The organism is Gracilibacillus sp. HCP3S3_G5_2, assembly GCF_052063305.1.
Taxonomy (GTDB): Bacteria; Bacillota; Bacilli; order Bacillales; family Amphibacillaceae; genus Gracilibacillus.
On record NZ_JBQHXU010000011.1, the window covers coordinates 57,672 to 115,342 of the forward strand.

A 57,671-nucleotide genomic window follows, 5' to 3' on the forward strand; every position below is an offset into this window, starting at 1 on the left:
ACTTGCAATTTGATAAAAGGTTTGGTTATTACTATAATGGAGTTCATACACACTTGCATTCGATCCATTTAATAACCGTAGCCTCATCATGCCTTTTGGAACTTCCAAATACGGATCTACAGCCCCGTTGACTAGCATTGTGCCTCCTTGTAATCCGTTCATCACATCATGCATTCCTAGTTCATATTGAAAACTTCCATTTTCATTAAATTGTTTGTCCTGAATGATAAGTGGAACATCATTCACCCCATATTCTTTTGGAATATCCAGAGAGTCAGAAACTTCATCTTCAATGAAAAATAATCCCGCTAATCCCTTATATACTTGCCTCCCGGTATTTTTTTCTGGGTGAGGGTGATACCACAGCGTAGCTGCAGGCTGATCTATCGTAAATTCCGGTGTCCAAGACTCTCCCGGTTGAATTCCTGAATGTGGGCCTCCATCTGCGTCTCCATCCACTTCTAGGCCGTGCCAATGAATTGTCGTAATTTCATCTTCTAAATTATTTTCTACCTGTACGGACACGTCTTCCCCATTTCGAACCCTAATGACAGGGCCTAAATAATTTCCATTATACCCCATCGTTTCTGTTTCCACTCCTGAAATAAATTCCTTTGTTGCATTTTGGGCAGTTATATGGAATTCAGCTTTATCTGGATCTGGATTTTTATCCTCTAACAATGGTGGGATGGGTAGAGATGAATTTCCAGCTATATCCGTTTTATTAAAGGAATACCCATTATCTGATTCATTAATTGGATGTATTGGAAATCCCGATACACCCGAACCTTGTATAAAAAAGAGGTAATACCCTCCGAAAATAATTACTAATCCAGCCAAACTAATACCTAAATATTTCTTCATACTTTTTCCTCCTCGTGAGTGAAGATGTTACCCAGCCATTCAGATTCTTATCTATTCATAAAGTTTCATGCTTTGGGAAGAAAACTGTAATTTCCGTTCCTTCCTTCCATTTACTGCCGATTTGAATTTTTCCACGGTGTGCATCCATTAATGCCTTGACAATAGACAATCCAATACCTATTCCACCTGTTTTTCTGTCTCTTGATTTGTCCCCTCGGTAAAATCGTTCAAATAGATAGGGTAGATCATCCTCTTTAATCCCAATCCCTTCATCTTGAACACAAAATCCAACATAACCATTAGAATCCACTATCTTAACATATACGCTATTCCCTTCAGGGGTATACTGAAGGGCATTATTAATTATATTCGTTAACACTTGTAAAACACGATCCTGATCCGCATGTAACCAATATTCTTTAGTTGGCTTTTGAATATTTAATGAAACGCCTTTTTCCTGAAAGGCTGGGGTAAATTGCCCATCTAATAAACGTAATAAATATCCTACATCTATATTGCTTTTGTTTAGTTTTATTTGTGGATTTTCAGCGGCAAGTAACTCTTCCAGTTCGCCCACTAGACGTACTAAACGCATCAATTCATCATGACTTTGCTGCAACCTTTTTGGCGTTGGTTCAAATATCCCATCTTGAAAAGCTTCCATTTGACTTCTTAATGTCGCAAGTGGGGTTCGTATTTCATGAGCAAAATCAGCAGTAAACTGTTTACGAAGTATCTCTTCCTTTGATAACGATTCAGCAAGTCGATTAAACGATTCACCAAGTGGCTTCATTTCATCTGACAATTCCTTAACTGGTACACGCGTTCGCCATTTATGGTCTTGTAATTCTTGAATAGCTTTTGATAACTTTCGATACCCAGTTGTTAGGCGTTTAGAAAACAATAGGCTAAACACGAACGCTAAAACAACTGTAACAATAATAGCAAGATAAATATTCGATTTAATTGTATTTAAAAAAGCAATGTCTTCCCCTATCATTTCCTCTGGATAATAAACTTCCATATTGCCTACATATCTTTCATCAAATGTTAAATCATAAGTATTTTTTCGGTATTCCGTTTTCATATCGATGTCCGAATCAGAATGCATTCCCATCCTATTCATCATTCCGAGCATCATCGTTGTATCTGCTATTACCTGTCCTTCTTCATCAGTAATTCTATAAAATAAATTGTCTGTCATAGCTTGTTGATGCATTAAATTTATTAATTGGTTATCAATAAGTTTCCCTGTTTCTTTATAAGAATTAATTGCTTCATCTTCTATAAGCTTACTTCTTTCCTCTCTATTAATTTGTAAATATTCGTTAAATTGATCTTCAAATCCCCATAGTATAGAGAAACTAGTAAGAAAAATACCAAAAAGTGACACAACTAATAGGTAAAAAAGGATTTTAGAACGAAGTGTCAATCGACGCATCAGACGCTCCTCCAAACTTATATCCCATCCCAAAAACAGTTAAAATAAATTCTGGGTGGCGAGAATCTGTTTCAATCTTTTTCCGAAGGTTTTTTATATGTGTATCAACACTTCGTTCATATCCTTCAAAATAAGATCCATCATCCTGAATTTTTTCCAGTAAATCCAAACGACTGTAAACTCGTCCGGGGTAGCTTGCCATAGCTATTAATAGCTTATATTCGATAGGAGTTAGTGGTATGATTTGGTTATTCAATGTCATCTCCTTTTTTAAAAGATCTACTGTTAGCTTTCCTTCATTGAACGATAAATGGTTTCCACTATTTACTCTTCTTAACCTACGTAAAATAGCCTTTGCCCTTATTACGACTTCTCTTGGACTAAAAGGTTTTGTAACATAGTCATCTGCCCCAATAACGATTCCATTAATTAAATCGTCTTCTGTCGATTTTGCTGTTAACATAATGATAGGAACATCACTTTCTTTTCTCGTTAATCTACATACCTCTTCACCTGAAATATCTGGCAACATAAGATCTAAAATAATAATATCTGGATTATTTTCTTTTATTTTTTTTAATGCTTCTATTCCATTAGAGGCAGGAATGGTTTCCCATCCCTCTTTTTCAAAGTATGCTTCTAACACTTCAAGAATCATATCTTCATCGTCAACAATAAGAATTTTAGTCATGTTAAACCACCTCTTTCATATAGTATCATCAATTAAAATGAAAATGATAATCTTCACAACTTCCACATAAGTTCACCACAAATTCTACATTTATAAGAGGTATGATTTAGTTAAGAAAAGGAGATGTTATAAATGAAAAAATTAGTAATAGGTATATTAACTGGAGCCGTTCTATTAGGAAGTGCAACTTTTGTTGCAGCTGAATCAAATGGTAATGGATTTTTCAACTTTGAAGAAATGAAACCTTATATTGAAGAAATGCATCCTAATTTATCACCAGAACAGCAAGAAGAAATGTTTAACAACTGTCACGGTGAAAATGGTATGATGCAAAACAATACCGGATTCCGTGATATGATGAATAATATCTAGTTTAGAGAGGTGATCCCATATGATGGGGATGATGAGCATGATGGGTTACGGTTTACTAGGATGGATCCTTAACCTTCTAGCTATCGGTATCGTTGTATATTATGCCACCAAATTAGCATTGAAAAATAATCATAAAAATTAATAGTAACTTACAATCCCTTTTAAGTGGTAAATGTCCCCTTAGTTGGACGACAACTAATTGACCATTTAGATAATAATAAAGAAGCCGCCACCCTTTGATCTGCTAAATCAAAATAAGGGTGACGGTTCGCTATGCAAAGTAAATACATTTTTGTTTATCCAGAAATAATTCATTCAGAACAACATTATCATGCTAACTAAAAATGCCAGCAGCATTCTCGGTATTTTTAAGATGTTTGATTTCTAGGATTAAAATTTGCCCCATTTGTTAAATTAGGAATGAAAATAAAGCGTTGAATGTACCATTCTCAAACATGATATAAATCCCTAGCCCTATAAATACAATAGGGACAATCCAACGTTCATATTTCTCAATTTTTTCTGATACAAAATCCAAAGAAGCTAAGCGATAGCTGACATAACATAGAACCCCAACCATAATGAAGAAGACAATACTAGCAATAAGTATTTCAACCGTGTTTAATGCCGTGAAATAAGGTATATAAATAGAAAAGTCATCTGCACTGGAAGACAGCACAATAAATATGACTGTTATATACAATTTATTAAACCGATTTGAGGAAAATAAAGATAATATATTGCTTTCATCTTCATCCTCCTCTCCCTTGATCCAAATCTTAATCCCCAGATAAAGTGGAATAAGCCCTAGAAGACCTAAAACCCATTGCTGAGGGATTAACCATGTAATACCTAGAGCTACTAAAAGACTGGCAGCTATAATAATTGCCGTACCTATGTATTGTCCAATCCATATATGTTTCGCTTGTCCTTTTTTTATTTGTGAAAACAAAAGGATTAAAATAATAAGATAATCAATCCCTGTTGCTACATAAACTGCAGCCGCAGTAAGTGCCGTTGTAATCATTTTTTTCATCTCCAATATTTCAGGATTGGGCTTTTCAATAAGAAGAAAAGCCCTGAGATTGCAAATTTAGTTAATATTTATCTTCTTCCACTCGCATTAGTCTTAAACCATTCAATGCTACTAAAAGAGTTGCTCCCATATCTGAAAGGATGGCAATCCAAAGTGTTAGCCAACCGGGGATAACCAATAATAAGGCAATGAATTTAATTGCTAATGCGAAGGTGATGTTTTGCTTAATTATAGTAAGTGCTTTTCGGCTTAGTTTCACAGAAAATGGAAGTTTTCTTAAATCATCTCCCATTAAAGCTACATCTGCTGTTTCAAGGGCAGTATCTGTCCCTGCTCCACCCATTGCAATTCCAACTGTAGAGGCAGCTAACGCAGGGGCATCATTGACACCATCCCCAACCATCGCTACGTTGCCATATTTAGATCTCAATTGTTTAATAAATTCTAATTTATCTTGAGGCAATAGTTCTGCTTGAATATCCGTTACCCCAACATGACCTCCAATTGCATTGGCTGTACCTTTGTTGTCACCTGTAAGCATGATGGTTTTTTTGATTCCAAGTTGATGTAACTTTTGAATGATTTCCTTGCTGGATTCACGTACTTCATCGGCTACTGCAATGACAGCAAGTATTTCTTTTTCAGTTCCAACCATCATTGCGGTTTTACCTTGATTTTGTAGGTTCTTAACAATTTGCTCTTGTTTATTATTAAAGTCAACTGACAGATTCTCAAATAATTTCGGATTTCCAATGTAGTAAGTCGTACCGTTGATAGTCCCCTTAATTCCTTTTCCTGTGATAGAAGAGAAATCATCCACGATTACATGAGTGTAGGAAATGTTCTCCTCATCTGCTTTTTTCATAATAGCTGAAGCTAGAGGATGCCCGGAACGATATTCTAATGCAGTAATGATAGACAACATATCTTCTGCATTTACCTGATTGTTCAACATTTTAAAATCTGTTACAACTGGAACTCCTTTTGTAAGTGTACCCGTTTTATCAAAAGCTATTGCTTTTAAAGCACCCATTTCTTCTAGATAAATTCCGCCTTTGATAAGCACACCTTTTTTAGCTGCATTTCCAATTGCTGAAACAATAGAAATAGGAGTTGAAATAACTAATGCACAGGGACAACCAACGACCAATACTGCTAGCCCTTGATAAACCCAAGTTCCCCAGCTGCCACCAAATAATAATGGTGGTACTACAGCTACCAGCCCTGCGATAATCATAATAATAGGCGTATAATATTTTGCAAATTTATCTACAAACGCTTGAGAAGGCGCGCGTTCCCCTTGAGCTTCTTCAACAAGGTGAATGATTTTGGAAATTGTTGTATCTTCAACAAGCTTTGTTACTTTAACTTCAAGTATTCCCTCTTCGTTTAATGTACCTGCAAAAACTTCATCATCCACTGTTTTCTCAACTGGGACTGACTCGCCTGTAATAGTTGCTTGATTAACAGCCGAGTAACCATGTACTACTACACCATCCATAGCAAGCTTTTGACCGGGTTTCACAATCATAATATCGCCAACAGCAATATCATCAACATGAATCATCATTTCTTGCCCATTTCTTCTAACAAGCGCCTCTTTCGGAGCAATATCCATTAAAGATCGAATTGATTGTCTTGCTCGGTCCATAGAGAAACGTTCTAAAGCTTCACTAATTGCAAAGAGAATAACAACAATTGCACCTTCTGCCCATTCTCCAATAATAGCTGCTCCAATAATAGCCACTGTCATAAGAGTTTTCATGTCAAATTCAAAATGTAGTAAGTTTTGAAACCCGACTTTAAAGAGTGAATATCCCCCAATAACGATGGCTGCTGCAAACAATAGGGAGGTAATAATATTTTCTTCCCCATTAACAAACTGAGAGATATAACCAAAAACTATTAATAAAGAAGCGTATAGTAATGTGCTGTGTTTTTTATAAAATGGCTCTTTCTCTTCTTTAACCTCTTGTTTCTCTTCCCTTAATGGTTTATCTGGAGCGACTTTAAGGTTTTCAAAAGCACCAGCTTTTTCTAATTCCTCGATAGTTGTATTCCCATATACCTCAATTTTAGATGCACCAAAATTTACTTTTGCATCATGAACCCCTGATAATTTTTTTACATTCTCTTCGAATTTACCCGCACAATTGGCACACGAAAAGCCTTCAACCCGATACACATTTTTATCCTGATGAACAACAATTGGTGTTTGCCGTTTTGGTTTTTCAGGCATTACTTTAAGATTTTCAAAAGCGCCAGCCCTTTCTAATTCTTCAACCGTTGCATCACCATATACGGATATTTTAGATGCACCGAAATTTACTTTTGCATCTTGCACATTGGGCAGTTTCTTAACATTTCTTTCAAATTTCCCTGCACAATTAGCACATGAAAAGCCTTGTACTCGGTAGGAAGTCATTTCCACTTCAGACCGTTCAGCTTGTTCAGACATTTACCTCCACCTCTTTCTTATGTGTTAATGCAATCATCATAATTTGTTTGATATGTTCGTCGTTTAATGAGTAAAAGGAAAGCTTTCCTTCTTTTCTATAGTTGACAATCCTTTGCTTATAAAGTGTTCGTAAATGATGAGAAGCATTAGCAACTGTAACGCCTAAGATATTAGCTATATCACAAACACATAGTTCATCTTCCTGACACAAAGCATAGGTGATTTTTGCTCTATTTTCGTCGGCAATTGCTTTTAACATTTGAGAAACACCTGAAATATCTACTGTTTGTAGATCACCCTGTATTCGATTAACCTTTTCCTCGTCATAACAAAAAATTTCACAAGTATCTTTCTTATTCAATTCATCACCTCATTCAAGTATTCGCTTGATTATATAATAACTTTTTCCAGCGCAACATTCAAGCATATACTTGAATGAAATAAAAAAGAAATGGGTATTTCCAATTCTAAAAAGTACTTCTTCAATTTCCCATTTAAGTCAAACAATCACATAAGGTCCCATTTCTCTTATCTAGTATTTCATTGTAATATCAGTATGAAGGAGGATTAGATATGGATATATCAAGAGTTGCAATTTATGCTCGTGTAAGCACAGAAGAACAGGCAAAAGAAGGTTTTAGTATAGCCGCGCAACTTCAAACACTTCGGCAATATGCTCAAATTTATAACTGGGAGGTGATTGATGAATATGTCGATGAAGGAATTAGTGGTAAATCCGTAAAAGGACGGCCTGAAATGAAAAGACTAATTAAAGATGTAGAGAATGAGAGATTTGATGCTGTAATAGTTTGGAAAATTTCCCGACTTTCAAGAAATATGCTAGAAACACTCATGATTCTAGATAAGTTTGAAAAATACAACGTGAAATTTATATCCTACTCAGAAAACTTTGATACCAGTAGTCCTATAGGTCGTTTAGTACTTCAAATTATGGCCTCAATCGCTGAAATGGAGCGAAATACATTAGCGGAAAACGTTAAGCTTGGGATGAAACAGAGAGCTTTGGAAGGGAGATGGAACGGCGGGGTTGTATTTGGATATGACACTGTTAAGAAGGAGCTAGTTATCAATGAAAAGGAAGCTGAAGTAGTACAGTTAATCTATCATATGTATGCAAATGGCAAAGGGCTAAGAGCGATTTCTAACCACTTAAATAAAGCTGGATATAAAACCAAGCGTAATCGTTATTTCTCCATCAATGGAGTAGCACAAATCCTAGACAATGTAATATATAACGGTAAAATCAGTTGGCTAAAATTTGAAAATTGGGATTCCAAACGAAGAAAAGGGAAAAATCCAAATCCTATTCTTGTAGAAGGAAAACATGAACCTATTATTTCGGACGAACTATGGAGCGTTGTACGAGCAAGGAGAAAAAGTAAATCATTTAAGCAGCGTCAATCAAACGAACCATTTTTACTTAGTGGCCTTTTACGCTGTCCTGATTGTGGTCAAGGAATGGTTCCGTCAATTACAACACATACACGAAAAGATGGGACGAAACGAAAACATCGTTATTACGTTTGTAGCGATTTTCATAACAAAGGATCTGCTGCTTGTAAAGCTAATTCCATTAAGGCATATAAAGCAGAAGAAACGGTTATCAAGAAAATTGAACATTTTAGTTCTAATAAGAAGAGATTATATAAGACGATCACTGACATAAGTTCAAGTTCTGCTCATTCGATAAGTAAGCTTAACAAAGAATTAGAAAAGATTGAAATACGATTAAAAGAGATTGAACAATTACAGGCAAAGTATATGGATGCCTTTGAGAAAAACACTCTCCCTGTTGATATTCTACAAGAACGGTTACAAAAGGTCTCGAATGATAAAAGGGGGTTAGAACAAAAGAAAAATGAGATTATAATACAATTAGGATCTATCGATTCAAAAGTAATCCAACCAGATTTGATTGAAAATTTACTGAAAAAATTCTTATCAGTATATAGGAAGACATCTAGGGAAAATAAAAAACAATTACTTCAGTTGTTAATCGATAATATCTCAATCAAGCAAATAGATAAATCTAGAACCATAAAAAACATAGAACTTGAATTTGATTTTACTGAACTGAATATATCGAAAACCTTTATACTAATCCACTTGTTGTATCGAGAAACGGATAATGAACATACATTTTCAATACCCGCTTCCGATAAAGAATTACCACCTTATCTACAACAGTTTTTGCCTCTATTTGTGGTACGGTTCCCCCTTCATAATCCGAAACCCCCGATAAACCTGCTCCAACAAAACCAACCGCATCAACTGATGAGGAAATGTCATCTTAGAAAAAGACAACGCATAGTCACTACGATCTGTCACTTCCTTACTCAACCCTAATGATCCACCAATAACAAAAACAATTTTACTTTTGCCATGAATCATTAATTGCTCTATTTTTTCGGCAAATTTCTCGGTGGTTGGCATTTGACCCATTATTTCCAGGGAAATAACGTAAGCGTCTGGGGAAATTTTCGACAGGATTCGTTCTCCCTCTTTTCGCTTTACTTCCTCTTGTTCCGCTTCACTCATATTCTCTGGAGCCTTCTCATCTGGCACTTCGATTATTTCCATGTTGGCATAAGCGCTCAATCTTTTCATATACTCTTGTATACCCAGTTTTAAATATTTCTCTTTTAATTTTCCTACCGCTATTATCGTGATCTTCATCTATTTCACCCTTCCGAAGCCTATCCATAATACTATTTTACCAAATTCATCAAGCTGATACTAATTGTTCTTAATTGATTTACGAATCAATTTACCTTAACATAAATAATAAGCATAATGACATCTTAGTATCTAACAACACTATTTGGAGGCGATTTCATGGAGAAAATCATATTTGTTGAAACAGGGACTGGAATCGATGTACATGGACAAAATGTGACCAAAGCCTGCCTTCGCGCTGTAGAAAATGCCATTCATTACAATTCCATGCCAGGTATTGCAGATTACCTGCCGGAAAACAACCTTCATAATATGAAAGTGAATGTAAGACTAGCCGTTCCAATGGACAAAGATCAAGTAGATATTGAACTAGTCAAAAAAGAAATACCATATGGAACAGTGACAGTAGAAGTGATGGATGGTGGAATGGCGACGACATCAGGTATCATTCTCGAAGATAAAGAAGATAAGAATGATCTGATGTATATTGTCAATGCAGCTGTAGAAGTAGGCTATTAAACTTATAGGGAGGAATGTGAATGACGTTTATTGCGAATCCAAAACGTTACCATGAAATTCCGTATCACCGCTGTGGCAGCTCCGGTATCCAGCTTCCAGCCATCTCCTTTGGTCTGTGGAACAACTTCGGGGGCGAGGATACATTAGAAAACCAACGCAGAATGTTGATGAAGGCTTTTGATTTAGGTATTACCCACTTTGACCTCGCCAATAATTATGGTCCACCACCAGGAGCAGCAGAGAAAAACTTTGGCCGTATTTTGAAAGAGGACTTTTCCAGCTATCGGGATGAAATGATTATCTCGACGAAAGCAGGATTCAGAATGTGGGATGGTCCTTATGGTGATTGGGGATCTCGTAAGTATTTGATCTCTAGTCTCGACCAAAGCTTACAGCGAATGAACCTCGATTATGTCGATATATTCTACCACCACCGTCCTGATCCAGAGACACCGCTTGAGGAAACAATGGCTGCTCTCGATCAAATCGTCCGACAAGGAAAAGCACTATACGTCGGTATCTCCAACTATGACGCCGAACAAACAAAACAAGCAATTGATATTCTTAAAGCACAAGGGACACCTTTTATCATTCATCAAGCCGCTTATTCTATGCTTGATCGTACCATCGAAAATGGCTTAACCGATGTCCTTCATGAACATGGTATTGGCTGTATCGCCTATGTACCATTAGCACAAGGACTATTAACGAACAAATACTTAAACGGCATTCCAAAAGATTCTCGTGCCGCAAAGGAATTTATACCATTCTTAAATGAACGAGATGTCTCCTCGGATAAGCTCCAGAAGATTCAAGCATTAAATGCTATTGCCCAGGAGCGTGGACAAAGCTTAGCGCAAATGGCACTTGTCTGGGTCCTACAGGAGAAATCTGTTGTATCTGCCTTAATTGGCGCAAGTCGTGTTAGTCAAATCGAGGAAAATGTCAAAGCATTAGCCAATACTTCCTTTACCCAAGAAGAACTCGATGCCATTAATGACATTCTAAACTAAAGAGAGTAAAACCCTATAGTCGTAAACACTGTAAAGCGTCTACCTATAGGGTCCTTTTTATGGAATGATGCAAGCTATCCACTAAAAATAAGGGGCGCCTTATCAGCCTTATGCAATTTAATTCCATTTCGCTCCTGTATGCTTCAATTGGTAATCAAATGCTAGGCTAACCTCCATTTCTTGATACAACTCCGTCCAATCGCCGTTGTTTTGCACATTCTCGCGCCAAAAAGCGGGATGCTCCGCTTTTATTCTCGCTCCTAACCCGAAGATGTCTGAACCATTCTCTTGTATCTGCTGGAAGGCTTTATCAGCAATCTCTTTCGTAACTTTCTCTGCTTCTTTCTCCAATTCATCAAAATGTTCTTGGGTCAAATGATTCCCTTTTACTTCTTCACTAATATCGGCATCTATCTTCACTTGAATATCAGCTACTGGCTTTCCCTCTGTTACATGAACATTTATGTTGGAATTGCGATATAAAGCTTCTACCATATAGACAGCTTCATCATTTGGTAGCGAAACAGGAAAACTGTAACCTCCCGGGTTAATACCGAGAACAGCCATATATACCCCAACTTCGATAGCAGACAGTTTATCAATCATTTTGTCATCTTTAAAATAAGTTAACCCATCGATAATAACTCGATCGCCATTCCTTTGCTGAACAGATGGGAGAATCGCATCTCGCCCCTCTGTCGATAAATTGGTCCAATATTTCCCTAAATGTATTCTTGGAAATTTACCGAATCGCACCGCATTATCAAGAGTGTCTGATAAATATAAAGCTGGTACGCTTTCTACGGGTGGAGAAGTATTTAGTACCTCCTTGGCATTGTTTCCACCGACGACCATCCAGGATGTTCTTCTTACTTCTGGATTCCGCTTGAAGTAGTCATTAATATCGCTCACACCTCTTTTGGCAACATCCTCTGATATGACGATAACCTGCAAATGCCCTAGATATAGTGTTTCAGCTAATTGCTGTTGTAAATTAGTCATTGCATCCTTGATACTATGACCAACTATTTCGATCATCCAGGCATTTTTTTGTGCTCCTCCCTCCCCTTCTACTCCCTCTGGTCCAAGCTTAATTTTACCTGGAAGTGCAATTTGAGCAGTCATTTTTACATATTCTTCATTTTCAACCTCTGGATAATTACTTTCCTTATGGTTTGCTTCATCCTCTTGAGCCATCTCGCTTTCTTCTGCTATATCTATTGCCAACCCAATAATATTGGCACGCTCCTCTAGCTCATATCGATCCCAGCATCCTGTTAATAATACAAGCATCAAGCCTGATAACAACAGCTTCTTCATGCTGCTTGCCCCCTTTTGCCTCGAATCTTCGCAATAATTAGAGCAATGAACGGATAGGCAAGTATCGCCAAAAGTCCATAATTTGTGGTGACAATAATGTAATCATACATTTTGTAAATATCCTCTGGATAAATGGCGATGCCAAAAGCGATCGGTGCACAGATAATGGCTACCACACGATAGTGATGGAACCGTAATAATTCACAAATTCCTCTAACAATTAGAAAATAATAGGATAACAGAGTCGTAAACACACTAAATATCCAGGATGTTAATAATATCGCATCTATTCTGGAAAGGAGATTGCCTGGGATATCTATGGTTCTGCCAAGTTCAAGAGTTGGCCAGATTGTTTCTAAAATCTCACTTTCTCCTAATGTTCCAATAATCATCACAACGACGAACATCACGATAATGGCAGCAATCCAATAGCCAAGCATTGCACTTTTTAAGCTTTGCTGAGGTTCTTTCATAAACGGGATAACCATGCCAATGACAATAAAATTACCTATTGCCGATAGGGTAACGATTGCCCCTGCTGTAATATTGGCAAATGTCAGCTGATCCCCTAGGATTGGCAGTAGATTGTAATATTCCATATCCTTAAATGCAGGAAGTATAATAATGATGATCGGCATAATAATTAATGGTAAATAAAAAAAATGCAAATTAGCAAAAGTAGATGCTGACTGATAGCTAGTAGTTACACATAGGGCAATCATAATAATGATCGCAACTTGAATGGGCGTATTGGGTAATACCGATCCTTGAATTGCTTCGGCATAATGTCTTGTTTCCAAGCTAAACATTACTAAAAACACAAGAATAATCAAACAACTGATAGCTTTACCAAGTATCGATCCAAATACCATCTCATTGTATCCAATCAATGTATTTTTCGGGAATCTCTTTCCTAAGATGACAATACATAGTAAGCTTACAAACCCGAAGATAATGCCTGTTAAACTGGCAAAAGGTGTTCCTGAGCCTGTATGTTCCGCCACAAACCGGGCAAATGATAAGATCGAGACGCCGATCATGGTACTGATAATAATAAAGGCTAATTGCAAATTAGACACATAATCTCTTTTCTTACTCATTGGATCCCTCTTTCTTTCCTTTAGCAAGAGGATTTGTTGGTCCTTCTTTGACTCCACTATCAACCCTGATTGTATCCTGTGGGTAAAGTTCGGCTGGTCTTGTCGTTAACCAGCGTAAAGGGAATCGAATGATGGTATCCTTAAATCCTTGTTTATCCCAAGGCGCCATAGGAGTAAGATAGGAAACACCGAAAGAACGCAAAGAAACCATGTGATTGGCAATAAACATTAAACCTACTGCCAGACCAAGTAAACCGATAAAACCCGAAAGGATAATTAACGGGAACTTCAATAAACGAAATGTAATAGCTGCATTATAAGAGGGTGTCGCAAAAGAGCATATCGTAGACAAGGCGATAATTACCACCGTTATTGGACTGACAAAGCCCGCTGCAACAGCTGCTTCACCAATAACGAGGACACCCACGATCGATAAGGCACCACCAACCGGCTGTGGCATCCTTACCGTTGCTTCCCTTAATATTTCCATGGAAAACTCCAATATTAAAACCTCTAAAACAACTGGAAGTGGTATCCCCGCACGTCCACTTGCAGCAGCAACGATAAAATCTGCTGGTATCATTTCAGGATGAAAAGATAAAACCGTTATATAAAAAGCCGAAAAAACAAGGGAAAAGATCAAAGCACATAATCTAATAAAACGGACCATACTGGTGGTCACAGTTCTTTCATTATAATCTTCACTCGTTTGAAAGAACTGATTAAACGTAATAGGAAGTAATAATGCAAATGGGGAACCATCCACCAAGATAACGATTCTTCCTTCTAGAATATTGGCAACAGCTTTATCTGGTCGCTCGGTATTTTGTACTTGTGGAAATGGGGAGCGAGGATTATCCTGAATAAATTGCTCCACATAGCCAGCATCCAAGATTCGGTCTATTTTAATATCTTTTATTCTTTTCGTTACCTCTTCCTTTAGTGAGCTGTCTATGACATTTTCCAGATAACAAATAGATATTTTTGTTTTGGTTCTTTCTCCTACTTCATGGGATTCGACACGGAATTCTGGAACAGGAAGCCGATAACGCAACAAGGATATATTAGCTTGTAATTGTTCAATAAAACCGTCTCTCGGTCCTCTAACGACACGTTCCGTTTCTGGCTGTGTGATCGCTCTTTTTTCAGGCTGGTAGGTGTCAAAAGCTAGAAAATCCTGCTCCCCATCAACTAAAATGACCGCTTTACCTCTTAATAGCGCATTTAACAAATTGCTTAAGCCACTTTTCTGCTCTCCTTCTGAATAATAAACTACCTCTTCCAGCAATATCTGCATGAAAGATGAAGGGGTTGTTTTTTGTATTTTCTTTTGTAGTTTATTTGCTTTTTGCAACGATTGATAATATCCCGGTTAATTTTTTCCTTATTCGCTAAACTATTGATAAAGAAGGCCATTGCAGGTATTTCACCAAATAGAGAAAAGGGACGACTCGTGAAATCTATGTCATTTTTAAAAATCTGTTTGATTGTTTTTTCATTGTCCTTCAGATTCTTGGAAAGCTGCTGTGTTTGAGATGCGCTTAGTAACTCACTTTCAGGTAACTGTCTTCGCTTGGCAAGCTTCTTTCTTCTAAATTTCACAAGTCTCCCTCCTTTGTCCTTGTCTTCTTGATGCTTAGTATGAACCGTTCAAGTAGCTAATATGCTAAGCTTAGAAAATATTATAACGAAATTGGACAGTTAACTTATTTATTAAACAAATCATGGCTCTCCACCTGAGGATTTGTTTATTATCTATTTTTATTAAACAAATCCTCGCTCCTCAACTGATGATTTGTTCATTATCTCCTTTTATCCAACAAATCCTCGCTCGCCATCAAAGGATTTGTTGAATATCGTCCTTTCTTGATTTTTTCCAACAAATAAAAAAGGAATTCCTTCTGATCAGAGGAATTCCTTTACTTATTAGTTTAAGATGTATGGGACACGATAAAGCTTGCATCGCCTTCTAATTTATAATGGTTAATAGTAGCTGGAATAATGAAATGATCGCCTTTTTTGATGTTGTGTGTGTGATCGTTAGTCGTGATAGTTGCTTCCCCTTCTATGATGCTGACTTGCAGGAAGTCTGTTGACCTTTCCAGTTCTACTTCACCATTTAAATCCCAATGATAAACGGTGAAATATGTTTCTTCCACTAATTTTTTTTCTGTTAACCCTTGTTTTTCGTTAATCTCCTCGGTTAACTGCGGTGTTTGATGTGGAACAGTTGTCACTTCTTTTGCTTCTTGCAAATGTAATTCTCTCGTATTACCTGCGGCGTCTGTTCGATCATAATCATACACTCGATAGGTAATATCTGAGCTTTGCTGTGTTTCTAAAATGACGATTCCTTTACCGATGGCGTGGATCGTTCCGCTTGGAACATAGACAAAATCTCCGGCTTTCACTTTCACACGACGTAATAAATCATCCCATTTGCCTTGGTCAATCATTGCTACTAATTCTTCTTTTGTTTGTGCGTGATGGCCGATGATTAACTCGGCATCTTCCTCCGCACTTAATACATACCAGCATTCTGTTTTTCCATAGGCTTCATTCACTACTTCTCGCGCATATTGATCATCTGGATGCACTTGTACAGAAAGATTGTCATTCGCATCCAAGATTTTAATTAACAGTGGATAAGCTTCCTCGTTATCCACAGGCTTATTAAATAAGTCACCATGGTTTTTCCACGCATCTAATAATGTTTGGCCCTTCAAGTCACCATTGATGATTTTACTCGGTCCATTTTCATGCGCCGATATCGCCCATGCTTCACCTGTTTTCTCATATGGTATGGTGTAATGAAACTCTGTATGTAATTTCTGGCCTCCCCAAATACGTTCTTGGAATATTGGTTGAAGGAAAATTGGTTCTTGATACATAACATAGACTCTCCCTTAGCTTTTCTTTAAGTTTACTTCCTAAAAGATACTACCTTCTACAGCTAAAATCAATCGATATTAGCTTTTTTATCCACAATTTTGTTCACAATACACGAATTTTAGCATTTATTCACACCTTAACAGCGATATCGAACAGGTTATCCACAAATTTATCAACATACTCACATTTTTTGAATATATATCGTATAGGAATTTATGTTCTACACCATATCTAGACATTTATCCATAATTATATCCACAAGATGTGAATAACTAACAAAAAATGTGGATAAAAACTTGCACAAGCTCTTACCCACATTGATTTAGTATGCTAAAGATGTTAATTCTATTGTTACTTGGTTCTGTTCACCATCACGGTAGTACGTAATTGTTAATTCATCCCCGACGGCTTTCTCTGAGTAAAGGTGTTTTCGTAAATCCACAATATCTTCAATTGGTTCTCCATCAAGCTCGGTAATAACATCGTATGGCTCTAAGCCACCATTTTCAGCTGGTGACAATGGTTCTACATTTCGTATATAAATGCCACCTTCTACATTATCTGGTAGGTTTAAACTGCGCTCCCATTCTACTCTTGCGATATCATGTAAAGAGTATGCTTCAATACCTAAATAAGCTCTCATAATTTCCCCATCACGCTCTAATTCTTCCATAACAGGGATCGCATCATCAATTGGGATCGCAAAGCCGATACCTTCTACCGCAGATTCAGCGATTTTCATCGAGTTAATACCGATTAACTGTCCTTCCATATTCAATAAGGCGCCACCGCTATTACCAGGGTTGATCGCAGCATCTGTCTGGATAACCTCTGCTTGCCAATCTGCACGGCCATCCATATTAAAATCTTGTGGTATTGCCCGTTGTTTCCCGCTGATGATTCCTTGAGTGACCGAACCAGATAAATGGAGACCTAATGGATTACCAATCGCAATCGCAGGCTCTCCTACGTGAACATCATCCGATCGTCCGATTTCGATAACTTGATTGGCATAGCTTGCATCCATTTCAATGATCGCTAAATCTGTGTACAAATCACTGCCAATTAGATTCGCTTCTACTTGTGTCTCATCTGACAGGACGATTTCTACTTGATCTGCCCCTTGAATAACATGGTGATTGGTTACAATCAATGCTCTGTCGCCTTCGATCTTATAAATAACCCCAGAGCCTGTTCCGAATTCACCTGCTTCCTCTTGCTGCCAAAAATTAGACTGGCTTTGAACATTCACGACGCCTACCACTGCCGGCGACACCTCGGCCACTATTTCTGAAATTCTTGTGGAGATATCCACCTGCACATTACGAACATCTGATGGTTGTAAATCCTGTCCTCGATTATCTGATTGATGCAAATTGGTGTCGGTATTACCACCTACTATTACTTGATACGGTAAAAGATTATTTCTTACTAATGATGGCAGTAATACGGCAAACAGAAAAGCACCTAAAACGAGACCGACGATAAACGGCATCAGCCAGTTTCTTTTCTTTGGTGTTTGTCTTGACCCGTAATGGCTATCATAATAGCCCATTACTTCACCTTCTTTCCTGACTTATACTACTTCATAAATAGGTGTCGGTGTTCTTGGATCTGTATCATGCAACGTGACGTGATCACCGACCGTGAAACCATAATCATTCAAACCATTTGCTACTGACATTCTCGCTAAATCCTTCATATTATTATCTTTGCTTAAATGTGCTAAATAAATACGTTTTGTTTCATTATCGATGATATCCTTTAGTGCAACCGCACAGTCTTCATTGGAAACATGGCCACTATCTCCTAATATCCGTCTTTTTACACTCCATGGATAACGACCCATTCTGAGCATTTCCACATCGTGATTTGCTTCAAAAATTAAAGCATTTGCTCCTTGTACGGTTTTCTTAATTCGCTCTGAAACATAACCTAAATCAGTTACCAGTGCTACTTTCTTACCGTTGTGGTGGAAGGTATAGAACATTGGCTCTGCAGCGTCATGCGAAACGGCAAAAGATTCGACATCCATGTCTCCAAAGGTTTTGGTTTCTTCCATGTTAAATACAAATTTCTGATCAAGCTCGATTTTACCGATGGCACCTTCCATTGCTTTCCATGTTTTTTCATTGGCATAAATCGGCAAGTTATATTTTCTAGCAAAAATGCCTAAGCCTTTGATATGGTCACTATGTTCATGAGTCACTAATATCTTGGAAAGACTGTGGGGATCCACATTGATTTCCGAAAATAATCGCGTCATTTCTTTGCCACTCAATCCTGCATCTACTAAAATCTTCTCTTTTTCCGTTCCTATATAAAAAGCATTCCCAGTACTTCCTGATGCTAGTACACTAAAATGTAACGTCATCTTACTCCACTCCATTTACTTCTACTTCTAGTTCATTGTTTAATAGCTCTTCTAGGAATAAATCGATTTCCTCTTCATCCCATTCTTCATCTATTTCCTCAATTATTGCGGTACTGTCATCGGCAAAATAGTCAGCGATTTGGAACTTCATTTCGTCAATGAATTCCTTCGTATTTCTATATGTTAAATGACTTTCGATTGCATTGACATAAAAATAGCTCTCTTCATTTGTTTCAAATTCCCACGTTGGTGCCAGTACTTGTACTCCGTTTGGTAAAGGAAGTAAGTTATGGTAGCCTAGTGTTACTTCTTTCGTAATTTCATCTCCGGAAGTAATAAAACCCTCATTAAAATATAATCCGGTCAGCGCCTCAAAAGGTGTATTAATCTCCTCTGGATTCGGTTGGTCTTCTGTTTTTTCCAGGATGGTTTGTATATACCTTGTTACTTCTTCCTCTTCGTTCACTTGGACCAATAGAACCCCACTTAGATTGAAATAAATCGGACGGTCTATTTCTTGGAAGAAAATATACGTATTAGAAGCCTCATCTTTTCCAAAGTATTGATATTGCTCAAACTGCCATATATTCTCTGCTAATGCTTGTGGATTTTCTTCCACATTAATCGCTAATGGATTCTCAAAATTAGACAAAAGCAGGTGACCATCAATTACAAGGCTTTTCTGATTCGGTAAGGCGGCAATTTCTGTTAGCTCTACATCAGAAAATACTTTACGTTCTGCGTATAACATCGCTTCCTCTGCTGGTGACTCTGCTGGTAGATGGTTTAAGCCGTTCACATTATTACGGACATTCTCTTCTATTGGAAAGTCCTCGGTATACTCGTATTCCGTATTTGGATTATTAATATAGTGATGTAATAGGAAAATATCAAGGATAAGGAAACAAAGAATGAACAGTGTTTTAATTTGGCCCCATTGCATTTGTTTCCCCTCCTTGTGTAACAGGATTAGCATCACTTGTTACATATTGCCAACCTGAGTAAGTCTCGATACACCATGTAGGTATTAAATCAAATACCTGACCGCCAGCTTGCTGTTCAATTCGATAACCTAATTGAATATCGACTATCTCATTAAAGGAAAAACGATCAGATTGCTCAAGATAATCAACTAATTGTTCACCAGTCATTAGATTAGTCGTTGCACGATCATAAGAGAACGTTAATTGCATTAATGGCCGGCTGTATTGATATTCCGCTAGGTTTTGATACACGACAGAGATCGTGGATAAACCTTCTTTAGAGAATATCGGGAAATTTTGATACATCATTCGATATTCTACTATATTCGAAATTTCATTTAAGTTATATAAGCGATACTGAATATCCTGATCAACTAGCCACCCGTCATGTCTATTAATATAATCAATCGAACTTGTAACTAGATAATCACTCCAATTACTTGCTGTTTCTGGTAAGTTTTCTGACTCCCGACGATTTTCAGATGTGGAGAAATCCGTATATTCCATTGCATACCCTTTTACCACTACTTCACGTTGACCGTCGCTATATACCTGACCACCTTCTGAGTTTGGCGAGCTTGCGATGGTCGAAGGATTACGGAAAAAGATATTTTGAAAGTTGGTAGAATCTGCATTTATCACTTCATAACGGAATTTTTTACCTAAAATATTACTCTCACCATTTGGTATATATACTTTCCGCTCATTAGCAAGTTCAACCTCTACGTACTGAATAAAGTCATTCACTAATTGCGTACGATTGAAGTACTCCACCACTTCAGCTATGTTTTGCACACTTGCTTGAATATCAATGCCATTTTGGTCACTATTCTTGAATACTATTTGCTGATTAGCTCTATTTGGATCAATCAGAATATAAATACTCTTGAACTTACTATCAATTAACATCGTATCATCCGTCGTAAAAATTTCATTAATAATGGACGATGGAATAGAGGTCGGAAAGATAATTTCTATACTTTGCGCTGTTTCATTGATAGTAACCTCTTCATCCTCCGGAATCATGGAAAAATCATACAATTGCCATTCCGTAATATCTTGAAAAACTTCTAGCTCAAGCCCTTTCTCACTGAAGCCAGATAGTTCTCCATTATCATGAAAGACAATTTGTGATGGTTGTACCAAATTTTTCTTTGTTTGATCTGTTCCATTTAATTGAGCATCTGTTACTAAATCACTGCTAGAAGGCTCATAATCTCCTTGATATGTCCAAATTCCCAATGTTAACAATAAGCTTAATGAAACTAAGAAAATAAGTAATATAGTCTTAATCATCTCAAAATCTATTTTCATTTTTTACTACCTCGCTTTCGCTTCGTGAGCGGTAGCGTGAAATAAATGGTCGTTCCTTGTCCCTCTTTACTGGAAGCCCATATATGACCGTGATGTGCTTCAATTATTTCCTTGGAAATAGCTAGACCTAGACCAGTTCCACCTAATTCTCTTGAACGTGCTTTATCCACACGATAAAAACGTTCAAAAATCTTGTCGACTTTTTCCCTGGCAATACCTAATCCCTGGTCACTAATGCTAATCCGCAGTCGATTGCGTTCTTTCACAACCTGGAATGTAATTTTTCCACCTTCTGGGGAATACTTAATCGCATTCGACATAATATTATCTGTCACTTGCGTAATTTTATCTTGATCTACCCAGACATAAATGCGCTCATTTGGTATCTTTCGCTCAAAATCGATTAATTCTGTCTTATTCATTTCAAACCGATCCAAAATGTGATGGAAAACTGGAATAATATCGATTTTCTTTTTGTACATCGCACTTTCTTTATGATCCATCTTTGACAATTGTAATAAGTCATTTACTAAACGAATCATTCGTTCTGTCTCGTTTTGTGTAACTTGTAAAAATTGTGGTGCTAGCTCTTTATCTTCCCATGCACCACCATCAGTTAATGCTTCCAGATAACTTCGCATCGTTGTTAGTGGTGTTCTTAATTCATGGGATACATTCGAAACGAATTCTTTCCGTTCTCTGTCTACTTTTTCCTGTTCTGTTACATCACTAATAACGGTAATAAGTCCATTAAAGTTACCATCTTCATCTTCTACAATCGAAAAGTTAGCTTTGATTAGAAACAATTGGTCTTCTTCACTGAAGTCGATTGTTAAGGAGCCTACTTCTTCTAATTCCTTGACATCAATTACTTTCTCTTCTACCTGTAAAACTTCTGCAAGTGGCTGACCCTTCGCTTCATGTAAAGACATACCGATTAAGTGCGTCGCAGGGTCATTCATTAACGTTATCTTCCCTGTTTCATCCGTAGCGATTACACCGTCAGACATATTGGAGAGAACAGAGCTTAACTTTCTGCGCTCCTCTTCTGTCGTTTGATTGGCTAGCTTTAACCGGTCGTTCATATCGTTAAAGGTCATCGCTAATTGGCCAATTTCATCCTGGCCATATACATTTACCTTCTTCGAAAAGTCTCCTCGCGCCATCCCCATCGCTTGTTTACGCATTTCCGTTATCGGCTTGGTGATGGTTCGAGCGACCAGAATACCTAAGACAATCGATACAATAACAGCTAGTATAGTCCCATTTAAGAAGATTTGATTAATCTCCTGTAATTGGTCATACACTTCCTCAATCGATGCTTCAGAATAAATTGCTCCTACAGCGACATCACCATTCATAATAGGTAGAGTGCGTACAAATACGCGATCGGAAGAATATTTATTTCTTCTAGTATCCTCGTCTGGTTGCCCATGTAACAAAGCAAGACGAATACTGCTATTTCCTGATATCTTTTTTCCGACCATATCGATTCTATTAGCACCTAAGACACGGAACTGTGAGTCGATTACTTGTAAGTCAGAAAAAATCTCACTCGAATATCTCGATGTGATATCACGAACTTCTTCTTGCAATGTCGGTCCTTCTCCATCATCTGATCGCTCTTTGCGAAATGCTTCCTCTAAATTCGTTACTAGTACCTGTAATCGATCATCGACATTTTCCTTATGACTTTCCAACAGTCTGTTTTCTAATTGCTGGCCAAAATAAGTACCAATTACTTGGATAGCTAATAATAGAAATAGCGTAAGAATGACGATAATCTTTAACCGGATTGATTGAAAAAAGCTAACTTGATTCATGTAACATTACCCCTGTTCAGGATTTCGTAAATAATATCCGACACCTCTCCTAGTTACAATCCATAACGGATTACTCGGATTATCCTCAATTTTCTCTCTCAGCCTTCTTACCGTTACATCGACCGTACGGACATCACCATAGTAGTCATAACCCCAGACTGTCTCGAGTAAGTGTTCTCTAGTCATGACTTGACCAATATGGCGTGCAAGATAATGGAGTAACTCAAATTCCCGGTGTGTTAGCTCAATATAGTCCCCATCTCTTGTAACCGTATATGCGTCTGGGTGAATTACCAATGAACCGATCGCAATATCTCTTGTTTCGCTTTTTTGGTTAGCTGGTTCTACATCCAAGCGGCGTAAATTAGCCTTCACCCTCGCAATTAACTCTCTGTTACTGAAAGGTTTCGTTACATAATCATCCGCCCCAAGCTCAAGACCAAGAACTTTATCAATCTCTGCGTCCTTTGCAGTTAACATAATAATTGGCATACTATGTGTTTTTCTTACTTCCCGGCACACTTCATTACCATCTTTCTTCGGTAACATAATGTCTAATAAAATCAGATCGGGATTTTCATTTACGGCAAGCTCAATTGCTTCTTCTCCATCATACGCACATAATACTTCATAGCCTTCTTTTTCTAGGTTAAACTTTAATATATCTGCAATTGGTTTTTCGTCATCTACCACTAATATTTTTTGACTCATAGCAAGCACGTCCTTTTTCCATTAATTTTTCCCTTATCTTATATTCTAACCGAAATAATCCAAAATGTCTTATAGCTACTATTATATTGTTCTAATCATCCTACTATAAATGGAAAAAAAGTGTCCAGTCGAAAAACACCCTCCATTTAGGTTGGAAGATAACGTCATGAACATGTTGATTTCTTCCCCTTTATACGTAAAAACCCTTGTTACCATTACTGTAACAAGGGTTTGCTTTTATCTAATTGTTGGATGTTAGAAAAAGTCAGCTGGATTTTTTAGTGAACCATCTTTATACACTTCAAAATGTAAGTGAATGCCTGTTGAACGACCAGTTGTACCCATAACTCCGATTTTTTGACCTTGTTCAACAGTTTGTCCTACTGATACATCAATAGATTCCAAGTGAGCGTAAACAGTGCGGTATCCATTATTATGGTCGATTTCTACCTTGTTACCATAACCACTGCTGTCCCAACCAGCAGAAGTTACTTTTCCATTATCTGCTGCTAAGATAGAACGGTCACTAACACCTGCAATATCGATTCCTTTATGCTGTCTACCCCAGCGTTCACCCATATGACTGGTAATGTGTCCACCAACCGCTGGCCATTTTATTTCTCCTGTACCACGTGAAGAAACTACCTTCGAACCTTTTACAATTACTTTATTCGTCGGTTCTTTAATAACATTTTCATCGATAACCTCTGTATCCACTGTTTCGCCATTCACTTTTTGAATACGATAATGTGTTTCAACAGCACCTTTTTTACCTTTTTGTTTCACTTCTTCTTCGCCTTTATACATCTCTTCTGACTCTTCTACTTCTGTTTCATAATCGATCTCTTCTTCTTCTAGCTTTTCTTCCGTCACTATAACCTCTACATATGGCTCATATGCTGTTACATTTAACTCATCACCGACTTTAATCAATGAATCCTCTGTTAAATCTGGATTTAATTCCATTAATTCATCTAATGAAAGATCATACTTACTTGCAATAGAACCAAGAACTTCGCCATCGTCTACTTCATGCTTTTTGTTTTCTAACGTTCCTTTTTCCAATAAAGTAATACCTTCTTTAACCGTTAAGATTTCATCTTCTAAAACTTTTTCAGGTTCTAGTGAAACGTTTTTTGTTAAAGAAACGTCTATAATAGTAGACTCCCCTACTGATAATGGTTCAGTTTCTTCTGAATCATTATCTATTTTTTCTAATATGTCCTTGCTCACATATTTCTCTTTATACTCTTGGATCACTTCTTCTGCCTGTTCTTTATCTGCAAAATAACCGACTACTTCATCACCGATGGTTAATGCCTGTGCCTCTACAGCTAGCGTTAATTCTTCTTCCAGATAATGCAACACTTCTTGATTATCTGCTTTAGAAGAAAAAACCTTCTCTGGCACATAGTCAACCTCTTCTCTAACTGTATATGTAATGTCATTATCATCTTGATGTTTCGAAATTTTGTCGGAAATATAGTCCTCTACTATTTCTTTGCTTTCTACAATTCCGGCATGCTCATTATCAACATACACATGATAGACGTTGCTTAATTCTGCTTCATTCGCAAATGCAGTTTGTGACGTAAGACCTAATGCTACAATACCAACAATTGCAAATTGCCTGATACTTCCTTTCCTGCTTAAGCTCATAACTAGCTTCCTCCTATAACCCCAACTACTATATAAAATCTATTTATCTTCAATTCAAATCATTTACCTTCCCCAATCTATCATAAAATAAAACATCATTAAACATTTTTAATAGTAATGTAACAAAACTGTATAATAAAACCCAATTATTTACATGTTTTGTAACAATAGGCGAATATACCTAATGTCGTTTTATGATAGAATGGGGTAAATTTACCCTATTCAACCCTTTATTCCATATAAAAAAGGTATAAACCCTCTTTCACCTAAATGAACTGGGTTTATACCTTTTTCATATCATTTATTAATTACTATAAACACTTCTTACCACATTCGTTTGTGAACGATCTGGTCCAACGGAAAATATCGATAACGGAATGCCTGTAAGCTGAGAAATACGCTCTAAATAGTGACGCGCATTTTCTGGTAATTCATGCAAGCTCTTCACACCAGTGATATCTTCTTTCCATCCTGGCAATTCTTCGTAAACTGGTTCACACTCTGCAAGTACTTTTAAACTGGCAGGGAATTCTTCCATTACTTCCCCTTTATACTTGTAAGCTGTACAGATCTTTAATGTGTCAATCCCTGTTAATACATCAATCGAATTCAAGGATAAATCAGTAATCCCACTAACTCGACGAGCATGGCGTACGACCACACTGTCAAACCATCCAACACGTCGAGGTCGACCTGTTGTTGTACCATATTCATTCCCTACCTCACGGATTTGATCTCCGATTTCATCATGTAATTCCGTCGGGAACGGTCCGTCACCAACACGTGTAGTATAGGCTTTTGATACTCCTACGACATGATCAATTTTAGAAGGTCCTACACCAGAACCAATCGTTACACCACCTGCAATCGGGTTGGATGATGTCACAAATGGATACGTACCTTGATCAATATCAAGCATTACTCCTTGTGCCCCTTCAAAAAGAACACGACGTCCATCATCTAATGCATCATTTAATACAACCGATGTATCTGCAACGTATTTTTTCAATTGCTGTCCGTACTCATAGTATTCCTCTAATATATCTTCTACTTCTATACGATCTGTCTCATACACTTTCTCAAAAAGACGGTTTTTCTCTTTTAAGTTACTTTCTAATTTCTCGCGGAAAGCTTCTTTGTCTAATAAATCGGCGATACGAATGCCGACGCGAGCAGCTTTATCCATATAAGCTGGTCCAATTCCTTTACCTGTCGTACCGATTTTGTTGACGCCTTTATCTTCTTCTTGTAACATATCTAGTTTTACATGATAGGGTAAAATAACATGTGCTCGATTACTTATTCGTAAATTGTTGGTGCTGACATTTTTATCATGTAAATATTTTAATTCCTCTACCATGGCTTTTGGATCGATAACCATCCCATTGCCTAATACACAAATTTTGTCATCAAAGAATATGCCTGAAGGGATTAAGTGTAGTTTATATGTGATACCATCAAATTTTATGGTATGACCTGCATTATTTCCACCTTGGTAACGTGCTACTACCTCTGCGTTTTGTGAAAGAAAGTCTGTAATTTTGCCTTTTCCTTCGTCTCCCCATTGTGTTCCAACAACGACTACTGAAGACATAAACGGCACCTCCGCCTTATCAATTTATTCATTCCGAACTAATTCTACCAATCTTACCGAGCAATGTCAATTTAATTACGAACATTTTTGATCATTTTATAATTATCGTTCGTGAAAATCTACTTTATCAATCTATGCTCTATTATGAACATCAACTATTCAGACTATACCAAGCCTTCTTCGTTTTTATATAGTTCCGCTGGTTTCTATGTAATGAACATTTGTTATCCCTCAACATATCTACCCTTCAGCTTGGAGTGGGGCCTTACAACGAACCCGTGATAAAGAAAAAAAGGATAAGGACGCTAGATCCTTATCCTGGTGGTATATCACTATCCTGGTAGCGATGGTCCAAGTCTACGAATTTATTATATTCTTTTACAAAGGCTAGTTCGACTGTTCCAACTGGACCATTACGTTGTTTCGCTAAAATAATTTCGATAATATTTTGCTTTTCAGATTCCTTATCATAGTAGTCATCACGATATAAGAATCCAACAATATCAGCATCCTGCTCAATACTTCCTGACTCACGTAAGTCAGACATCATCGGTCGTTTATCCTGACGGGATTCTACTCCACGAGATAGCTGTGATAATGCGATTAATGGCACATTTAATTCTCTTGCTAATCCCTTTAATGACCTCGAGATTTCTGAAACCTCTTGTTGGCGGTTTTCTTGGGAACCTGCACTCCCTTGAATTAATTGCAAATAATCGATCAGAATCATCCCTAGACCGTGCTCCTGTTTTAAGCGACGGCACTTGGAACGAATTTCACTTACTCTAATTCCTGGTGTATCATCGATAAAAATACCTGCATTGGATAAGCTCCCCATTGCCATCGATAATCTCCCCCAGTCCTCTTCTTCCAGTGAACCTGTTCGTAATCGCTGGGCATCAATATTCCCTTCCGCACAGATCATACGATTGACAAGCTGATCAGCCCCCATCTCCAAACTGAAAATAGCGACATTTTCATTTGTTTTAATCGCGACGTTTTGGGCAATATTTAAAGCAAAAGCTGTTTTCCCCACGGACGGTCTTGCTGCAACAATGATAAGGTCATTACGTTGAAAACCTGATGTTATTCGATCTAAATCACGAAACCCAGTAGGAATTCCGGTAACTTCCCCTTTATTTTTATGCAATTGATCGATATTATCATAGACTTGTATTAATACATCTTTTATATTTTTAAAAGAAGAAGCATTCTTTCGATTAGATACTTCTAATATTCGTTTTTCAGACTCATTTAATACTTCTTCTACTTCATCTTCCTTCGAATAACTATCTGTCACAATATCTGTTGCGGTTCGAATTAGTCTTCGTAGAATCGACTTCTCTTCGACAATTTTGCAATAATAAACGATATTAGCAGCAGTAGGTACAGCATTTGCTAAATCACTTAAATAAGAGACTCCTCCTACATCATCCAACTGTTGCCTATTTGCCAAAGCAGTTGTAGCTGTCACAATATCTATCGGTTCCCCTTTATCGGACAATTCTAACATGACACGATAAATAATTTGATGGCTTGCTCGATAAAAATCTTCTGGCATTAATATTTCCGTCGCGCTGGAGATAGCATTCGGCTCCAAAAAAATCGCACCTAGTATCGCCTGTTCTGCTTCTATATTATGTGGTGGTGTCCGTCCTTGAATGGTGTCTGTCATATCTCTACCCCCTCTCACTTACAAACCTTATCTCTTTTCTCTCATTAGAAAAAGGGAAGTGGCATCAACTTCCCCATTATTTATGCCTCCACAACATGGACTCTGATAGTACCTGTTACTTCCGGATGAATTTTTACCGGTACATTTGTATAGCCTAACGAACGAATTGGCTGATCTAATTCAATTTTACGCTTGTCCATTTTTATTTGGTAATCCTTCTTTAGCACTTCAGCAATTTGCTTACTTGTGATGGAACCGAATAAGCGTCCGCCATCTCCAGATTTAGCCGTTAATGTCACTTCTATATTTGCTAGCTTTTCTTTTAATTGTTTCGCTTCTTCTACTTCCTGCTGTTCTAGTTTCTTTTCTTTCTTTTTCTTAGCATCGAGTGCTTTCATATTTGCCTGATTTGCTTCAATAGCTAAGTTATTTTTAAGCAAGTAATTACGTGCATATCCATCTGAAACGTTTTTTACTTCCCCTTTTTTTCCTTTTCCTTTTACATCTTGAGTAAAAATCACTTTCATTCTGTTTCTCCTCCTTCAAAATACTCATCGATAATTTCTTTCAACCATTCATAGGCATCAATAACAGCCATATCATCTAATTGTGTCGCTGCATTGGTCAAATGCCCGCCACCATTCATTCTTTCCATTATCACTTGAACATTGACATCTCCGAGCGATCTTGCACTAATGCCGATACGGCCATCCTCCCGCTCAGAAATGACAAATGATGCTTCGATTCCGGTCATCATCAACAATGTATCGGCTGCTTGTGCAATAATGACAGGGCCATATCTTTCTCGTGAATTTCCTACTGATATAGCAATATTACCACGATAAATATTGGTATTTTCAATTAACCTGCTTCGTTTTACATAAATATCTAAATCCTCTTTCATAAACTTCTGTACTAATATCGTATCTGCACCTTTGGACCGTAAATAGGAAGCAGCATCAAACGTCCTAGAACCCGTACGTAATGTGAAACTATTGGTATCGACAATGATACCAGATAATAATGCTGTCGATTCTAACATGGATAACGAAAGGTTACTAGGCTGATATTCCAGCAATTCTGTTACGAGCTCTGCAGTTGAGGAAGCATATGGCTCCATGTAAACAAGGGTCGGATTATCCACAAACTCCTCACCTCGTCGATGGTGGTCCAAAATCACGACATGCTCTGTTTTATTAATTAATTTAGGCTCTTGCACCAATGAAGGTTTATGTGTGTCAACGATGACTAACAGTGTATCTTTTGTCACAATATCTAAGGCTGATCCAGGGTCAATGAAATGTGACCACAATTCCTGATCGTCTTTCATTTCATCTACTAATCGCTGAACTCCTGTATTTATATCATCTTCATCTAATACAATAAATCCTTCTACATTGTTTGCTTGTGCTATTTTTAACACACCGATTGACGAACCAATCGAATCCATATCCGGAGATTTATGCCCCATCACTAAAATCTGGTCACTCTCTTTGACTAATTCCTTTAAGGCGTGTGAAATTACCCTTGCCCTAACTCTAGTCCTTTTTTCCATTGGGTTTGTTTTACCACCATAAAAACGTACTTTGCCTGATTCATCATCTTTAATAACAACCTGATCTCCACCTCTACCTAATGCTAAGTCAAGGCTTGATTGGGTCAGCTCTCCCAAATCTGGCAAGTTTTCGCTTCCCAAGCCTATTCCGATACTTAAGGTTAAGGGTACATTTTTATCAGTAATTAATTCACGAACCTCATCCAAAATCTCAAATTTTGATTTTTCTAAGTCTGACAGAATTTGTTGATTCAGCACCGCCATAAAGCGCTCCTGTGATGTTCGTTTCAAATAAATACCATGCTCATTCGACCAATTGTTTAAAATAGAGGTAACCTGTGAATTGATTTGGCTTTTCGCTGTATCATCCATATTTTGCGTGATTTCCTCATAGTTATCTAAAAAGATAATACCGAGCACTGTTTTCTCATTCTGGTACAGCGTGTGAAGCTCCGTTTGTTTCGTTCGATCAAACAAATATAGTAATCGTTCTTCTTTTTTATGATATATTTGAAAATCATATGATCCAATCGACATCCAAAATGATTCTTTGTCATCTTTCAAATAGGAAGTAATATCTTCAGATAAGACGTCAAGTTGTTCTCCAATTATCGAGTCAGTTTCTGAGAACTGACCCATATAAGGATTTGCCCATTCTATCTGATCGTCTTCTCCATATAAGATAATTCCAATCGGCATCTCTAACAGGGCTTCTTCGCCAACTTTTTTGACACGATAAGACAGTGTAGATATATATGCCTCTGTTTGGTCCACCAGTTGCCTTTCGCGCTGAATGCTGTAATACAATGAAACAGAAAACAGAACAGTCATCGCGATACCTATTATCCAATGGTAATAAAATAGAAAAACTAATAACACAAAGGACAAAAGATATATCCCGATTATATGCCTCCCTATTGCAACTGGCTTATCTTTATTTTTTGGCATTGCTGTCAGCTCCTAACTAAAGTACCCTTTACTTTGCCATTCTTTTTCTTAATTCAAACCCTAAATCAATTATACCTAAGATTCTGAGCAAATAAAGACCCATGAAGGGAAAAAATACGAGTAAAAGAATACTAATAACTGGTAATGCAAGTGATTGTTTCTTTTCATGAGTATAAAAGAAAATGAAGGATAATCCTTGTAGAGCCATTAATATGCCTGCTAATTGGTACACATTGGATACGATCACCCCACCCATAGTAGTGTAATCTCCTGCAACAAAGAAGGAAGCAAGTAGTACGATGAAATAAATCCAGAGAATAATTTTAGGTAAATGAAAGCTGCGGAATGGCGGAAAATACAGCTTTTCCTGTCGCATTTTATTTATTACTTTATAGCATATCCATTGTGTGAATATTGCCATCACCATGGAAACAACTACTAACATGACTGGCATTAACTGTAGCATATTCATCATTTCTTGATGGATGAGATCAAAATCCTGTTGCCCCATCCCTACCGCTTGGAACAACTGCTCTGTCCTTTGGACGGAATCTTCTATTGCCTGTTCAAAAGCATCCATAACCGAAAACTGCAGTACTGTTTCAATATAAGCATAAATGAGTACCAGTCCTAAAACATAACCAGCCGTCCCTTTGGCCCAGGTTTCATAAGGATGCTGCTCTTGCTTTATTGACCAACCGATCATTCCTCCACTAATTAACGCTAGCAATGTCAGTGGAATTGAAAATACAGGGGCAACAAAAAGAGCAAAAGATAACAAAATAAGCATGGCTATCATCATCCATTTTATGGAATAATCTTTCATTAATAAGATAACTGGTATTGGTAGCAAAACCAGTGTAACTACTTGGAGAAATGGAATGAGTATCGTTAATAACAACAGCAGGATAAAGATCCCCACATATATATAAAAATCTTTTTTTACAGGCTGCTTATCCATTGAGAAACCACCTTTACTACTTCTATTTGACTGAAAAAGCACAGCAGGAAAGCGCTGTGCTTTGTTATCGGCCACATTTACTATATTCATTATATATGAACAACCATTCCGCGACAAATTAAATTCATTATAACGTAAAGTACCAACTTTTTTGATGATTGGTGAAGGTCTTTCATCCATACTAGTTATTGCATCATTAAAAAAAGTGGCTCTTCTACGACTTCGGCAGAATACTGTGCTTTTCATGGGGGTGGACTTCAGCCTCCGTTTATTATTCCAGTGATCCTATCCTCATTTTCTCTTCCGTTGATTTCACTTACTGCTAGTTTATGCAATATCTACAAAAGGCTATGCGTTGATCACTTATTTCCCGTATAATATAGGAAGAATGTGTAGAGGAGGAGCAGTAAATGATTAAGACGATAATTTTTGACCTTGATGATACACTTTTATGGGATAAGAAAAGTGTCAAAACCGCTTTTGAAGAAACCTGTCAATTAGCGAAAGAAAAATATGGAGTAGATCCAGAAAAGCTGGAAGAGGCTGTCCGTGAACAAGCGCGAAAACTCTATCAAGGATATGAAACATATGAATTCACCCAAATGATTGGTATTAACCCATTTGAAGGACTGTGGGGGAATTTTCTCGATGACCATACATATTTCAAAAAAATGGCAGAGATTGTGCCTAACTACCGTAAGGATTCCTGGACAAACGGCTTAAAACAGCTAGGAATCGACGATCAGGAATTTGGTGCTTATTTGGCAGAAAAGTTTCCCGAAAATCGCAAAAAAAATCCTTTTATCTATAAAGAGACATTTTCTGTTTTAGAAAAATTACAGGATGACTATCAACTAATCATGCTGACGAATGGCTCTCCTGACCTGCAAAATACGAAGCTAACCATTACTCCGGAACTAAAAGATTATTTTGACCATATTATTATCTCCGGAGACTTTGGTAAAGGAAAACCAGATCCAAGTATTTTTGAGCATGTATTAGCAACGGCCGGTGTCACAAATGAAGAAGCTCTCATGGTTGGTGACAATCTTATGACTGATATTCTTGGGGCAAATCGAACCGGAATTAAGAGTGTCTGGATCAATCGTGAAAACAAAACAACTCAAGATGTCAAGCCTACGTATGAAATCAAACATCTGGAAGAGCTATTTACATTACTCTAATTAACCGTAAAAAAATAGAGGTGGGACAAAAGAGTTGGGAAGAAGGAAAATCCGAACGTTAAATACCATATGGCCTAGTCGCTTCGGCAAAATACTTTGCTTTCCCTGGGCACGGCTTCAGCTAGTGCTGTTCCCATAGGAGTCTCGGTATTTTGCCTACGCTGAATCAGATATTTGGATCCTCCTTCTCCCTATTTCGTTTGTCTCAGCCTCATCATTTGTTATAATTCCATTGCTGTTAATTTTTCAATTTCTTCCATTTGTTTTAGAAGTTCAATTTCTTCCTCTTCTAAATATTTATCTATCGTTAGAATCATTATCGCTTCTCCACCAACATCTGAACGACCTACTTGCATCGTCGCAATGTTAATGCCTCTTTCAGCAAGCAAACTACCTACCTTACCGATAACACCAGGGCGGTCATTATGCTTAATAACCACAAGATCACCTTCTGGTACCAGATCTACACTATAGGCATCCACTTGAACAATACGAGGTCCTAAACCATTGAGTAATGTACCTGCTATAGAACGTGTCACTTCTTTTGTTTTCACTTCTACTTTTAATAGGTTGGTAAAGCCTTTTGTCGTGGAGGACTTATTTTCATTAACTTGAATACCTCTTTTTTCAGCTAAGTAAGAGGCATTCACATCATTGACATGGTCACCTAGGTGGCGTTTTAATAAACCTTTAATTGTATTTCTTGTTAATGGTGCTACTTCCAACTCCGTTAATTCCCCAGAATAATAAATATTAATCTCTTCAATAACACCAGGGATAAGATAGGTTAAAAATGTACCTAGTTTTTCAGATAAGTAGAAATATGGTTCGATCTTATTCATCAACTCTTTCGGTACAGAAGGTAAGTTAACTGGATTTTTTGCTACTCCTTCGGTTAAATAACGAACAACATCATGACTGACATCAATTGCTACATTTTCTTGCGCTTCTACTGTACTTGCCCCTAAGTGTGGGGTTGCAATCACTTCAGGTAGTTCTAATAAACGATGATCAGTTGCAGGTTCCTCTTCAAACACGTCTAATGCGGCACCTGCTACTTTTCCTGATTTGATAGCATGATAAAGTGCGTCCTCATCGATGATACCACCGCGAGCACAGTTAATTATCCGTACTCCGTCTTTCATTTTTTCGAAAGCGTCTTTATTAATTAAATGCTTGGTTTCCTTCACTAGTGGTGTATGAACCGTGATAAAGTCCGCTACCTTAATAACATCCTCGACTGAACCAAAATCAACACCTAGTTTATCAGCTCTTTCTTTCGTTAAAAACGGATCATAGGCAATTACATTCATTCGCTGCCCCTTCGCACGAGCGGCTACTTCTGCACCAATACGACCCATACCAATAACACCTAATGTCTTACCTTTTAATTCTACCCCAACATGGGTTTTGCGATCCCATTTACCATTCTTCAATGCTACAAATGCTTGCGGGATCTTTCTGGCCAACGACATCAGCATCGCAACCGTGTGCTCTGCAGCCGAATTAGTGTTACCATCTGGGGCATTTACAACGATAATGCCGTATTCTGTTGCTGCACTTAAGTCAATATTGTCTACCCCGACACCTGCACGACCAATTATTTTCAGATTAGATGCTTTACTAATAATATCTCTCGTTACTTTCGTCTGACTTCTAACTAATAATGCATCATACTCTCCAATCTTCTCGATCAGTTCATCAGGAGATAAGCCAGTATCAATGTCTACTTGCACGTTGTCTGCTTCACGTAATGGTTTAATTCCATCTTCACTTAATGGATCACTAATTAGTACTTTAAATGTCACAGTTGTCCCCTCCAGAATTTATATTTCATGTAAAAAATCTCGACCTACTTTATTAAGTGAAATACTTCACTTATGTCCACTTAACCTCCATTATAGCATGTCTGCACTTTAATAAATAGAATGGAATTAAGAAAATTTTGACACTTTACTTTCCTGTTATCTTACTTTTATTCAAGTTTTCTCTATCATAGCAAATTAAAAGAGATTGTCAATACAAATTAGTGATATTATTTATTAACGTTCGTGTTTTAGGTGTTTTTTGTATGTTAATATCTATACAAAACTCATAATTTAACCTAAACACGAACATTAATCCCTTGGGTGCATTACTCTTGATTTTGGGTATTTATATATTTTTTTTACCGTATTAAAAACTCAACATCTTGAAAGAGAAATTATGGGTACTTTGAATTATCGTTTGGAAAATTCTTAAATTAATTTATTTTAACAGAATAGAAAATTATGTGTTCTGGAATTCCCGAGTGAAGGTATAATTTAAGAATTTTAAAAAGCCAACAACAGACCACATGTTAGTAGCTTGGTCTGTTGTTTGACTTTTAAATCTGTTTTTCATTAATATAAGTTTTTATGGTTGGTGGTTCATGAGACGCAAACTTTTCAAGTAATTGACTTGGTTCAATATCTACAAGTGCCATAGAACGGTACTTTTCGTGTAAAAATTGTTCCTTTGTCATATGGTTAAATAGTTCAACAAGAGGATCAAAGTAATGATTAATATTTAAAAGACCACATGGTTTTTGATGAAGTCCTAATTGAGCCCATGTAAAAATTTCAAAGAATTCTTCTAATGTTCCTGGGCCACCTGGTAAAGCAACAAATCCATCTGCAAGCTCTGCCATTTTAGCCTTTCTCTCATGCATAGAATCGACAACTATCAGCTGGGATAATCTTTTATGCGATATTTCTCTCTGCTCTAAAAAAGTAGGCATAATTCCAATGACTTGTCCACCTTCATCTAAGACAGCATCCGCAACTGCTCCCATAACACCAACACTTGCGCCACCATAAACAAGTGTAATATCACGTTTGGCTAGTTCTTTACCAAACCTTTTGGCATTTTCTATATACACATTAGATGCTCCAACACTGGAACCACAAAATACAGCTATGCTTTTCATTATGACCGTCCCCCTAGCGAATTCAGTGATTATATTATACAAAAGTCTTGATAGTTTGTTAAACTTTATGGTAATGAAATTTAAGGAGTGGTAAGTAATGGATGTAACTGAATTTCAAAAATGGGTAAATGATTATTATGAAAATAGAGGCTGGTCTGAATTAGACATTTTCATTCGTATTGGTTTTTTAGCGGAGGAAACCGGCGAAGTTGCACGAGCCATAAGAGCTCTTGAAATTGGAAGGGATAGACCAGACGAAGTAACAGATTCATTTATGAACAATAGAAAGGCTTTGGTAGAAGAGCTTGGAGATGTATTAGGCAATGTAATTGTAATCGCAAATAAATATAACATTTCTTTAGAAGAAGTGTTTAATTCTCATAAGGAGAAACTCTTACAACGTTACTCTCATGAATAAATAGTTTTTACCAGAAATAACGAAGGAAATAAGAAATGATAAACAATATGCCTAATCTAAAACACTTTAAGATTATTGATATGAAGAAGAGTGAGGACAACTATCAGTTCTTGTTAGAAGCTGCATCTCCACAGATGGGCATGGGGTAGCGTCAGGAGATTAGAATTATATTCACATCATTCACATATATTCTATGTAAATCTGGGTGTAAATGAAGTTTGATCATTTATGATGTCTAGTTAAATTAAAAAGTCGGTTCCTTAATGTACAGTGAACTGCACCCCAATTGTTAGACACTGTCTAACAATTGGAGGTGTAGTTTTTTTATGACTAAATATACAAGCGATATTAAATTTAATATTATTCAAGGTTATAATCCAAAAGTATTTTCTCAAAGTGAATATGCAAAACAAATGGATATTCCTAAAGCACAGTTCCAATATTGGTTGAAGTTATATGAATTACATGGTGAAGAAGGTTTAAAAAACACCTATACAAACTGTTCAGTTAGCTTTAAACTAGACGTACTAAACTATATGGTTCAATCTGGTGCGTCATTAATGGATACCGCAGCTCTCTTTAAAATCTCTAGTTATACAATGGTGTATGATTGGCAGAAAAAGATGGAAGTCGGTGGTATAGAAGCCCTTGAACCGAGTCAAAAGGGGCGTCCATCCATGAAAAATAAATCTACTAAACCACAAAAACAAGCACCAGTTGAAGAGCCAGTAAAGGCACTTGAAGCACGTATTAAACAACTAGAAATGGAAAATGAGTTTTTAAAAAAGTTGAATGCCTTAGTTCAAAACAAGGAAAAATCACCAAAAAAGACAAAGCGTTAGTAGTCTTTGAGTTAAGGCATAAATACCCGGTGAAGAAGTTAGTGAAGCTGGCTGATATTCCACGTAGCACCTATTATGATTTAGTGAAGAAAATGAATCGACCAGATCCTGATAGTGACTTGAAAACGGAAATAAAGGCTATTTATGAGGAACATGAAGGTCGTTACGGTTACCGCCGTATACGTGATGAGTTAACGAATCGTGGGCAAAAAGTGAATCACAAAAAGATTCAACGTATCATGAAAGAACTCAGCTTAAAATGTTTAGTACGGATAAAAAAATATAAATCTTATAAAGGTACTATAGGGAAAATTGCGCCAAATCATTTAGACCGTCAATTTACAACTGATGCCCCTAATAAGAAGTGGGTAACGGATATTACAGAGTTTAAATTATTTGGTGAAAAGCTTTATTTATCGCCTGTATTAGATTTATTTAACGGAGAAATTATTACATATACAATTGGCTCTAGACCTACCTATTCACTTGTTTCAGAGATGTTGGAGAAAGCCCTTGAGCGCTTGCCAGAAGAACACGAACTATTGATGCATTCCGATCAAGGTTGGCATTATCAAATGAAAGAATACCGTCATGCCCTCCAAGAAAGAGGCATTAAACAAAGTATGTCTCGTAAGGGAAATTGTTACGATAATTCAGTGATGGAGAATTTCTTTGGGATTATGAAATCAGAATTCCTTTACTATAACAAATTCGAAAGTGTAGAGTTTTTTAAACAAGAACTTCAAAAATATATGGATTATTATAATACGAAACGATTGAAGGCAAAATTCAAAATGAGCCCGGTACAATACCGAACTCATTTTGAGCAAGCTGCCTAATGAATTAACCGTGTCTAACTTTTAGGGGTCACTTCACAGGAATTCGACTTTTTTAGGTTTCCAATTTTCTTAGTGTATAATATCCGCATTTTGTTGGCAGACCTCCACTTTATTTTGCACCTATTTATAGCACCCTTAACATTCTTATTTTTTATTTACTTCCTCCAATTTCTTATTCCATTTTTGTTTCCTATATTGAGATGGTGAGCACCCATATTTTTTGTTGAAGTGTCGATAGAAACTAGAAAAATTCTTATATCCTACTTGAAAGCAAATTTCTGTACTATTATGAGCTGTATGCAACAATAATTGCTGAGCTTTATAGATTCTAATGGCTTCTAGATATTTAAGTGGGCTGATGCCTAACTTTTCTTTGAAGATTCGGCTTAAATAATACGGACTTACCCCAATTTGGAAAGCAATGACGTTTAAGGTTAATTTTTCTTGATAGTGCTGGTTTAAATAATTTATTGCAACATCAACTATTTCTTGCTGAGGATCAAATGTGTTAATAGATAGTTCAGGTTTGCATCTTTTACATGGTCTAAATCCTTGTTGTATAGCATCTGCAGCATTATCAAAAAAACATATATTATCATAATTGGGAGTTTTAGATTTACAAGATGGTCGACAAAAAATACCAGTTGTCTTTACCGCATAAAAAAACATTCCATCATATCTTTTATCACATTTAACTACTGCGCCCCACATTAACTCGATAGAAAATTGAGTATTTGATTTCATATAAAATTACTCTCCAATCAATAAAGAATCTTCAAGCTAACGTATAGAAAAGAATTCCCCATACAATTTAATTATGTTTTCAGACTGGATTACTTTTTATCATAAGACATAAATTTTGGAAATGTCATATAGCTAATGTATAAAGCAACAACGATTACCGGAACAAAAATGTACAATTGAAAGAACGGTAACACAAGGATACAAAAGATTAATGATACTAAAGAGGAACACCAAGGTAATGTTTTAATTTTAAAAAGTTTAACACCAGCAGCCATAGAAAAAATATACACAAGCACACCTAATGAGGTCGGGATAAATAAAATATCATTAAATGTCATTGTAAAGGATTCCGTAATAATAACTCCGATACCTGCAAAACCAATCACAAAAATAACCATACGTCTTGGAATTTTCTTAGTCGAGTGTATATGTGATAATTGTTTTGGAAATGCACCGTCTCTACTTAAAGAATAACCGAGTTGCGTTAGACTAGCTACAAACGCATTGGAAGTTCCAACACATATGAAAAATGCCAATATGGCGGTTACAATTTGCGCACCAATTCCTAGTGTTTCTCCCATTATAGCACCAATTGGTGAAAGATCACTCTCTATACTTCCATATGTCCCGGTCCCGATTGTTACAAAACTTAGTGCTAAAAATAATAGCCCTATAATTATTACGCTAATAATGGTTCCATTAACAATGTTTTTATTGGGGTTTTTAAAGTGGTTCGCAAGATTACAAATAGCCTCCCATCCAAAAAATGCCCAAAATATCGCTGTTATTGCTATTCCAATTGACTGCCATCCATTAGACACAAAAGGGGTGAAATTCTCTAAATTAATGCTCGGTATTGAAACTATAACAGTAAGTGTAAGTAATAATAGTAAACAACCACTCAGGATTAATGCGACTCTACCGCTCACCTTCACTCCATTATAATTGACTATACCAGCAATAACTAGAATGGTGAATGCAAGTAAACTTCTTGTAAAGTCAGAAAATCCAAAAGCCTGACTAACGTAAAATGCCCCAGTTAAAGATACAATTGTTTGTCCAACTGCAGCAGTTACAAAGTAAAACCAACCTACAATATTTCCAGAATGAAATCCAAATGATTTTCGGACAAAAGTAGCTGCACCCCCGGCATCTGGATATTCACGTGCTAGACAAGCAAATGTGTAGGCAAGTGGAAGATTAGCTATAATGACAATTACCCATGATAATATGGACGCAGGACCTGCAATAGAAGCAGTAACGGAGGAAATAAATAGCACACCTGAACCTAGTATTGCGGCAATATATAATGCAATCCCTTCATATAAACCAATTGAGCGTTTTTTCATAAGACATCCCTTCCTTCAGTAAAACTTTATCATTAAGTGGGAGTCAAGTACTTCTCATTTCTTGCGTTCTCATTCTAATAATCTTGAAATATTTATGAAAGTAATGGATATGAAGGAATTTGATGATAATTACCGTTTTCTGGTGGAGACAGGTGACCGTCATTTAAAATGAACAGTTTCTGCTAAGATAACGGACACACTTTATTGGAAATGATGACCTCATCTTATAGTGAATTGCAGCCTCTAATAACAAGCCATCTGTTAATCATTGTCCTGATTTTATACGCTGAAGATGAATAACAAAGAGCCAAAGCATACATTTTAATGAGTAAAATAATGTATACTTTGGCTCTTTGTTGATATTGGAGTTATTGAATTAACGCACTCGTTACTTTAAGGGCGAAATTTCACAAACCTTTAAGTTGCCCTTCGAACTTTTTATATAATCTTCTTTCACAACCATTCTTCAGTAAACCTCTAGCCATAATCTTCTATATATCTCGATTTCTCGTTAAAAGACTATTCTATTTTTCTGTATAATAAAAGCTTGAAACACATGCTGTGCTCCAAGCTTTTATCGTTCTTATCAATCATTTACGTAAGGTAAAAGCGCCATTTGACGAGCGCGTTTAATTGCCTTCGTCAATTTACGTTGATATTTTGCAGAAGTTCCAGTTACACGACGAGGAAGAATTTTTCCACGCTCAGAAATGAAACGTCTTAATAACTCAACATCTTTATAGTCGATGTGTGTAATACCGTTCGCTGTAAAGAAACACACCTTACGACGCTTTGCGCGACCACGACGAGCTGCCATAAACAACAACCTCCTTTAATTTTTTAAAATGGTAAATCATCATCCGAAATATCGATAGGCTCTCCACTATCCTGGAATGGGTTACCTCCATCGTTATTTCCTTGATTATTTTGATTATTATTATTTTGGTTAAATTGATTTGCTTGACTCGGTTGGTTCTGATTTTGATTATATTCTTGAGATCCTTGCATGTTAGGTTGTCCACCAGTTGCTCCACCCTTAGATTCCAAGAATTGAATCGATTCTGCTACAACTTCCGTAATAAATACTCTTTTTCCTTCTTGATCATCAAAGCTACGAGTTTGGATACGACCGTCTACACCGACAAGACTCCCTTTATTCATATAATTTGCAAGGTTTTCTGCCTGTCTTCTCCAGACTACACAGTTAATGAAGTCTGCTTCTCGCTGTCCTTGCTGATTAGAAAAAGGTCTATTACAAGCTATTGTAAAATTAGCTACGGCAACGCCATTTGGTGTGTAGCGTAAGTCAGGATCTCTCGTTAACCTGCCGACAAGCACGACACGATTTAACATCAGAACCACTCCTTATTATTGATCGTCTTCACGAATTGCCATGTGACGTAGAATGTCATCAGAGAATTTCGCTTGACGACTGAATTCGTTAATAGCTGTTTCATCACCTGTAAAGTTAATGATTACATAATATCCATCACGATAATCATTGATTTCATAAGCAAGACGCTTCTTACCTACTTCTTCAACTTTTTCAATTTCCGCACCATTATTCGTAAGGTAACCGTTAAAACGCTCGATTAGCGCTGTTTGTGCTTCCTCCTCGATATCTGGGCGGATGATGTACATAATTTCATATTTATTCATCCGTTTACACCTCCTTTTGGTCTTAGCGGCTCTATTTTCTATAATAGAGCAAGGAGTAATAGTCTCATTACTCACAATAAAATATTATATCAATTTTCTTCCACTATTGCAAATATATTTTACATCGTTACAAGTGATCCTGCTATACGTTAAAACGGAAATGCATGACATCTCCATCTTTCACCAAATAATCTTTACCTTCTAATCTTACTTTTCCTTTTTCTTTTGCAGCTTGTTCAGAACCTGCTGCCACTAAATCATCATAAGAGACTGTTTCAGCACGGATAAACCCTTTTTCAAAGTCACTATGAATAATACCTGCTGCCTGTGGTGCTTTGATCCCCTTTTTAAAAGTCCATGCTCGTACCTCTTGCTCCCCTGCTGTAAAGTATGTTGCTAAACCAAGCAGACTATATGTTGCTTTAATTAGTTGATCTAATCCTGATTCCGCAATACCTAACTCTTCCAGGAACATTTCTTTTTCTTCTCCATCTAACTCTGCTATTTCCGATTCTACCTTTGCACTAACAACAATTACTTCTGCCTCATCCTTTTCAGCAAAGTCTTTTACAAGCTGTACATTTTCATTGTTGTCTGCTGCTAATAATTCATCTTCCCCTACATTGGCAACATATAATACTGGTTTACTTGTTAATAAGTGTAGACCTTTCACAAGTTTTTGTTGTTCTTCATTAAAAGACACCGCACGTGCTGGCGTTTCATCTTCAAATGCTTCTCTTAATTTCGCAAGCACTTCAAATTCCGCCATTGCTTCTTTGTCTTTTTGTTTTGCCATTTTTTCAACTCGTTGAATCCGTTTTGAAACAGTTTCAAGATCAGCTAATATAAGCTCTAAGTTAATCGTTTCTATATCGGAAATAGGATCTACTCTTCCAGATACATGGGTAATATTCTCATCTTGAAAACAACGAACAACATGACAAATCGCATCTACTTGACGTATATGAGAAAGAAACTGGTTTCCTAGCCCTTCTCCTTTACTTGCACCTTTCACAATCCCTGCAATATCTGTAAACTCAAAAGCTGTTGGAACAGTCTTTTTTGGCTTTACTAATTCTGTTAGTTTTTGCAATCTTTCATCTGGTACCTCTACAATTCCTACATTAGGGTCAATCGTACAGAACGGATAGTTTGCCGATTCTGCACCTGCTTGTGTTATTGCGTTAAATAGGGTTGACTTACCCACGTTAGGTAAACCAACAATTCCTGCTGTTAATGCCATGTTAACTTTCACTCCTTAAGGATTCCGTCCATATGAACGTATCAGTCATACCAATTATAGTGATACTTTGTCAAATTGACAAGTTATTAAAAAGCAAAAATCAAGGGTCAGATCCCCTTGATTTCCCGATTTTCTTCTATAGAAATCATGTAAATCTTTCTTTCTATCTATTAGAAAAATCGATTTTGTTTCACGTGAAACAATTTTATGAAAATTAATTCATTGTTGCTGTTCTATTATTCGCTTCATTTTCTGTTCAAATCGTTTGCGTGGTAACATGACACTATGCCCACATCCTTCACACTTGATTCGAATATCCATACCCATACGGATTATTTTCCAACGATTCTCTCCACACGGATGGGGCTTTTTCATTTCGACTATATCATTCAATTGAAATTCCTTGCGCTCCATGTTATCACCTCAATCTTACACGATGTACTGCTACTATTATATTAGATTCTCTTATAAAAAGGAAATAGTAAGATAGCACAAAGCAAATATAAATTAACTATTCCATATATCGGATATAAAAATGCAATAAGCGTTGAAAATCCAATATTTGTTAAGGGGATTAAAAGGATTAATAAAATCATTGCAATTTGCCACATATGGTACTTTAGAAAACGAGCAATTCTCGATACAAGCCCCAATACGCTGGAGATCGCAGTGGTAAATATTGCACACCACAACAGTATCGACATGATAATATACGTATAGCTTGGATAATTCTTTAGGATAGCAAATAAGGGGATTTCATATAAAATAATAATCTCCGAAATTTGTATTAATGAATTATTATAAAGTAAAGAGGTAATTCCTAATATCAATCCACTACCTACACTTGCAATAATGATTTCACCATTGGATTTAATCTTATCCCCTACTGCTCCTAATACTGCTAAAATAGATAAGATATTTAATGCTGTAAAAGTAAAAGCAGCAGTCCAGTTTGCTTGATTTTCCAAAGATATAATAAATGTTAGTTGCTCATCTATCGAATAAATCATTAATATCGATAATAATCCTATCATTAATAACGGTAGGATTATTACGTTAAAAGTGACAACCCCTTTGATCCCTTTCATAAAAATCATAATAATAAAGACTACTATCGATAAAATTCCTAACCATTTTGACAGTTGAAAGGCCTCAAAGGTTGCACCACTTCCTGCAATCATAATAACGGTTGTAGACATAAGATAGAAAAAAATTAATATATCATAAAATCGTGCAATATGTTTACCAAGAATGATTTCCAATAGTACATAATAATTAGATGTTTGATGTTGATAGCTTACTTTCATTGTAATACCGACAGAAATAATAAATAATACCGTGAATAAAACGATTGCTAGTCCACTTTCTTGACCAAAAAACTGCCACAGTTCTCTTCCTGAAGCATATCCTGCTCCCACCATGGTTCCTATAATTAAAAACATCCACTTCAAACCCGATTTCCACATATCGTTGCCCCCAAAAAGCTTTAGATATATTAAAAATATGCGAAATGGGACAAAGGTATGAAAGAAACTTCAATCCATTTAAGTAGAAGCAAGCAGGGGCGTTGACCGCTTCTTTAATGTTCACCTCCTTTCTTTCTATCTGGAGGTTGCTACGGATTATCGCTAACTCCCAACTCTTTTCACGTAAAATCTTTGTTTAAGGAGGAATTTTTATAAGGCTAATAAACTGTAACTGAAATAAAAGATGATAAACACAAAAATTGCTGGTAAAAAGTCACCTATTTTAATTTTAGTAATGTTTAAAATATTTAACCCAATAGCTAAAATTAATAATCCCCCTATTGCCGTCACTTCATTTATAAACCCATCCAGGACAGCTTGTGGAAGCCACTTATTAATTTGTGCAGCTAGTAATGCAATAGAGCCCTGATAAAGTACAACTGGAATAACAGAGAAAATAACACCATAACCTAAAGTAGAAGTTAATACGATTGCCATAAAGCCGTCTAGAAACGCCTTTGTATATAATACCTCATGATCTCCTCTCAAGCCACCATCTAAAGCACCTACAATTGCCATTGCACCAATGACAAAGATGAGGCTAGCAGTAATAAACCCTTCTGTTAGGTTACTATTTCTTTTCTTGCTTACTTTCTTTTCTAATTTCTCACCCATTAAATTTAATTTTTCTTCTAAATGTATGGCGGTTCCTATAACAGCACCAAGCAATAAACTAAGTAGAATTAAGATAATATTATTTGCTTGAATCGCCATCTGAATACCTATTAGTGCAACTACTAAACCGATTGCTTGAAGAGCAGTAGTTTTAATTCTCTCGGGGATATTGGAAAAAACAAGTCCAATAATGGTACCGATAATAATACATAAACCATTTACTAACGTTCCTAATAAAGCCATTATGTTGTCACCTTCGTTCAAAGTATTTATCTAAGCAAAACATTGTGCACCTATTCAGAGCTTATTGCTTTTAATTGTTTCTTTCTACCGAATGGATAGATGAGACTTTCTCTATTACCAGCTATAGGACGCATTACTGCTACTTTTTCTTCTCTATGAAAAAAAATCTGATCATTTGCTCTGCAAACAATCAGACCTAGCGTTATTCCATTTTATCTAAAATACGATTTAAGTCTTCATCGGAAAAGAATTCAATTTCAATTTTACCTTTTCGCTTACCTTTATTAATTTTGACATTCGTTCCAAAATACTCTTTTAGATGATTTTCCTTTTCCGTTATAAAAATATCCTTTTTTTGTTTTTTCTTCTTCTTCGGTTCTTTATTATTCAGTTCGTTTATTAATGCCTCAACTTGTCGGACATTTAATTTCTCTTTCATAATACGCTTCACTACTGGTTGAATTTTACTTTTGTCATTCAATCCTAATAACGCTCTGCCGTGCCCCATTGAAAGTAATCCGTTATTAATTTGGGCTATTACATCGTCTGGTAAACTAAGTAGACGAACTAGATTCGCAATATGTGACCTACTTTTCCCTAAACGCTTAGCAAGTTGATCTTGTGTGGTGCCGAGCTCATTAATTAAGCGATCGTAGGCAGTTGCCTCTTCTATTGGCGTTAAATCTTCCCGTTGAATATTTTCTAATAACGCTAATTCCATCATTTGTTCATCCGTTAATTCTTTAACAATAACGGGAATGGTTTCTAAATTAGCTTCCTTTGCTGCCCTAAATCTTCTCTCCCCCACTACTATTTCGTATCCTCTAATACTTTTTCTTACTATTAAAGGTTGTAGGATACCATGTTGTAAAACAGATTCTTTTAACTCTTCGATTGCATCTGCCTCAAACACTTTGCGGGGTTGATAAGGATTTGGACGACAATCTTTTAGTTCCACTTCCTCAATTTTATCCGAATCTTTTTCTTCAATTTCCGGAAAAAATGCATCTAATCCTTTTCCTAATCCTCTAGCCACCTGCAATCACTTCCTTTGCTAAATCAAGATATACCTCTGCACCTCTTGATTTAGAGTCATATGATATGATTGGTTGTCCATGACTTGGTGCTTCACCCAGCCGAACGTTACGAGGTACCACCGTATTATAGACTTTATCTTGAAAATATTTTTTTACTTCATCGATTACTTGTAAACCAAGATTTGTTCGAGCATCTAACATTGTTAAAAGAACTCCTTCAATCATTAATTCTTTATTTAAATGCTTCTGCACTAAACGAATCGTGTTTAACAACTGACTTAATCCTTCTAATGCGTAATATTCACATTGAACAGGAATTAAGACGGTATCTGAAGCTGTTAATGCATTGATGGTTAATAACCCTAATGAAGGAGGGCAATCTATTATAATATAATCATAGCTATCTTTAATGCTATCAATTGCCTTTTTCAAACGAATTTCACGTGAAATAGTAGAAACCAGTTCTATCTCTGCACCTGCTAGCTGAATGGTTGCCGGTATGATCTCTAGGTTATTAATATCTGTTTGCATACATACTTGACTCGTTTCCACATCATCAACTAACACATTATATATACAATGATTTACATCTGCTTTATTAATTCCTACTCCACTTGTTGAATTTCCTTGTGGATCTATATCTACAATTAATATCTTTTTATTAAGGTGCGCTAGACAAGCACTTAAATTAACAGCAGAAGTCGTTTTGCCGACGCCACCTTTCTGGTTTGCAACGGCTATTACTTTACCCATGGTGTCACCTACCTCTTGCATCATTTCCTTTTATTTTATCATTAATTCTCTATTTAACATTATTTTTTTGCTAATCTTTTTAAAAAGCTACTATCCTACCAAAAAACAACCCATCTTCCTAGCTTAATAAAGATGGGTCCAATCATGTAATTATTTTTTCTTAGGAATCTTGATCGTTATTTGATAAAAGTCGTCAAGATCCTGTTCATCTGTTTCAAGATTTATCCCTGTATCGGATACCATATCTAATGATTGCCTTATTGTATTCATAGCAATTCTCATATCTTTGTTAATACCTTTTAAACGAGGTTTTTTAACCGGCTTTTTCTTATCTGATAATAGCCTTTCTATATGTGCCTCTGTTTGTTTAACATTCAAATCACGTTCCATGATTTGTTGTAAAATTTTCAATTGTAGTTCTTCATTTTTTAAAGCAATCAGCGCACGAGCATGTCTTTCTGTAATTTTTTTCTGTAAAATGGCTTGTTGCACTTGTTCAGGTAATTTCAAGAGACGCATTTTATTGGCGATAGTAGATTGACTTTTACCTAAGCGTTGGGCTAATGCCTCTTGTGTTAATTCATGCATTTCTATTAATTTCTCGTATGCTGCCGCTTCTTCGATTACTGTAAGTTCCTCACGTTGTAAGTTTTCAATTAATGCAACGGATGCCGTCTCTTTATCTGTCATCTCACGGATAATGGCAGGTATCTTTTCCCAATTTAAGGTTTTAGCTGCTCGCCAGCGTCTTTCCCCTGCAATAATCTCGTATTTTCCTTCTTCCTCAGCAATAGGTCGGACGACAATCGGCTGAATCATACCATGTGTATGTAAGGTTTGGGCTAATTCTTTTATTTTTTCTTCATCAAAAATGGATCTAGGTTGGTATCGATTTGCTTCAATGTCCTCAATATTGATAAAAACTACTTCGTCTTGATAGCTTTCTGGCTCCTCTATCAATTCCTCTTCCACTTTGTCACCTAATCCAAAAATTCGACCAAATGGGTGTAACATAATAAACACCACCTTTTTCTGCTTAACAATAATTCTATTAATACTATTATGAGAGCGAATACTTTTCCCTGTTGATAGATAAAATAAAAGGGAAAACTTGCTTAAAACCAGAATTTAAGCAAGTCATAGAAGCCGTTTTATATCCCAAATGTTTCACGTGGAACATAACTAGTAATCTGTTACTTTTATTTTATCATAAAAATCCAAAAAGCGATAAAAAATATTACTTATTTTTTATAAAAATTATTTATTAGAGTGGATTTTTGTTGGGAACTCCAGGTTTTCTAGGGTATTTTTTTGGCGTTTTACGTTTTTTATCGATAATTACAATATTTCTTTCTCCATTATTATTGGGTAAGGAGAGATGTTCAACACGCTGGATTTTTCCACCAAGCAGCTCAATAGCAGCTTCCGCATCTGTCAGTTCTTCTTCCACATTAGAACCTTTCATCGCAATAAACGTACCATTAGTCCGTAAAAGAGGTAGACAAAGCTCCGACAAAACAGATGTTCTAGCAACAGCCCGGGCCATTACTACATCAAATTTGTGTCGGAATTTTTCATTTTTACCAAACAATTCTGCTCGATCATGGTAAAAACTTACATCTCCTAAGCCTAATTCACTAGCTAAATGATTTAAAAATAAAATTCGTTTCTTTAATGAATCGACAATGGTTACTTGAATATGTGGAAACAATATTTTGAGTGGGATACTTGGGAAACCAGCACCAGCACCCACATCACACAAATGAAATTCATTGGTAAAATCAAAATAAAATGCAGCAGTAATCGAATCATAAAAGTGTTTGGCATAAACCTCTTCTTTATCAGTGATCGCTGTTAAATTCATTTTTTCGTTCCATTCCAACAGTATTTGAAAATATCTTTCAAATTGTTGCAATTGCTTTTCCGTTATCTCAATGCCTTCTTGTTGCAAATGTTCTTGAAAGGACTGAAGATTCATTATGCCACTCCTCTATTCGTTCGATACTTTCGCCACATTCCCTTGTTCAATATACACTAATAAAATAGAAATATCAGCTGGATTAACACCCGATATTCTCGATGCTTGAGCTACGGATAATGGACGTACTTGTTTTAATTTTTCTCTTGCTTCTGTTGCAATACCACTGATGGCATCATAATCAATATTGTCTGGTATTAATTTGTTCTCCATTTTTTTCATACGTTCAACTTGTTGGTTGGATTTCGCGATATAGCCTTGGTATTTAATTTGAATTTCCACCTGTTCTTTTACATCATCCGCTAACTCTTTCTCAGCTGGTGCAACTTGATCAATTACTTCATAAGACACTTCTGGTCGCTTCAATAAATCATAAGCGAGAATACCATCCTTCAACCTAGTACCACCAACAGATTCCATTAACTGTTGTAATTCTTCAGTAGGCTTTAAACGGGTATTGTTAAGGCGTTCTTTTTCTTCCTCAATTAAACGTTTCTTTTCTTCAAATCGTGCAAACCGCTCATCTGAAATTAAACCGATTTGATGGCCAATCTCGGTTAAGCGTAAATCTGCATTATCATGACGTAATAATAAACGATATTCAGCACGTGAAGTTAACAAACGATATGGTTCATTGGTACCTTTTGTTACAAGGTCATCAATTAAAACACCAATATAAGCTTGTGAACGATCTAGAATTAATGCATCTTTATCTAAAGCTCTAGCAGCAGCATTAATACCGGCCATCAAGCCTTGCCCCGCTGCTTCTTCGTAACCAGATGTTCCATTTATTTGACCCGCAGTAAATAATCCTTCTATGTCTTTCACTTCAAGGGTTGGCCATAACTGGGTTGGCACCACCGAATCATACTCAATTGCATAGCCAGCACGCATAATCTCCGCTTCTTCCAATCCAGGAATACTGCGTAAAATTTCACGTTGTACATATTCAGGTAAAGAAGTCGATAACCCTTGTACGTATACCTCTTCTGTATGACGACCTTCAGGCTCTAAGAAAATTTGATGACGTGGTTTATCATGGAATCGGACAATTTTATCCTCAATGGATGGACAATAACGTGGTCCGGTTCCTTTTATCATACCTGAGTACATGGCTGATAAGCCTAAATTGTCATTAATAATTTCATGCGTTTTTTCATTAGTATACGTTAACCAGCAAGGAATTTGATCCAGTATTTCTTCCGTTGTTTCATAGGAAAAATGTTGTGGATTTTCATCGCCTGGCTGAATTTCCGTTTTATCATAATCAATGGAAGCATTATTAACTCTTGGTGGTGTTCCGGTTTTAAAACGTACTAGATCAAAGCCTAGCTCTTCTAGGTTTTCTGCTAATTTCACACTAGCCCGTTGATTATTAGGTCCACTTTCGTAGGAAATATCTCCAATAATGACACGTCCACGCATAAATGTTCCCGTTGTAATGATAACAGATGCAGCACGGTATAATGCTTTAGTCTCCGTTATCACTCCTTTTACCTTTCCATCTTCTACAACTAATTTTTCTACCATTCCTTGGCGGAGGGTTAAGTTTGGCGTTTGTTCTAGTGTTTTCTTCATTTCTTGAATATACAGAGGTTTGTCTGCCTGTGCACGTAATGCACGTACTGCAGGTCCTTTACCTGTATTAAGCATTCTCATTTGAATGTAAGTTTTATCAATAACTTTACCCATTAATCCACCTAAAGCATCTATTTCACGAACAACAATACCTTTAGCAGGTCCACCAATTGACGGATTACAGGGCATAAATGCAATCATGTCTAAGTTCAATGTTAATATTAATGTTTTCGCACCGCGTTTAGCTGCAGCATAGGCTGCTTCTACTCCTGCATGTCCTGCCCCGATCACGATTACATCATACCCGCCAGCTTCATAAGTTGACATTGCTGATCCTCCTTTTTTGTTATATTATTTTCCTAAACAGAACTGTGAAAACAGTTGATCGATCAAACTGTCTTGCACGGTATCTCCTACAATCTCTCCTAATAGTTCCCATGCTCTCGTTACATCGATTTGAACGAGATCAATAGGCATATCGGCATCCATTGCGTCCATAGCATCTTCCAATGCCTTTAACGTTTGCTGCAATAATTGAATGTGGCGTACATTCGACACATACGTTAAGTCACCGCTATCCAACTCTCCAGCAAAAAAGGTATCTGCAATTGCCTCTTCTAACGTATCCATTCCTTTATCTTCTATTAACGCAGTCGTTATTACTTTTTGATCACCTGCTAATTGCTTCACTTCTTCCAAATCTAATTGTTGATCCAGATCTGTCTTATTGACAATCACGATATACTCTAAACCCTCTACAGCTTTAAAAAGGTTACGGTCTTCCTCTGTTAATTCCTCTCCATAATTTAGCACAAGCAAAATCAAGTCTGACTCTTTCAGAGCTTGTCTTGATCGCTCTACACCGATTCGCTCCACAATATCCTCTGTTTCACGAATACCTGCTGTATCAACTAAACGTAACGGGATACCACGAACATTCACATATTCCTCAATCACGTCTCTTGTTGTTCCTGGAATATCTGTTACGATTGCTTTTGTTTCCTGTACAAACGCATTTAGTAATGAAGATTTACCTACGTTCGGACGTCCAATAATGGCTGTTGCAATTCCTTCACGTAAAATTTTCCCCTGTTTGGCCATGCTTAATAATCGTTCTACTTCTTGGTATACTTCTTCTGTTTTTGCTCTTAACATCTGATGAGACATTTCTTCCACGTCATCATACTCAGGATAGTCGATATTCACTTCCACATGTGCAACTGTTTCAATTAATTGTTGTCTTAATTGATCGACTAGTTTCGACAATTTTCCATCTAATTGTTTTAACGCTATATTCATTGCCTTGTCTGTTTTTGCACGAATTAAATCCATTACAGCTTCTGCTTGTGATAAATCAATCCGTCCATTAAGAAATGCTCGTTTGGTAAACTCACCAGGTTCCGCCAATCGCGCACCATGATATAAAACATGTTCTAATAAACGGTTTACGGATGCCAGTCCACCATGGCAATTGATTTCGACTACATCTTCCTTTGTGAACGTTTTTGGTGCCCGCATGACGGTAACCATTACTTCTTCCATCATTTCCTTAGTCTCTGTATCGATGATTTTTCCATAATGAATCGTATGGGAGTCAACTTTTTCAAGGTCTTTCCCTTCAAACATTTTATTACTTATAGCAATTGCTTCATCTCCACTCAAACGTACAATCGCAATCGCTCCTTCACCTATTGGTGTCGAAATTGCTGCTATTGTATCATTTTCCATTTCTTCACCCCCATTATTCTGATTTTTCTATATATCCATTAACTACATTCGATTTTGTGTCACTAACTTATTAGAATAGCACAAAACTATACCAATTGAAAAGATATCCACACTTAGTTTTTATTTTTACCTTTATTCTCTATTATCCACATGTGTATAACTTTTTATGAAACCATTTGTTCACAAGCATCCAAAATAAACCTATCCACCTTTCACTCATAGCTCACTTAGCTTACGCAAAGTAAATAAAAATTTTACTACGAATCAACTGCTACCAAAACTAAAAAAACGAAGCAAAACGAGAAGAGAGCTCAGTAAGACAACGCTCTTAATAAATGGTCCCAATAACCCGCCTAGGAAATATACTCCGCTTTCCCACAGGAGTCTACGTTTACTTCCTACGCTCTATTAGCCGGCTTCTGGGCGAAAAACTTTCTTTTTGTCTCAACCTCATAAAAAGACGAGTAATCGTGTTGATTACTCGTCTATGGGTCAGTTATGTTTTTGGTTTTATGACAACGTAGCGGTTAGGTTCTGTTCCTTGTGAAACTGTTTCTACATCTGCTCTTTGTTGTAATGCAGTATGAATGATCTTTCTTTCATATGACGGCATTGGCTCAATTTTGACATCTTTCTTTGTCTTGCTGGCACGATCCGCTAATCTTTCCGCCAAAGTATATAATGTTTCTTTTCTACGATCACGGTACCCTTCTGCATCTACAATAACGGTATAATATTTTTCGGCATATTGATGCATGGCTAATTGAGCAAGGTACTGAATAGCATTTAGTGTTTGACCACGTTTACCAATTAATAAAGCAATTTTTTCACCGGACAATTGTACTGTCACAATATTTTGCTCTACTTCTGTTCTGACTTTTACATCCACCTGAAATTCAGAAATAATATTTTCAACATACTGCTGAATTTTTTTCACTGGATCTTCATCTGCTTGTACTTTTTCCACTGAACTCTTTTCAACTTGAGGTTCAGCTTCAGTTACTTTTACAATCGCAGGCTTCGATCCAAATAAACCTAATAGCCCTTTTTTTCCTTCGTCAATGACCTCTACCTTTGCCTGGTCCTCTGTGATGTTTAACTGCCTTAATGCTGATTGGACCGCTTCTTCAACAGTTTGTCCAGTAGCAGTTATTTTTCTCACTATTTATTTCCTCCTGCATTCGCCTCATCACGTTTCATCATAGGGTTTTTAATTAATAATGTTTGTAATACCATAAAGATATTACCTACTACCCAGTAAAGCGCCAATGCTGATGGGAAAAATATAGCAAATACCCCGATCATAATCGGCATAATATAAAGCATCATCGTCATTTGAGGCATCATTGGATTATTCTGATTAGCCGCTGTAGTTCCGGCCATCATTAATTTTTGCTGTAAAAACGTAAATGCAGCTGTTAATATCGGTAATATGAATAAACTATCTGGTTCTCCAAGTACAAACCATAAAAATTCATGGCTTCGTAATTCGGCTGTTCTCATAATTGCATGATAAAAAGCTATCAAAATCGGCATCTGCACCAAGATTGGTAAACAACCGGCTAGTGGGTTCACGCCATTTTTTTGGAATAATTCCATCGTTTCCTGCTGTAATTTTTGCTGTGTTTGTTGGTCTTTAGAGCTGTATTTTTCTCTAAGCTCTTGCATTTTGGGCTGAATTTCCTGCATTGCTTTTGAACTTCTCAATTGTTTAATATTTAACGGCAGCAATAGCAACCGGATTAAAATAGTAACGATAACAATAGACAGTCCGTAACCATATTCTGCACGAAAGAATTCAGCAATATTGACGAGTAACCAAGATAGCGGGTATACAAAAATAGTATTCCATATCCCTTCACTTTCTGAAGTAATATCCTGGTCGATCTCCGTACAACCTGATAAAAAAACTAACACTCCAACTAAACTCAATAATATGAGGAGCTTCTTACGCATCATTATCCTCCTTAATTCCTACACAATCACTGTTTATAGTAAATCATTTTACCACTAGTAACTAACAATAAGCTAGTCCTAATAGTAAATAATATTTTCTTTCATTGTCTCATTTCTTTTCTAACAATTTTGTCTTATAAAGAAGATGATGGAGACTATTTTTTATTTGATGAAAATCCATATTTTTTACTGGTTGTCTTGCAATAATGATTATATCATAATCCTTTTTAATAGTTGTATCTAGTTCAAGAAATGCTTGTCTAATATAGCGCTTTACTTGATTACGTACTACTGCATTCCCTATTTTTTTACTTACAGATAAACCAACACGGTAATGTTGCTGTTGATCTTTATGTAAATAATAAATAACTAGTTGTCGATTAGCAAAAGAAGCGCCCTTCTTAAAAACCTCTTGAAATTCACTATTTTTTTTAATTCTCCATGCTTTCCTCATTACTAGCGCGCCTCCATTAAAGAAAACAATGCTTCCATTCAATTAAATGTCTTACATGGAAAAAGACCACTGAGTGTATCAGTGGCCTATGCAGACAATACTTTTCTACCCTTCTTGCGACGACGAGCAATTACTTTACGTCCATTCTTTGTGCTCATACGCGCACGAAATCCATGAACTTTTTTACGTTTACGGTTATTTGGTTGAAATGTACGTTTCATCTATATGCACCTCCCTGAGGAATCTGAAAATCATCATCGATTTAGACAGTCTTACTCATTATACTTATAAATCATTTAACATGTCAATGATTAGTTCTAAAAAACTTCATCTAATTCATCATTCCATCTTGTTCTAACTTTTAACACCAATTTATTGCCGAAATTCTTCACTCACCTCTGTATTATAACAAATCATCTTCAAAACTGTTATATCACAGTGCTATGTGGATAAGTATAGAAAGTACATACATCATTTTTAACCTTTTATCGACAAATTACTCACAAAATAACCATCTGTGGAAAGATATAAGTCACATTTTGTCTAAGTTGTGGATAAGTCTAGATAAAACATTGCATTGTTCGGGTTTTTTTGATATTATATTTGTGTTTTAGTTTGTTAATAAAAATTATAGCGTAAGTTTTTATCCACAGATTGTGGATATAGTGTGGACAAAAGTTCACAACTTGTATATTAGTTTATACACAAATATGTGGAAAACTTAATTTTTAGGTTTTCCGCTTTTTTGTCAGTGTATTTCTATCCACATGTTATTATGCATGTATACTTCCTGATGATATCCAAAGAAAGGAGGGTTTTTCGTGGAAAATATCGAAGATTTATGGAGAAACACGTTGGAATTAATCAAGGACAAAGTAAGTAAGCCAAGCTATGATACATGGTTAAAAAATACTTCTGTTGATCAATTAAAAGAAGATACTGTTATTATTTCTGCTCCAAATGAATTTACTAGAGACTGGCTAGAATCAAGATATACAACCATTATTGCAGATGCTCTCTATGAACTAACAGGAGCAAAATTAGCCGTAAAATTTGTGATTCCTGAAAGTTCAAGTGACACAGCAGAAGAATTTACACAAATGAAAAAGAAAAAAACGATTCCGACTCAAAACAATGAAACATCACCAAAATCCATGTTAAATGATAAATATACATTTGAGACATTTGTCATTGGTTCTGGTAACAGATTTGCTCATGCAGCATCATTAGCAGTTGCTGAAGCTCCAGCAAAAGCTTATAACCCTTTATTTATATATGGTGGCGTTGGGCTCGGTAAAACACACTTAATGCACGCAATAGGACATTATGTGCTCGATCATAATCCATCAGCAAAAGTGGTCTATCTTTCATCTGAAAAATTCACCAATGAATTTATCAATTCCATTCGAGATAATAAAGCGGTCAATTTTCGAAATAAGTATCGAAATGTGGATGTCCTTTTAATAGATGATATTCAATTCCTTGCTGGAAAAGAACAAACGCAGGAAGAATTTTTCCATACATTTAATACACTGCACGAAGAGAATAAGCAAATTATTATTTCCAGTGACAGGCCTCCTAAAGAAATCCCTACATTGGAAGATCGTTTGCGTTCTCGGTTTGAGTGGGGACTTATTACCGACATTACCCCTCCAGATTTAGAAACAAGAATTGCTATATTAAGAAAGAAAGCAAAAGCAGAAGGTTTAGATATTCCTAATGAAGTAATGCTATATATTGCCAATCAAATTGATACTAACATAAGAGAATTAGAGGGTGCATTAATACGTGTAGTTGCCTATTCCTCTCTTATTAATCAGGATATAGACGCTTCATTAGCAGCCGAAGCATTAAAAGATATTATCCCTTCTTCCAGACCAAAAGTTATTACTATCCAGCATATTCAAGAGGAAGTTGGCAAACGGTATAACGTGAAGCTGGAAGAATTCTCTGCAAAAAAACGGACTAAATCTATTGCATTCCCTAGACAAATCGCCATGTATTTATCAAGGGAACTGACAGACTTTTCTCTACCGAAAATTGGTGAAGAATTTGGTGGTAGAGATCATACAACTGTGATTCATGCCCATGAAAAAATCTCAAAATTAATGGGTACAGATCAATTATTAAGTAAAGAAATAGAGGAAATAAAAGAGCAATTAAAATCTATCTAATAGAAATTCCTTTCTACAACTCGTTGTGATTAATGTGGATAAGTAAACCGAACTTGCAAACAACTTATACACATCTGGATAACTTTTAGAGAATAAGCATAATGCAGTTATCCACATAATCACAGGGCCTATTACTATTAATACGATATTATATTAATAATAAATAAATATATTCCTCAAGGAGGATGAAAATGAAAATTGTAATAAATAGAGATAAACTTATGGAAAGTATTCAACACGTGACAAAAGCTATATCATCGAAAACGGCCATTCCTATTTTAGCTGGATTAAAAATGCAAGCTACATACAATGGCTTAACATTAACAGGTAGTAACTCCGATATTACGATTGAATCTTTTATCCCGATGGAAGAAGAAGGTATTCAATTTATAGATGAAATTGAA

The 57,671-nt window shown here is 36.4% G+C and carries 54 protein-coding genes and 1 pseudogene (2 of these 55 cut by a window edge); 10 read left to right on the top strand and 45 right to left on the bottom strand.

Annotated elements, in window-relative coordinates; genetic code table 11:
- The 3 genes in view from ACTNEP_RS16135 to ACTNEP_RS16145 are tightly spaced (at most 55 nt apart) and all read right to left on the bottom strand, a layout consistent with a single transcriptional unit that may run on beyond the window.
- A protein-coding gene (locus ACTNEP_RS16135; RefSeq protein WP_062351088.1) for a multicopper oxidase family protein crosses the window boundary here: on the bottom strand, positions 1–864 show its 5' portion. It extends 609 nt beyond the left edge of the window; only the first 864 of its 1,473 coding nucleotides appear in the window; the start codon lies at positions 862–864; its stop codon lies off the left edge, out of view.
- A gap of 55 nt (positions 865–919) precedes the next feature.
- A complete protein-coding gene (locus tag ACTNEP_RS16140; protein ID WP_062351085.1) occupies positions 920–2,305 on the bottom strand; it encodes a sensor histidine kinase in 1,386 nt (461 codons plus the stop codon).
- Positions 2,280–2,996: a response regulator transcription factor gene (locus tag ACTNEP_RS16145; protein WP_062351081.1), complete on the bottom strand. Its 717-nt coding sequence runs from the start codon at positions 2,994–2,996 to the stop codon at positions 2,280–2,282. The genes ACTNEP_RS16140 and ACTNEP_RS16145 overlap by 26 nt, the downstream gene beginning before the upstream one ends.
- A gap of 132 nt (positions 2,997–3,128) precedes the next feature.
- Here ACTNEP_RS16145 and ACTNEP_RS16150 point away from each other — a divergent pair, with 132 nt between their 5' ends.
- Together ACTNEP_RS16150 and ACTNEP_RS16155 are read left to right on the top strand one after the other, a co-directional pair.
- A complete protein-coding gene (locus ACTNEP_RS16150; RefSeq protein ID WP_062351078.1) occupies positions 3,129–3,368 on the top strand; it encodes a hypothetical protein in 240 nt (79 codons plus the stop codon).
- Positions 3,369–3,387: 19 nt separating this feature from the next.
- A complete protein-coding gene (locus ACTNEP_RS16155) occupies positions 3,388–3,510 on the top strand; it encodes a hypothetical protein (RefSeq protein ID WP_275259439.1) in 123 nt (40 codons plus the stop codon).
- 267 nt (positions 3,511–3,777) lie between these two features.
- Here the strand turns inward: ACTNEP_RS16155 and ACTNEP_RS16160 are convergent, their stop codons facing one another.
- From ACTNEP_RS16160 to ACTNEP_RS16170, 3 genes are all read right to left on the bottom strand, one after another.
- Positions 3,778–4,395, bottom strand: a complete 618-nt coding sequence (locus tag ACTNEP_RS16160) for a CadD family cadmium resistance transporter (RefSeq protein ID WP_040036845.1) — start codon at positions 4,393–4,395, stop codon at positions 3,778–3,780.
- Positions 4,396–4,465: 70 nt separating this feature from the next.
- Positions 4,466–6,862, bottom strand: a complete 2,397-nt coding sequence (locus ACTNEP_RS16165; RefSeq protein WP_062351075.1) for a heavy metal translocating P-type ATPase — start codon at positions 6,860–6,862, stop codon at positions 4,466–4,468.
- On the bottom strand, positions 6,855–7,223 hold the full coding sequence (locus ACTNEP_RS16170; protein WP_040047916.1) for an ArsR/SmtB family transcription factor: 369 nt from the start codon (positions 7,221–7,223) through the stop codon (positions 6,855–6,857). Before ACTNEP_RS16170 ends, ACTNEP_RS16165 begins: the two co-directional genes overlap by 8 nt.
- Positions 7,224–7,435: 212 nt before the next feature.
- On the opposite strand from ACTNEP_RS16170, the pseudogene ACTNEP_RS16175 reads away from it, so the two are divergent.
- Positions 7,436–8,485, top strand: a pseudogene (locus ACTNEP_RS16175) (recombinase family protein); the annotation flags it as partial.
- A 594-nt stretch (positions 8,486–9,079) separates the two neighbouring features.
- Here the strand turns inward: ACTNEP_RS16175 and rlmH are convergent.
- Complete coding sequence (gene rlmH / locus ACTNEP_RS16180; protein WP_441163027.1) at positions 9,080–9,559, bottom strand: 23S rRNA (pseudouridine(1915)-N(3))-methyltransferase RlmH; 480 nt, start codon at positions 9,557–9,559, stop codon at positions 9,080–9,082.
- A 159-nt stretch (positions 9,560–9,718) separates the two neighbouring features.
- Here rlmH and ACTNEP_RS16185 point away from each other — a divergent pair, with 159 nt between their 5' ends.
- Together ACTNEP_RS16185 and mgrA are read left to right on the top strand one after the other, a co-directional pair.
- Positions 9,719–10,078 carry a Lin0512 family protein gene (locus ACTNEP_RS16185; protein ID WP_441163028.1) on the top strand — a complete coding sequence of 120 codons (360 nt, stop codon included), beginning with the start codon at positions 9,719–9,721 and terminating at the stop codon, positions 10,076–10,078.
- Between the two features lie 20 nt (positions 10,079–10,098).
- The gene (gene mgrA / locus ACTNEP_RS16190; RefSeq protein WP_441163029.1) at positions 10,099–11,091 is read left to right on the top strand and encodes an L-glyceraldehyde 3-phosphate reductase; all 993 of its coding nucleotides are present in this window, start codon (positions 10,099–10,101) and stop codon (positions 11,089–11,091) included.
- Between the two features lie 117 nt (positions 11,092–11,208).
- On the opposite strand, the gene ACTNEP_RS16195 is transcribed toward mgrA, so the two are convergent.
- The 17 genes from ACTNEP_RS16195 to ACTNEP_RS16275 form a co-directional block, all read right to left on the bottom strand.
- Positions 11,209–12,411 (bottom strand): Ger(x)C family spore germination protein, encoded by a 1,203-nt coding sequence (locus ACTNEP_RS16195; protein ID WP_441163030.1) that lies wholly within the window; start codon positions 12,409–12,411, stop codon positions 11,209–11,211.
- Complete coding sequence (locus ACTNEP_RS16200; RefSeq protein WP_441163031.1) at positions 12,408–13,511, bottom strand: GerAB/ArcD/ProY family transporter; 1,104 nt, start codon at positions 13,509–13,511, stop codon at positions 12,408–12,410. The genes ACTNEP_RS16195 and ACTNEP_RS16200 overlap by 4 nt, the downstream gene beginning before the upstream one ends.
- On the bottom strand, positions 13,504–14,865 hold the full coding sequence (locus tag ACTNEP_RS16205) for a spore germination protein (protein ID WP_441163032.1): 1,362 nt from the start codon (positions 14,863–14,865) through the stop codon (positions 13,504–13,506). Before ACTNEP_RS16205 ends, ACTNEP_RS16200 begins: the two co-directional genes overlap by 8 nt.
- Positions 14,784–15,113 (bottom strand): hypothetical protein, encoded by a 330-nt coding sequence (locus tag ACTNEP_RS16210; RefSeq protein ID WP_441163033.1) that lies wholly within the window; start codon positions 15,111–15,113, stop codon positions 14,784–14,786. The genes ACTNEP_RS16205 and ACTNEP_RS16210 overlap by 82 nt, the downstream gene beginning before the upstream one ends.
- 329 nt (positions 15,114–15,442) lie before the next feature.
- Positions 15,443–16,402 carry a mannose-6-phosphate isomerase, class I gene (manA, locus tag ACTNEP_RS16215; protein ID WP_441163034.1) on the bottom strand — a complete coding sequence of 320 codons (960 nt, stop codon included), beginning with the start codon at positions 16,400–16,402 and terminating at the stop codon, positions 15,443–15,445.
- Between the two features lie 323 nt (positions 16,403–16,725).
- Positions 16,726–17,958: a S1C family serine protease gene (locus ACTNEP_RS16220; RefSeq protein WP_441163035.1), complete on the bottom strand. Its 1,233-nt coding sequence runs from the start codon at positions 17,956–17,958 to the stop codon at positions 16,726–16,728.
- A 21-nt stretch (positions 17,959–17,979) separates the two neighbouring features.
- Positions 17,980–18,777: an MBL fold metallo-hydrolase gene (locus tag ACTNEP_RS16225; RefSeq protein WP_441163036.1), complete on the bottom strand. Its 798-nt coding sequence runs from the start codon at positions 18,775–18,777 to the stop codon at positions 17,980–17,982.
- A gap of 1 nt (position 18,778) precedes the next feature.
- Positions 18,779–19,720 carry a two-component system regulatory protein YycI gene (locus tag ACTNEP_RS16230; RefSeq protein ID WP_441163037.1) on the bottom strand — a complete coding sequence of 314 codons (942 nt, stop codon included), beginning with the start codon at positions 19,718–19,720 and terminating at the stop codon, positions 18,779–18,781.
- Positions 19,701–21,074 carry a YycH family regulatory protein gene (locus ACTNEP_RS16235; RefSeq protein ID WP_441163038.1) on the bottom strand — a complete coding sequence of 458 codons (1,374 nt, stop codon included), beginning with the start codon at positions 21,072–21,074 and terminating at the stop codon, positions 19,701–19,703. Before ACTNEP_RS16235 ends, ACTNEP_RS16230 begins: the two co-directional genes overlap by 20 nt.
- Positions 21,071–22,897, bottom strand: a complete 1,827-nt coding sequence (gene walK, locus ACTNEP_RS16240; RefSeq protein WP_441163039.1) for a cell wall metabolism sensor histidine kinase WalK — start codon at positions 22,895–22,897, stop codon at positions 21,071–21,073. The genes ACTNEP_RS16235 and walK overlap by 4 nt, the downstream gene beginning before the upstream one ends.
- 6 nt (positions 22,898–22,903) lie before the next feature.
- The gene (gene yycF / locus ACTNEP_RS16245; RefSeq protein WP_441163040.1) at positions 22,904–23,608 is read right to left on the bottom strand and encodes a response regulator YycF; all 705 of its coding nucleotides are present in this window, start codon (positions 23,606–23,608) and stop codon (positions 22,904–22,906) included.
- 255 nt (positions 23,609–23,863) lie between these two features.
- Entirely contained in the window at positions 23,864–25,267 is a 1,404-nt protein-coding gene (locus tag ACTNEP_RS16250; RefSeq protein ID WP_441163041.1) for a peptidoglycan DD-metalloendopeptidase family protein, read from the bottom strand.
- 304 nt (positions 25,268–25,571) lie between these two features.
- Positions 25,572–26,861, bottom strand: coding sequence for an adenylosuccinate synthase (locus tag ACTNEP_RS16255; RefSeq protein ID WP_441163042.1), 1,290 nt, complete (start codon positions 26,859–26,861; stop codon positions 25,572–25,574).
- A 313-nt stretch (positions 26,862–27,174) separates the two neighbouring features.
- On the bottom strand, positions 27,175–28,536 hold the full coding sequence (gene dnaB, locus ACTNEP_RS16260) for a replicative DNA helicase (RefSeq protein ID WP_441163043.1): 1,362 nt from the start codon (positions 28,534–28,536) through the stop codon (positions 27,175–27,177).
- Positions 28,537–28,616: 80 nt separating this feature from the next.
- Entirely contained in the window at positions 28,617–29,063 is a 447-nt protein-coding gene (gene rplI / locus ACTNEP_RS16265; RefSeq protein ID WP_441163044.1) for a 50S ribosomal protein L9, read from the bottom strand.
- Positions 29,060–31,039 carry a DHH family phosphoesterase gene (locus tag ACTNEP_RS16270; RefSeq protein ID WP_441163045.1) on the bottom strand — a complete coding sequence of 660 codons (1,980 nt, stop codon included), beginning with the start codon at positions 31,037–31,039 and terminating at the stop codon, positions 29,060–29,062. The genes rplI and ACTNEP_RS16270 overlap by 4 nt, the downstream gene beginning before the upstream one ends.
- 28 nt (positions 31,040–31,067) lie before the next feature.
- Complete coding sequence (locus ACTNEP_RS16275) at positions 31,068–32,000, bottom strand: YybS family protein (RefSeq protein WP_441163046.1); 933 nt, start codon at positions 31,998–32,000, stop codon at positions 31,068–31,070.
- 410 nt (positions 32,001–32,410) lie between these two features.
- On the opposite strand from ACTNEP_RS16275, the gene ACTNEP_RS16280 reads away from it, so the two are divergent.
- Positions 32,411–33,184 (top strand): HAD family hydrolase, encoded by a 774-nt coding sequence (locus tag ACTNEP_RS16280; protein ID WP_441163047.1) that lies wholly within the window; start codon positions 32,411–32,413, stop codon positions 33,182–33,184.
- A gap of 221 nt (positions 33,185–33,405) precedes the next feature.
- Here ACTNEP_RS16280 and serA read toward each other — a convergent pair whose 3' ends face one another.
- Positions 33,406–34,992 (bottom strand): phosphoglycerate dehydrogenase, encoded by a 1,587-nt coding sequence (gene serA, locus ACTNEP_RS16285; protein ID WP_441163048.1) that lies wholly within the window; start codon positions 34,990–34,992, stop codon positions 33,406–33,408.
- 557 nt (positions 34,993–35,549) lie between these two features.
- On the bottom strand, positions 35,550–36,131 hold the full coding sequence (locus tag ACTNEP_RS16290) for a TIGR00730 family Rossman fold protein (RefSeq protein WP_441163049.1): 582 nt from the start codon (positions 36,129–36,131) through the stop codon (positions 35,550–35,552).
- Between the two features lie 97 nt (positions 36,132–36,228).
- On the opposite strand from ACTNEP_RS16290, the gene ACTNEP_RS16295 reads away from it, so the two are divergent.
- Together ACTNEP_RS16295 and ACTNEP_RS16300 are read left to right on the top strand one after the other, a co-directional pair.
- Positions 36,229–36,549 carry a MazG nucleotide pyrophosphohydrolase domain-containing protein gene (locus ACTNEP_RS16295; protein ID WP_441163050.1) on the top strand — a complete coding sequence of 107 codons (321 nt, stop codon included), beginning with the start codon at positions 36,229–36,231 and terminating at the stop codon, positions 36,547–36,549.
- A gap of 326 nt (positions 36,550–36,875) precedes the next feature.
- Positions 36,876–38,230, top strand: a protein-coding gene (locus ACTNEP_RS16300; protein WP_441163051.1) for an IS3 family transposase whose coding sequence is annotated in 2 segments (ribosomal slippage) — positions 36,876–37,329 and positions 37,329–38,230 — 1,356 coding nt in all. Because the reading frame shifts where the segments join, the coding sequence is not laid out codon by codon here.
- Positions 38,231–38,374: 144 nt separating this feature from the next.
- On the opposite strand, the gene ACTNEP_RS16305 is transcribed toward ACTNEP_RS16300, so the two are convergent.
- From ACTNEP_RS16305 to rpmH, 19 genes are all read right to left on the bottom strand, one after another.
- Positions 38,375–38,974 (bottom strand): bifunctional transcriptional activator/DNA repair enzyme AdaA, encoded by a 600-nt coding sequence (locus ACTNEP_RS16305; RefSeq protein ID WP_441163052.1) that lies wholly within the window; start codon positions 38,972–38,974, stop codon positions 38,375–38,377.
- A gap of 89 nt (positions 38,975–39,063) precedes the next feature.
- Complete coding sequence (locus ACTNEP_RS16310; RefSeq protein WP_441163053.1) at positions 39,064–40,323, bottom strand: APC family permease; 1,260 nt, start codon at positions 40,321–40,323, stop codon at positions 39,064–39,066.
- A 586-nt stretch (positions 40,324–40,909) separates the two neighbouring features.
- Entirely contained in the window at positions 40,910–41,140 is a 231-nt protein-coding gene (rpsR, locus tag ACTNEP_RS16315; protein WP_441163054.1) for a 30S ribosomal protein S18, read from the bottom strand.
- 23 nt (positions 41,141–41,163) lie between these two features.
- On the bottom strand, positions 41,164–41,676 hold the full coding sequence (gene ssb / locus ACTNEP_RS16320; RefSeq protein ID WP_441163055.1) for a single-stranded DNA-binding protein: 513 nt from the start codon (positions 41,674–41,676) through the stop codon (positions 41,164–41,166).
- 15 nt (positions 41,677–41,691) lie between these two features.
- Complete coding sequence (gene rpsF / locus ACTNEP_RS16325; protein ID WP_441163056.1) at positions 41,692–41,982, bottom strand: 30S ribosomal protein S6; 291 nt, start codon at positions 41,980–41,982, stop codon at positions 41,692–41,694.
- Positions 41,983–42,124: 142 nt separating this feature from the next.
- Positions 42,125–43,225, bottom strand: coding sequence for a redox-regulated ATPase YchF (gene ychF, locus ACTNEP_RS16330; protein WP_441163057.1), 1,101 nt, complete (start codon positions 43,223–43,225; stop codon positions 42,125–42,127).
- Between the two features lie 219 nt (positions 43,226–43,444).
- Positions 43,445–43,639: a DUF951 domain-containing protein gene (locus ACTNEP_RS16335; protein ID WP_441163058.1), complete on the bottom strand. Its 195-nt coding sequence runs from the start codon at positions 43,637–43,639 to the stop codon at positions 43,445–43,447.
- Between the two features lie 41 nt (positions 43,640–43,680).
- Entirely contained in the window at positions 43,681–44,691 is a 1,011-nt protein-coding gene (locus ACTNEP_RS16340) for a YkvI family membrane protein (protein ID WP_441163059.1), read from the bottom strand.
- A 210-nt stretch (positions 44,692–44,901) separates the two neighbouring features.
- On the bottom strand, positions 44,902–45,609 hold the full coding sequence (locus tag ACTNEP_RS16345) for a DUF554 domain-containing protein (protein ID WP_441163060.1): 708 nt from the start codon (positions 45,607–45,609) through the stop codon (positions 44,902–44,904).
- Between the two features lie 202 nt (positions 45,610–45,811).
- Positions 45,812–46,645, bottom strand: coding sequence for a ParB/RepB/Spo0J family partition protein (locus ACTNEP_RS16350; RefSeq protein ID WP_441163061.1), 834 nt, complete (start codon positions 46,643–46,645; stop codon positions 45,812–45,814).
- Positions 46,638–47,399 carry a ParA family protein gene (locus ACTNEP_RS16355; RefSeq protein WP_441163062.1) on the bottom strand — a complete coding sequence of 254 codons (762 nt, stop codon included), beginning with the start codon at positions 47,397–47,399 and terminating at the stop codon, positions 46,638–46,640. The genes ACTNEP_RS16350 and ACTNEP_RS16355 overlap by 8 nt, the downstream gene beginning before the upstream one ends.
- Before the next feature lie 150 nt (positions 47,400–47,549).
- Entirely contained in the window at positions 47,550–48,413 is an 864-nt protein-coding gene (gene noc / locus ACTNEP_RS16360) for a nucleoid occlusion protein (protein ID WP_441163063.1), read from the bottom strand.
- A gap of 250 nt (positions 48,414–48,663) precedes the next feature.
- A complete protein-coding gene (rsmG, locus tag ACTNEP_RS16365; RefSeq protein WP_441163064.1) occupies positions 48,664–49,377 on the bottom strand; it encodes a 16S rRNA (guanine(527)-N(7))-methyltransferase RsmG in 714 nt (237 codons plus the stop codon).
- 12 nt (positions 49,378–49,389) lie between these two features.
- Complete coding sequence (gene mnmG / locus ACTNEP_RS16370) at positions 49,390–51,282, bottom strand: tRNA uridine-5-carboxymethylaminomethyl(34) synthesis enzyme MnmG (protein WP_441163065.1); 1,893 nt, start codon at positions 51,280–51,282, stop codon at positions 49,390–49,392.
- 24 nt (positions 51,283–51,306) lie between these two features.
- On the bottom strand, positions 51,307–52,683 hold the full coding sequence (mnmE, locus tag ACTNEP_RS16375; protein WP_441163066.1) for a tRNA uridine-5-carboxymethylaminomethyl(34) synthesis GTPase MnmE: 1,377 nt from the start codon (positions 52,681–52,683) through the stop codon (positions 51,307–51,309).
- A gap of 496 nt (positions 52,684–53,179) precedes the next feature.
- Positions 53,180–53,845, bottom strand: a complete 666-nt coding sequence (gene jag, locus ACTNEP_RS16380; protein ID WP_441163067.1) for an RNA-binding cell elongation regulator Jag/EloR — start codon at positions 53,843–53,845, stop codon at positions 53,180–53,182.
- Positions 53,845–54,639, bottom strand: a complete 795-nt coding sequence (gene spoIIIJ / locus ACTNEP_RS16385) for a YidC family membrane integrase SpoIIIJ (protein WP_441163068.1) — start codon at positions 54,637–54,639, stop codon at positions 53,845–53,847. The genes jag and spoIIIJ overlap by 1 nt, the downstream gene beginning before the upstream one ends.
- 109 nt (positions 54,640–54,748) lie before the next feature.
- Positions 54,749–55,093, bottom strand: coding sequence for a ribonuclease P protein component (gene rnpA / locus ACTNEP_RS16390; RefSeq protein WP_441163069.1), 345 nt, complete (start codon positions 55,091–55,093; stop codon positions 54,749–54,751).
- 86 nt (positions 55,094–55,179) lie between these two features.
- A complete protein-coding gene (gene rpmH / locus ACTNEP_RS16395; RefSeq protein WP_003462393.1) occupies positions 55,180–55,314 on the bottom strand; it encodes a 50S ribosomal protein L34 in 135 nt (44 codons plus the stop codon).
- Positions 55,315–55,914: 600 nt separating this feature from the next.
- Between rpmH and dnaA the strand changes: the two genes are divergently transcribed.
- Both dnaA and dnaN read left to right on the top strand, forming a co-directional pair.
- A complete protein-coding gene (gene dnaA / locus ACTNEP_RS16400) occupies positions 55,915–57,267 on the top strand; it encodes a chromosomal replication initiator protein DnaA (RefSeq protein ID WP_441163070.1) in 1,353 nt (450 codons plus the stop codon).
- A gap of 191 nt (positions 57,268–57,458) precedes the next feature.
- On the top strand, positions 57,459–57,671 hold the beginning of the coding sequence (gene dnaN / locus ACTNEP_RS16405; protein WP_441163071.1) for a DNA polymerase III subunit beta. 930 nt of this gene lie beyond the right edge of the window; the window shows 213 of its 1,143 coding nt (coding positions 1–213); the start codon lies at positions 57,459–57,461; the stop codon falls past the right edge of the window.

Coding starts and splice junctions, on each gene's coding strand:
- ACTNEP_RS16140 (WP_062351085.1), bottom strand. CDS start 2,305: ATGCGTCGATTGACACTTCGTTCTAAAATCCTTTTTTACCTATTAGTT.
- ACTNEP_RS16145 (WP_062351081.1), bottom strand. CDS start 2,996: ATGACTAAAATTCTTATTGTTGACGATGAAGATATGATTCTTGAAGTG.
- ACTNEP_RS16150 (WP_062351078.1), top strand. CDS start 3,129: ATGAAAAAATTAGTAATAGGTATATTAACTGGAGCCGTTCTATTAGGA.
- ACTNEP_RS16155 (WP_275259439.1), top strand. CDS start 3,388: ATGATGGGGATGATGAGCATGATGGGTTACGGTTTACTAGGATGGATC.
- ACTNEP_RS16160 (WP_040036845.1), bottom strand. CDS start 4,395: ATGATTACAACGGCACTTACTGCGGCTGCAGTTTATGTAGCAACAGGG.
- ACTNEP_RS16165 (WP_062351075.1), bottom strand. CDS start 6,862: ATGTCTGAACAAGCTGAACGGTCTGAAGTGGAAATGACTTCCTACCGA.
- rlmH (WP_441163027.1), bottom strand. CDS start 9,559: ATGAAGATCACGATAATAGCGGTAGGAAAATTAAAAGAGAAATATTTA.
- ACTNEP_RS16185 (WP_441163028.1), top strand. CDS start 9,719: ATGGAGAAAATCATATTTGTTGAAACAGGGACTGGAATCGATGTACAT.
- mgrA (WP_441163029.1), top strand. CDS start 10,099: ATGACGTTTATTGCGAATCCAAAACGTTACCATGAAATTCCGTATCAC.
- ACTNEP_RS16195 (WP_441163030.1), bottom strand. CDS start 12,411: ATGAAGAAGCTGTTGTTATCAGGCTTGATGCTTGTATTATTAACAGGA.
- ACTNEP_RS16200 (WP_441163031.1), bottom strand. CDS start 13,511: ATGAGTAAGAAAAGAGATTATGTGTCTAATTTGCAATTAGCCTTTATT.
- manA (WP_441163034.1), bottom strand. CDS start 16,402: ATGTATCAAGAACCAATTTTCCTTCAACCAATATTCCAAGAACGTATT.
- ACTNEP_RS16220 (WP_441163035.1), bottom strand. CDS start 17,958: ATGGGCTATTATGATAGCCATTACGGGTCAAGACAAACACCAAAGAAA.
- ACTNEP_RS16225 (WP_441163036.1), bottom strand. CDS start 18,777: ATGACGTTACATTTTAGTGTACTAGCATCAGGAAGTACTGGGAATGCT.
- ACTNEP_RS16230 (WP_441163037.1), bottom strand. CDS start 19,720: ATGCAATGGGGCCAAATTAAAACACTGTTCATTCTTTGTTTCCTTATC.
- ACTNEP_RS16235 (WP_441163038.1), bottom strand. CDS start 21,074: ATGAAAATAGATTTTGAGATGATTAAGACTATATTACTTATTTTCTTA.
- walK (WP_441163039.1), bottom strand. CDS start 22,897: ATGAATCAAGTTAGCTTTTTTCAATCAATCCGGTTAAAGATTATCGTC.
- yycF (WP_441163040.1), bottom strand. CDS start 23,608: ATGAGTCAAAAAATATTAGTGGTAGATGACGAAAAACCAATTGCAGAT.
- ACTNEP_RS16250 (WP_441163041.1), bottom strand. CDS start 25,267: ATGAGCTTAAGCAGGAAAGGAAGTATCAGGCAATTTGCAATTGTTGGT.
- ACTNEP_RS16255 (WP_441163042.1), bottom strand. CDS start 26,861: ATGTCTTCAGTAGTCGTTGTTGGAACACAATGGGGAGACGAAGGAAAA.
- dnaB (WP_441163043.1), bottom strand. CDS start 28,536: ATGACAGACACCATTCAAGGACGGACACCACCACATAATATAGAAGCA.
- rplI (WP_441163044.1), bottom strand. CDS start 29,063: ATGAAAGTGATTTTTACTCAAGATGTAAAAGGAAAAGGAAAAAAAGGG.
- ACTNEP_RS16270 (WP_441163045.1), bottom strand. CDS start 31,039: ATGCCAAAAAATAAAGATAAGCCAGTTGCAATAGGGAGGCATATAATC.
- ACTNEP_RS16275 (WP_441163046.1), bottom strand. CDS start 32,000: ATGGATAAGCAGCCTGTAAAAAAAGATTTTTATATATATGTGGGGATC.
- ACTNEP_RS16280 (WP_441163047.1), top strand. CDS start 32,411: ATGATTAAGACGATAATTTTTGACCTTGATGATACACTTTTATGGGAT.
- ACTNEP_RS16290 (WP_441163049.1), bottom strand. CDS start 36,131: ATGAAAAGCATAGCTGTATTTTGTGGTTCCAGTGTTGGAGCATCTAAT.
- ACTNEP_RS16295 (WP_441163050.1), top strand. CDS start 36,229: ATGGATGTAACTGAATTTCAAAAATGGGTAAATGATTATTATGAAAAT.
- ACTNEP_RS16305 (WP_441163052.1), bottom strand. CDS start 38,974: ATGAAATCAAATACTCAATTTTCTATCGAGTTAATGTGGGGCGCAGTA.
- ACTNEP_RS16310 (WP_441163053.1), bottom strand. CDS start 40,323: ATGAAAAAACGCTCAATTGGTTTATATGAAGGGATTGCATTATATATT.
- rpsR (WP_441163054.1), bottom strand. CDS start 41,140: ATGGCAGCTCGTCGTGGTCGCGCAAAGCGTCGTAAGGTGTGTTTCTTT.
- ssb (WP_441163055.1), bottom strand. CDS start 41,676: ATGTTAAATCGTGTCGTGCTTGTCGGCAGGTTAACGAGAGATCCTGAC.
- rpsF (WP_441163056.1), bottom strand. CDS start 41,982: ATGAATAAATATGAAATTATGTACATCATCCGCCCAGATATCGAGGAG.
- ychF (WP_441163057.1), bottom strand. CDS start 43,225: ATGGCATTAACAGCAGGAATTGTTGGTTTACCTAACGTGGGTAAGTCA.
- ACTNEP_RS16335 (WP_441163058.1), bottom strand. CDS start 43,639: ATGGAGCGCAAGGAATTTCAATTGAATGATATAGTCGAAATGAAAAAG.
- ACTNEP_RS16340 (WP_441163059.1), bottom strand. CDS start 44,691: ATGTGGAAATCGGGTTTGAAGTGGATGTTTTTAATTATAGGAACCATG.
- ACTNEP_RS16345 (WP_441163060.1), bottom strand. CDS start 45,609: ATGGCTTTATTAGGAACGTTAGTAAATGGTTTATGTATTATTATCGGT.
- ACTNEP_RS16355 (WP_441163062.1), bottom strand. CDS start 47,399: ATGGGTAAAGTAATAGCCGTTGCAAACCAGAAAGGTGGCGTCGGCAAA.
- noc (WP_441163063.1), bottom strand. CDS start 48,413: ATGTTACACCCATTTGGTCGAATTTTTGGATTAGGTGACAAAGTGGAA.
- rsmG (WP_441163064.1), bottom strand. CDS start 49,377: ATGAATCTTCAGTCCTTTCAAGAACATTTGCAACAAGAAGGCATTGAG.
- mnmG (WP_441163065.1), bottom strand. CDS start 51,282: ATGTCAACTTATGAAGCTGGCGGGTATGATGTAATCGTGATCGGGGCA.
- mnmE (WP_441163066.1), bottom strand. CDS start 52,683: ATGGAAAATGATACAATAGCAGCAATTTCGACACCAATAGGTGAAGGA.
- spoIIIJ (WP_441163068.1), bottom strand. CDS start 54,639: ATGCGTAAGAAGCTCCTCATATTATTGAGTTTAGTTGGAGTGTTAGTT.
- rnpA (WP_441163069.1), bottom strand. CDS start 55,093: ATGAGGAAAGCATGGAGAATTAAAAAAAATAGTGAATTTCAAGAGGTT.
- rpmH (WP_003462393.1), bottom strand. CDS start 55,314: ATGAAACGTACATTTCAACCAAATAACCGTAAACGTAAAAAAGTTCAT.